The organism is Bifidobacterium sp. W8110, from assembly GCF_016101375.1.
Lineage (GTDB): Bacteria > Actinomycetota > Actinomycetes > Actinomycetales > Bifidobacteriaceae > Bombiscardovia > Bombiscardovia asteroides.
The window spans coordinates 173,014-230,684 of sequence record NZ_JACFQO010000001.1; the positions used below are offsets into that span (position 1 = coordinate 173,014).

Genomic DNA, 57,671 nt, shown 5'->3' on the forward strand with positions numbered 1-57,671 from the left:
TTTACGTTGGCCCATGAGCTCTATGACCGCTTTGTGGTCCTGGGTGATCGGGCCAACAAACTGGGCCGTTCCATCACTGCCACGGTGACCGCCTACAACAAGTTCGCCTCCTCTTTGGAGTCGCGCGTTCTGGTTACCGCCCGCAAGCTGCAGCAGATGGACCCCTCCAAGGTCATCGATTCGGTCGACATGATCGATTCAGACAAGGGCAATATCAGGGAGCTGACCGCGCCGGAAGTTTTGCCCGACCAAGGGCAGTGAGTGCCGCTTAGGGGCCTCCGGCGCTAGTCTGATAAGCATGAACGAGGCAACGAAGAGACAAGAGGGTTCATCATTCAGACCCACTGGATCACCAGATCTCGTCGGGCGCAGATCCGACATGGACCTGCCTGAACCGGTCGATCAGCTGCGTGAACTCCTGGCCCGGGAGATCGGCGGGCGTCCCTTCACCGAGCTGAGCGGGGTCACCTTCCACCACCGCGGGGCCGAACTTGCCGGTCATGTTCTTCTGGACACCCTGGAGGATGCAGGCTATTCAGTCGACGACTTCGATGCGGTCGGGGCCCTGACCACCGCTGCCGTGCCACTGGCTGATGCCATGCTCCATGCCGCAGCTTCGCGAGGGCAGGATCTGGATGCTTTCGTCATGGACTTCGTCTACCCCTCCATCAAGGGCCCGTCCATCGAAGGCAGGAGGGTCATCCTGCTGGATGCCTGGCTGGGCCGGAAATCCTACGTGCAGACCTCGTCCTTGGTTACCTTGGGCAAGAATAACGAGCTCAATCTTGACTGCGGGATCATTCAGCGTCAGGGCGCGAAGACGCTGGCCATCGCTTCGCTGGTGGGTGGTCGGACGGACGGCAGCATTCAGGTGGTGGATCCGGTGGACGGATCCCGGCAAAGGCTGCCTTTCATCTGCGCCTACCAGGAGGATCAGTTCGTCGGCACGACCGACGATTCCCCGGAGCGATCATGAGGGAGCCTGATCCAGTGACCCGAGCGGCCATGGCCTCGGATGAGCCGGTCTTCCGTGAGGTGGGGGTCGGACCCTGGCAGGAAGAGCATCCTGAGCTGCCCAGGCCGACGGATCCGCGCTATGACTCTGAACTGCTGGAGCAGGGGGATCGCCGCAATGTCCTGGATCGGTACCGTTACTGGAAGGTCGAGGCCATTCGGGACGACCTGGATCGCCGGGGCCGTCATGATTTCGAGGTGGCTGTGGAGAACTGGACCCACGATTTCAATATCGGATCCATGGTCCGTACAGCCAACGCCTTTGCCGCACGCCGCGTCCACATAGTCGGTCCCCACAAATGGAACCGTAAGGGCTCGTTGATGACCGAGCTTTACCAGCACGTGGTTCACGACCCCGACATAGCAACCATGACGGCCAACCTGCGAGAAGAGACAGCTGGGCTGGGGGAATCCATGCCCCGTATGATCGCCATCGACAACGTGTCCGGGGCCGTCCCAATGGAGACCTACCGTTTTCCTCGTCACTGCCTGCTCATGTTCGGTGCCGAGGGGCCTGGCCTGTCTGAGAAGGCCTTGGAGCTGGCGGACGATGTGGTCTACATCTCCCAGTTCGGATCGGTCCGCTCCATCAACGCCGGTGCCGCGGCTGCCGTGGCCATGCACTCCTGGGTCTGCCAGCATGCCGGGGTGGCGGGTCAGTCAGAGCAGGGGACCCTGCCATGATTGTCGCCGACTCGCTGACCAAGCGCTTTGGCTCCCGCAAGGCACTGAACCGTGTCTCATTCACGGCCAGGGACGGTCGGGTGACCGGGTTTGTGGGGCCTAAAGGCGCCGGCAAGTCGACCACACTGCGCATTGCACTGGGGCTGGTTCGTCCTGATTCGGGCAAGGTCCTGTTCGATGGCCAGCCCTTCGTCCGGCTCTCATCGCCCATGCGGACAGCGGGAGCGGTACTGAATCCACGCAACGCCCATCCCGCCTGCAAGGCCAGGGAACACCTGATGGCACTGGCTGCGGTCAATGGCATTGATCACCACCGGGTGGACCGGGTGGTGGAGATGGTTGGCCTGCAATCGGTCGCCGACAGGCCGGCGGGTTCCTTCTCTCTGGGAATGAGTCAGCGACTGGCCCTGGCCGCAGCCCTTCTGGGTGACCCACACAACCTGGTTCTGGATGAGCCCCTTGATGGGCTGGACCCAGAGGGAGCCGAGCGGGTGAGGGACATCTGGCGCGGTCTTGCCTCACGGGGCAGGGCAGTCCTCCTAAGCTCCCGTAAGATAGACGAGATGGCTCGAATCGCCGATGATCTGGTCATCATCGCCAAGGGACGGATCCTGGAGAGAACGACGGTGGCCCGGTTCATTGGTGAGCACTCCAGTGACTCTCTCTATGCGGTGACGCCGCAGCCCGACCAATTAAAGGCCGCCCTGGCCACGGCGGCCGGAATCAGCATCACCCGTCTGCCGCCAGACGAGAGCTGTCCGCCGGATGCCGCCCGCTTCCGCATCCAGGGTGCGCCCCTGGCTTCCACAGCCTCGATTCTGGCCCAGGAGGGTGTGGTGCTCTATGAGTTTCAGCAGGAGGAGGTTTCCCTGGAACAGGCCTACAAGGATGTCATCCATGGCAGAGGGGATGCGCGGCCATGAGTGCCGACAACGGTCGCCAAGTCCGCCGGAGCCGACGAGAGGTACCCACGGGACCTGATAAAGCAACCCCACGGCATGGCTCCGCCTTTACCCGGCTGCGTCGGACCTCGCGGCTGTCCCTCCTGGATTTGCGTCGGCCCTCCGGTCAGTTGACCCTTTCAGGGGCGGTTCGAGGGGAGCTGCGCAAGATGTTCTCCCTGCGATCGACCCGGGTTCTGCTCCTGATTGTCATGTTCCTACAGCCGTTGAGCACCGGTCTGATGGCTGGCCTGGATCGGCAGACCGATCACCTCCTGGCCCACCTATTGCCTGCCTCCAGCGACCTTTTCTGGTCGGCAGTCGTTTTCGGCCTGTTTCCGGGCATGTTTGTGGCGGGCATTCTGGGGGTTCTGGTCCTTACGCGTGAGTTTTCCGGCGCCACCATTGAGAGCACGCTGACGGCCAATCCTCGTCGGGGCATGGTTCTGATGGCCAAGGGCTTTGCCTTGGCCTTGCTGACTTGGTTAGCGGCACAAGCGGGCCTGCTGCTCAGCTGGATCCTGGCAACCCTGCTTCTGTCAGGCAGATCTGGTGCCTTGTCCGCCTCCAAGCCCGGGCTCGCTCTTGTCGATCTGCTGGGCGGACCGCTCATGCTGGTCCTCTTTGCTTTGATGGGCCTGGGTCTGGGTGCCTTGAGCCGATCCAAAGTCGGCGGAATCGGCCTGTTCCTGGGGCTGACCTTGATCCTGCCACTGATTCTGGGCCTCCTGCGGGGTTTGAGCCTTCCTGTCGGCTGGCTGCGGCTCCCCTTCAGGCTGACCCCAGCCAGCCTGCTGGGCACCTTCCTCTCGGGCATGGGCCGGGTGACAGGGACAGGCATCGGATGGTGGCCGACATGGTGGCAGGCGGGCCTCATTATGATGGTCTGGACGGCTCTATCCTGTGCTTTGGGAACCCTGGTCTTCCGGCGCGCGGACATCGGTTGAGCCTGCCTTTTGCGTGTCATAGAGCACCCATATGATAAGAGGTATGCCAACTTTTACACGTGAAGAGATCAAGCACTTGGGCGATCTGGCCCGTATTGCTTTGACCGATCAGGAGGCTGACCGCCTCAAGGGCGAACTCAACGTGATCGCCGATTCCATCACCAAGGTTCAGGAGGTGGCCGGCGACGACGTGCCTCCCACCGCCAATCCCATTCCTCTGGAGGCCTATCTGCGCCCTGATGAGGCTGAGGAACCGCTGACCCAGGAGGCTGCACTTTCAGGGGCGCCGGTCACCGAGTCGGGCATGTTCGTAGCCCCGCGCATTCTGGGTGAGGAGTGAGACGATGAGCGCACAGGAAGAATTGGTCAAGCAATCCGCCTCCGATATGGCCGCACAGTTGCGGTCGGGGCAGGTCTCCAGCCGTGAACTGGTTCAGGCTCATCTGGATGTGATTGAGGCTGCCGAGCCCAGCATTGATGCATTTCTGCACGTCAGCGCCGATCAGGCCCTGGAGCAGGCTGACGCCTTCGACCAGCGCCTGGCTCATGATGGGGCCGAGGGGCTGCCGGAACTGGCCGGCGTTCCCATTGCCATCAAGGATATGATCGTCACCAAGGGCATTCCCACCACGGCTGCCTCCAAGATCCTCGAGGGATGGGTGCCGCCTTACGACGCTACTGTCATCAAAAAACTCAAGGCCGCGGGTATGCCTATTCTGGGCAAGACCAACCTGGATGAGTTCGCCCAGGGGTCTTCCACTGAGCACTCGGCCTTCAAGCCCACACACAACCCCTGGGACACCGAACGGGTCCCCGGCGGTTCTGGTGGCGGCTCGGCCTCGGCTGTCGGCGCTTTTGAGGCTCCGCTGGCCCTGGGTACCGACACCGGCGGGTCCATTCGCCAGCCCGGATCTCTGACCGGCACCGTGGGTGTCAAACCCACCTACGGTGGTGTCTCTAGGTTTGGGGCCATAGCCATGGCCTCCTCCCTTGATCAGATTGGTCCGGTTTCCCGGTCAGTGCTGGATGCGGCACTGCTGCAGGAGGTCATCGGTGGCTATGATCGTCGTGACTCCACATCCATTCCCAAGCCGGTTCCCCCTCTGGCCCAGGCCGCGCGGCAGGGTCAGAAGCGTGACCTGAAGGGCCTCAAGGTGGGTCTTGTCAAGGAGCTGGGTGGCGAGGGCTACCAGCCTGGCGTCGAGGCCCGCTTCAACGAGGCTGTCTCGCTACTGGAATCCATGGGCGCTCAGGTGGTTCAGGTCTCCTGCCCGCACTTCCCCTACGCTCTGGCTGCTTACTACATCATCATGCCCTCCGAGGTCTCCTCCAACCTGGCACGTTACGACGGCATGCGCTACGGCCTGCGGGTCATGCCCCCCGAGGGCGTTCCCCAGACGGCCGCCAACATGATGGCCGCTACACGCGAGGCCGGGTTCGGCGACGAGGTCAAGCGCAGGATCATCCTGGGTATCTACGCCCTGTCCGCCGGTTACTACGACGCCTGGTACGGCTCGGCCCAGAAGGTCCGCACCCTGGTCATCCGCGACTTCGAAAAAGCCTTCGAGCAGGCCGATGTCCTGGTATCGCCGACTTCGCCGACCACGGCCTTCCGTTTCGGCGAGAAGATGGACGATCCGCTGGCCATGTACCTGAACGACGTGGCCACCATTCCGGCCAACCTGGCCGGAACCCCCGCCATGTCGATTCCCGCCGGGCTCAGCGACGACGGGCTGCCTGTCGGCTTCCAGTTCTTCGCCCCCCAGATGCGCGACGAGGTCATGTACCGGCCTGCCGCTGCACTTGAGGCGGCCCTGGAGGAGCAGTGGGGAGGGCCCATCTCCCGGAAGCTGTCCACCCCCTGGCTGGATGGCCTGGATCAGGGATCGACCAAGTAGGCATCGGAAGGAAACGGAATCATAATGGCTGAAAAACTGATGAAGTACGCCGATGCCGTGGCCAAGTATGACCCGGTGTTCGGTCTGGAGGTCCATGTCGAGCTCTGCACCAACACCAAGCTCTTCTGCCCGGCCCATATCGAGTTCGGCGGCGAGCCCAACACCCAGCTGACCCCGGTCTCCCTGGGCCTGCCTGGCAGCCTGCCCGTGGTCAACAAGACCGCCATCGACTATGCGGTCAAGCTGGGTCTGGCCCTGCACTGCCAGATCAACGAGTGGAGCCAGTTCGCCCGGAAGAACTACTTCTACCCGGACATGCCCCGTGACTATCAGATCTCCCAGTACGACAAGCCCCTGAACGGCGAGGGCTATCTGGACGTGGAGCTGGACGACGGCAGCATCTTCCGTGTGCCCATTGAGCGGGCCCATGTGGAGGACGACGCCGGCAAGAACACCCACGTGGGTGGGGCCGACGGCCGTATTGAGGGCGCCGACCACTCCCTGGTGGACTACAACCGTGCCGGTGTTCCTCTGGTTGAGATCGTGACCAAGCCCATCGAGGGCGCCGGGGCGCGCACCCCCGAGGTGGCCGGGGCCTACGTCCGGGCCATCCGCGACATCGTCCGGGCCCTGGGCATCTCCCACGCCCGAATGGAGCAGGGCAACATGCGCGCCGACGTCAACGTCTCCCTGCACGCCGGGCCGGACGCCCCTCTGGGAACCCGGTCGGAGACCAAGAACGTCAACACCTTCAAGGGCATCGAGAAGACGCTGACCTACGAGATCCGCCGTCAGGCGGCCCTGCTGGAGTCCGGCGGGGAGGTGCTGCAGGAGACCCGTCACTGGGATGAGTCCACGCAGACCACGGCAGGCGGCCGTGTCAAGACCGATGCCAACGATTACCGGTACTTCCCTGACCCCGATCTGGTCATGGTCCATGTGACCAAGGACCATATCGAGGAACTCAAGGCCCAGATGCCTGAGATGCCGCGTGAGCGCTGCGCCCGTCTCAAGAAGGAATGGGACTTCACCGACCGGCAGATGCAGGACGCGGTCAATGCGGATGCCGTGGATCTGATCGAGGATACGGTCAAGGCCGGCGCCACGGCTGCCGGAGCCCGCAAGTGGTGGCTGGGCGAGATCTCCCGCGAAGCCAACGCCCGTGGGGTCAGTCTGCAGGAGCTGCCTATCTCGGCTCAGGATGTCGCCGATGTGGAACAGCTGATCGCTGACGGAAAGCTCAATGACAAGTTGGCCAAGCAGACCGTCTCCGGTGTGTTGGCCGGCGAGGGCAAGCCTGCCGAGGTCGTCAAGAAGCACGGCTACCAGGTGGTTTCGGACGATGGGGCTCTGGATGCCGCTGTCGATCAGGCCCTCAAGGACAACCCGGACATCGTGGCCAAGCTCAAAGGCGGCAACATGAAGCCCATGGGCGCCATTATCGGAGCGGTCATGCGGGCCACCAAGGGCCAAGCCGATGCCAAGGCGGTCAGCAAGATCGTCATGGAGCGCATCGCTAAGTCCTGACCGCGCCCGGTCCGCCGGCCTTGTCCCATCGGGTTCGGACCGGCGGACCCGCCCGGCCTCTCATGGTTTTCCCAGGGGCGAGGGATTACAATTGATTGCCATCGCAGGGTGGCGATCATGGAGGTGACGTGATGTCTATGAGCGGCAGGGGCAATGACCGACCGCAAACGCAAAGCGAGGAATCTGACGATGTGGCGAGCAGGCAGTTGCCCGACCGGATTGAGATTCCCTACATCCGGGGCGAGATGTTGCACCTGCGTCCGGCGGTCATCGCCGACTTGACGGCAATGGATCAGCTGGAGGCCTTCTACAATTCCACCGGCATCACCGGCAAGGGACCTAGCGCCGAACGGGCCGTGGTCAACGCCTGGGTGCGTCGGTCGGTGGCCTGGTCCAAGGGTCTGGCCGCCCGTGATTCGGGCGTGGGCGATCCAGAGTCCCGCCGTACCCTGGCCTGGGCCATGGTCACTGATGCGGACACCGACCAGGACGGCTCGCCCGATGCCGATGCCACCAAGGGGGTCATCGGCATGATCTTCCTGATTGATGTGGACGGCTGGTCCCGCTCGGCCAGGATTCAGGTGGTCCTGGGCAGGCATTTCCGCGGGCGCGGCTACTCCCGTGATGCCATGCCCAGAATCATGACCTACGGGTACGCGGCTGCTCCTACGGGTCTGGGCCTGCACCGGATCTGGGTGGCTGTGCCAGAGAAAAACACACGTTCCATCTCCGTCTATCAGTCCCTGGGCTTCATGATCTCGGGTACCTCGCGTGATGCGCTCTGGGATGCCGAGAACGGCAAGTATCAGGATCAGATTGTCATGGACGCCCTGGTCGACGAGTATGATCCCATCCGTTCTTTGAATGCGTTTGGCATGCATGTCATCCGCGAAAATCCTGGTGTGGCAGAAGCCCTTGTTGCACATGGATACGCCGCGGATGAGGATGGCGGTATCAGCGAAGCCGAGTCCAAGGAGGCCACCCCGGCATCGCATGACACGCAGGCATCAGGTGACAAGGCCAATCAGGCCCCGAAGGATGGTCCGCGTTCAGGAGAAGTTGCTGAAGGCCATGCAGGATCCGGCGGATGGAGTGATGAGAAGACGGGCTCTGGTCAGACGGACGCCAAGGATGCGGAGGAGTCCGGTTCCGGGGGGTCGACCGCCGAGCAGCCTGGCGAGGAGCATACGGCATCGGATTGGGCCTATGGGTCGTCTGAGTCCAAGCGCTCCAAGCGCGCCTGGTGGCGTACGCTTGGCCATGGCCGTGATCGCGCGAATGGAGGTAGTCGATGAGTGCCGAGGATCTCGACAATTACGAGACCAACGCCGAACTGGCCTTGTATCGCGAGTATAGGGACGTGATCAAGCTATTCACCTACGTGGTCGAGACCGAGCGGCGGTTCTACCTGGCCAACAAGGTGGACTTCAACGTCCGATCCGCCGGGCAGGACGTCTACTTCGACGTCCGGCTGACCGATGCCTGGGTCTGGGACGTCTACCGGTCCAGCCGGTTCGTCAAGAACGTCCGCATCGTCACCTTCAAAGATGTCAATGTGGAGGAAGTGCAGAAGACGGACATCGACATCCCCGATTCGTTGGGCTAAGCGGTGAAAAGAATGGTTCTCATTACGTTTACTCCACGCAATGGCGGGAATTCGTGTGGGAAGTCGATTGGAAACCTGGGTTTATGGAAGGCCTGGATACAGTAATAATGATTTTATTTGTCTTCAGGAGGATGGCATGGAACACAAACAGTCTGTAGTCGTCATCGGCGGTGGTCCTGCCGGTTTGACGGCGGCATGGGAACTGGTCAAGGATGGCGGTGATAAGCAATATGATGTCACCGTTTTGGAAGCCACTGAGCAATTCGGCGGCATCTCCCGCACAGTTCGACACAACGGCAACCGCATGGACATCGGTGGCCACAGGTTCTTCTCCAAGGATGACCGGATCATGGACTGGTGGAAGGATGTCCTGCCTCTGCAGGGGGCACCCTCCTATGACGACAAAAAACTTGGTCGCCACCACGACCTGGAGCCTGGTGGCCCTGATCCGGAGAAGACCGACCGGGTCATGCTCAAGCGTCACCGAGTCTCCAGGATCTACTGGAACCACCACTTCTTCGACTATCCCATTTCCCTGACGCTCAACACCCTCAAGGCCATGGGCTTCAAGCTGACCATGCAGGCCGGGTTCAGTTACCTGAAGTCCGTCGTCCACAAGCTGCCCGAGGACAATCTGGAGAACTTCTATATCAACCGCTTCGGCCGCAAACTCTACTCCATGTTCTTCGAGGGATACACCGAAAAGCTCTGGGGTCGCCATCCCCGCGAGATCAGCGCCGACTGGGGCGCCCAGCGGGTCAAAGGGCTCAGCATCATGGGCGTACTCAAGAACGCCTTCCAGAAGCTGCTGCCCAAGAAGCGTGATGCCCATCAGGTCGAAACCAGCCTGATCGAGGAGTTCTGGTATCCCAAGCTGGGTCCAGGGCAGCTTTGGGAGACCGTGGAGCGGCGCAATGTGGAGCATGGGGTCCACGTGATCACCGATGCCCGCGTAATCGGACTGACGCAGAGCGATGGCCACATGACCGGTGTGATCTATCGCAACGCTGATGGCAAAGAGGTGACCCTGAAGGCTGATCAGATCATCTCTTCCATGCCCATCAAGGACCTGGTGGAGGCCATTGCCCACGAGGAGCCCTCCACCGATAAGGAAATGGTCAGAGTGGCTCAGGGTCTGCCCTACCGCGACTTCGTGACCGTTGGCCTGCTGGTCCGCCACCTGCGCATCCGCAACACCACCTCCATCAAGACCCTGGGCGATCCGCCCATCGTTCCTGACTGCTGGATCTATGTGCAGGACCCCGGCTACAAGATGGGCCGCATCCAGATCTTCAACAACTGGAGCCCCTACATGGTCAAGAATGTGGACGGCACTGTCTGGATCGGTCTGGAGTACTTCTGCAAGGAGGGCGATGACTTCTGGAGCATGAGCGATCAGGAGACCACTGACTTCGCCATCAAGGAGCTGACCCGGATGGGCATCATCAACGGCCCTACCGACGTGCTGGACTCGCACCGGGAGCGGGTGGTCAAGGCCTACCCGGCCTACTTCGACACCTACGCCCAGATGCCGGAGCTGGTCAAATGGCTGGACTCCTTCGGCAACCTCTACTGTGTAGGCCGCAACGGGCAGCACCACTACAACAACCAGGACCACTCCATGGCCACATCCATGGAAGCCGTGGCCAACATCAAATCGGGGCGTGCCGACAAGACCAACGTCTGGAACGTCAACACCGAGAAGTCCTACCACGAGGAAAAGTAGACAAACCTCGGCCTTTGTTTCGCTTCAAGCCTCCGACTGCAGGGTCGGGGGCTTTGTCATTTACGACAGGGCGATGGCCGGTGCCTTCAGGGGCAGGCCCAACAGCTGCGAGAAGAAGGCCACACTCTCGCGAACACGTTGACGGACCACCTCTCTGATCTGCGGGTGGCCTGCCGCTCCTCTGCCGTTGCTGACGATGGACGAGAGCCCGTCGGCCATCAGCCAGGCCACAGTACGGGTGCCGGCGGTTTGGATCAGCTGGGTCCGCGGCAGGTCGCCCCGATCCAGCCATCGGTCCAGGGCCCTGGTCAAAGGGTCGATGATCTGCCTGACGAAGCCCTCCATCACATTGCTGTTGGTGCTCAGGTAGTTGTACCAGTTGGCCTTGTCCGCGAAGATGACATCCATCTTCCAGATGGCCCTTATCAGATGCGGGCAGATGTCATCCAGCGCCTCTTGAACGCTCAGGTCAGGATTCTGCAGGATGTCGACTACATGATCCACGTAGGAGGCCAGGTAGGTACGCACACAGGCATCTACCAGGTCGTCCTTGGATTTGAAGTAGTAATAAAAAACGCTCATGCCCACGCCCTTACCGTGGTTCATGGCATGGATTACGTCGCGCAGGGATGTGTTCGCAGCGCCTTTCCGGTCGAAGACCCGCATGGCGGTGGTTACGAATTCGCTCCGCCGCTGTTCACGCAGAGATGATCGATCATTCATATGCCCAGTCTAGAGGTTTACCTGTGATTTCTGGACACGCAGGCCGGTTCTTGCACCCGTCGGCCGCACGTTGTAGGCTTATGGAAGTTCGATAAGCCGAGTCGGCATCGAATTTTCATGAGCGGTACCCCCGCACTATTCTCAAGCTATTTGCCTAACCTAATTAGGTATAGCGAAGGAAAGGCATTACAACAGTGGCAACAAGCCAAGATATTCATTCCATGAAGCTGCCCGAACTCAAGGAATTGGCCAGGCAGCTGGGGTTGCGCGGTATTTCCGGCATGCGCAAGCCAGTCCTGATCGAGACGATCGAGGCGGCACGCTCGGGCGGCAAGGCCCCTGAGGGAGTAACCGTTGGTAAGCCCAAGGCTGCGGCCGCCGTGGCCAAGGGGAGCCATGACGCCAATCAGCAGCCGGCAGGGCAGGCGACGAAATCCTCCGCGGAAGGCGGACAGGAGTCCACCGAAACCGAAGAATCTAAGGAATCCAAGGATGAGCGTCCTGTCGGAGACCTCTTCGACGTTTTGGGCATTGACGCTCATAAGAGCGGCCATACCGAGCACAGGAACCGCTTCCCCCATACCGTTGCCGACGAGGAGAACGTGGTCATCTCCCGTCGCCGTCACCGCAACACGGATTCATCCCGAGGCTCCCACACCAACCGTGGCCGGAGCGAGCGTGAGCATGGTGAGGAGCGCGAAGGTTCCGGCTCCGGTTCAGTGCGTAACTTGGACGACATTCTGGCAGCACTGCCCTCACGAAATGACCGGCCCCGTCGGCGCAGCTATGAGGATCATAGCGAGGATGGGCGTGACTACCGTCACAACGGCTATGATCGCCGGAACCGTGGCGATCGCAATGACCGTAACGATCGCAATGACCGCAATGATCGACGCAACCGCAACAATCACCGTAATGCCGTCCGTGATCGCGACTATGAGCCCAGGGAGAATTTCAAGCCCGAGGATCTGGTTCCTGTAGCAGGCATTGTGGATGTGCTGGACTCCTACGCCTTTGTGCGCACCTCCGGCTACCTGCCTGGTCCCAACGATGTCTACATCTCCATGGGCCAGGTCAAGAAGTACGGCCTGCGCAAGGGCGATGCCGTGCATGGCTCCATCCGTCCTCCGCGCGAGGGCGAGCACCGCAATCAGCGGCAGAAGTTCGTCCCCCTGCAGGCCATTGACACCATCAACGGCATGAGCGTGGAGGACGCTGCAGGGCGGCCCCACTTCAACAAGCTGACCCCCCTCTACCCGCAGGAGCGCATGCGGATGGAGACCCAACCCAAGAACATCACCGGTCGTCTGATCGACATCGTCGCCCCCATTGGCAAGGGCCAGCGCGGCCTGATTGTGTCACCACCCAAGGCCGGCAAGACTCTGACCCTGCAGTCCATCGCCAACTCCATCACCGCCAACAACCCCGAGGTGCACCTGATGGTGGTCCTGGTGGACGAGCGGCCCGAGGAGGTCACTGACATGGAGCGCACGGTCCAGGGTGAGGTCATCTCCTCCACCTTCGACCGTCCCGCCAGCGATCACACCACTGTGGCCGAGTTGGCCATCGAACGGGCCAAGCGCCTGGTGGAGCTGGGGCAGGATGTGGTGGTCCTTCTGGATTCCATGACCCGCCTGGCCCGCGCCTACAACATCTCGGCTCCCGCCTCCGGCCGCATCCTCTCCGGCGGTGTGGATGCGCAGGCGCTCTATCCGCCCAAGCGTTTCTTCGGTGCCGCCCGCAACATCGAGAACGGCGGCTCCCTGACCATCATCTCATCGGCCCTGGTGGAGACCGGGTCCAAGATGGATGAGGTCATCTTCGAGGAGTTCAAGGGCACCGGCAACATGGAGCTGAGGCTGACCAGGGATCTGGCCGACAAGCGCATGTTCCCCGCCATCGACATCAACGCTTCCGGCACCCGGCGCGAGGAGCTGATCACCGCGCCCGAGGAGTTGTCTGTGGTCTACCGTCTGCGTCGCCTTCTGGGCGGTATGGAAACCGAGCAGGCCTACCAGACCTTGGTGCCCAGGTTGAAGAAGACCGCCACCAACCGGGACTTCCTGGCGGCCATCAACCAGTCCATGCTGGCTCAGAAGTGACTCGGGCCTGATATCTGACCCGCTTATTGGGTTCCATCCGCGATTCAGTTCGCGGATGGAACCCAATGCATAGGCAGCGACGAAACAATACGGCCGTTTAGGGCGATGATCTGTTCGAAGCCTTAGCCTTTGTTTTTCATAGTGTCGTCGCCTCTCTGTCATGCTGCCATCCCGCTCTCCCGCCACTGAAATCTGCAGGCGCTTCCTTGGATTCGGCCAAGAATGCAGGATTTGCGCCTTCTGTGGTATTGCTCCAGTTTAGGATGCACCGGTACCGACGCTGATCTGCCTGACAGCAAACCCCGTCGGCAGTCCGTTGGGAAAGGCCAATAGGGCTGGGACTTTCTTGCTCTCACGCTTGACCTGTCACCAGGTCCAGATGCGTTGCCGGGAATCCAGTGCCAGAGCCTGATGGTCTCCAGCGCTGATTGACCAATCTGCAGGCCAATCATGCTGAAGGCGACCAAGACGTAGCATAGACTGACGAGTACTGTGGCGCCACGACTACGTACCATCTTCATGTGAAGGCATCCTCACCCATGCGTCCGGCACTTGCATAGGTAGGTGTAGGCGAACGAGACTCTCACCAAGAGTCAATAATCCCATCCATTCCAATAACACCAGTGTCAAGGTGGAGAGGAGCCCGGCATAGTCGCCTAGGACGCTTGATTAGACTGGTATTTTATGAGCGATGCGAAGATGGAAACAGTGATTGATGACCAGATGCAGAGTGGTGGTCCCCATGCCCAGGTCGCAAGCCAGGTTGAGGAACTGCGTGCCGATGTGGACACCATTGATGCCGCCATTGTCGCCATGCTGGCCGAGCGGTTCAGGGTGACCCACCGCATCGGGCTGCTCAAGGCCCGGGCAGGATTCGCCTCGGCGGATATGCACCGGGAGAGTGCACAAATAGCCATCTTGCGAGACAAGGCTGATGATTACGGGCTGGATCCGGATCTGGCTGAGGCCTATCTGCACCTGGTGGCCGATGCCGCCAAGCGCGACCATGAACGGCTGGCAGGCCAGGCCAACTCACACTGAGCAAACCCACTATATGGTCATGGCCGACGGCTCGGATCAATTCCTATGCCATCGGCCACAAGGTATCAGCGAGTGCTGGTTAGAGTCTGACGAGCCATTTCCAAGTAATGCTGTCTTGCTGCCAGGACAGTCACCGTTATGAAAAGTCCGACAAGCAGCACGATGAGCAGACCCTGGCTACCGGTCAGAGGCAGAATATCCTTGTAGGTAAAGGGCAGATTCTCGGTTTGAGGGTTGCCTTGGCCCACATTCCAGGTGACGTTGACTGTTGTCTGGCCAGCCTTGAACGCCGGGGTATAGAAGGTCCAGGTATTCCATGATCCCCATGCGTCGGCTGTGCCGCTCCGGGTCAGTTCAAGAACTGTAGCAGTATCCGGATCCGTGCCGACTGTGACCGAGCTGATGGTCAATTGCGGCGGGCAGACCAAGGTGGCTGCAATGGTGTCGTTGTCGGAATTGACGCCTAGCTGCCCGCCGCCGTTGTCGCCCCATCCGTAGGCTTGACCGTCGTAGTCAATGGCCAGGACTTGGCGCTCGCCTGCACTGATCTGTGTGGTGCTGCCGTCTTTGCTTACCAGAACGGGGGATTCGCTGATGGATCCTGAGATGGAGACATTGCCCAGGGCGTTGTGACCGTTGCTTCCCCAGGTGTATATTTTCCCTTTGTCGTCGATTCCCGCGCAGAACCATCCACCGGCGCTGATTTCGGTGGGTTTGAATCCATCGCTGCCTCCGTCGGGATCGGCCACCAGGGTCGGTATTGCGGCATCATTGGTGTCTCCGGTGCCCAGGCGTCCGTCGGTATTCGCACCCCAGGCGTAGGCCTTGCCGTCTCTGCCGATGGCCAGGGAGTGTGAGCCCCCTGCGCTGACCTGGGTGGCAAAGAAGCCTATTGATCCGTCCTCGTATTTCACGGGTGACGACACCGACACAGGAGTGGCCTGTGAGGATTTGGCATTGTTGCCCAGTCTGCCGCTGTCGCCATAACCCCAGGCGTAGGTTTGCCCGCTTATGCCGATGACCAGGGAGTGCTGATACCCCGCACTGACCTGTCTGACTTGGAATCCAGGACTGTCTGCGCTTGCGTTGACGGCTACTGGAGCCGGGGCGTTCCCGGTCGTGTCGCCGTCGCCTACCTGGCCTCCTTTGTTCTTGTCTCCCCAGGCGTAGACCTGATGATCCTTGCCGACGGCCAGAGAATGATAGCCGCCTGCGCTTACCTGGGTGTAGGCGAAGTCGGTGCCCGCGTCGGATGGCTTCTTCACTTGGATGGGTGTCGTGTCGGTGCCGCCTGCGGTGCCCTTGCCGAGCTGTCCCCTGCTGTTGTCTCCCCAGGCGTAGGCGTTGCCGTCACTGCCGAGGGCCAACGAGAACCCGTATCCTGCGCTTACCTGAATATAAGAGAAGTTGTCCTGGTTGCCAACACTGTCGGGCTTCTTCACTTGGACGGGCGTCTTGCTGCTGTCCTTGCTGCCGTTGCCGAGCTGGCCCGTGCTGTTGTCTCCCCAGGCGTAGGCGTTGCCGTCACTGCCGACAGCCAAGGAATGGTTTTTGCCTGTGCTGACCTGGGCGAAGCGGATGCCGCGCTGCGAGGGCGGAGTGATGGTGACCTGGTATCCGCCAGTGGATGGACTGACGGTTGGGTCGACGGTCATTTGAGTCGAAAGCGTCCAGTGCGCGACCAGGGTCAACGGTTCCGTGACTGGCTTGCCGAAGTCGTAGGCCACATTGGAACTGCCGTCAGCCGCTTTGACGAACCACCCGTCAAAGAGGAAGTCCGTCTTGGTCAGGGTCTGTCGGGGTACCAATTCACCTTCCTCGATGTCCTTGCTTGTCCATGCAGCTCCAGTACCTCCCTCGGGGTCAAGCGTTATGCGCTTCTTGGTCCGATCGAAGGTGTAGTCGAACTGCTGCCTCTGCCTTGAGTCTCCGGTATCGTCGGCAATAGTCCATGTGATAGTGAAACTGGAGGGGCCGTACGGGTACGCGGGTGTGACGAAGGTCCAATCCTGGTTTGCATCCCAGGTGTCGTTGCCTGTCTGGGTCAGGTTTGTGGCTGGCTTGGTACTGCTGGCCATGGTGCCGAAGACGACCTTAATCAGGGTAATCTGGGGCGACTGTGTGGTGCCGGGCACTGAGATCGCTCCGGTTCGTCCAAGCTGGTTGTAGTAGCTGTATCCCCAGGTGTAGAGCAATCCGTCAGACCCAATGGCCGTCTGGTGATGGCTGGAGGTGGATACCGTGCAAGCCTTTACCGACTGGGCCAGGGTGATGGTTTTCGGATTGATCTGCCAAGCCGTATTATCGTACACGCCGTTGCCCAGCTGGCCGTAGGCCTCCTTGCCCCAGGTATAGATCTTTCCGCTGTCGTCTATGGCTTCCGATCCATCGTCGCCCGCGCTGATGGCGGTGATGTTGACAGGCTCGTCTCCAAAGCTAATCGCGGTGGATCCTCTCTTACTGACATTGGTATCTGTAGTGGAGCCGATGGCGGTGCCGGAACCCCATCCATAGAGGTCATGATCCGTATCCAGCGCCAGCACGTGCTGGTAGCCCGCGCTGATGGCGATATAGAACCGAGTATCAGGCTGTCCGGTGTCTAGGTCTTGGACACGTGTCGGTGTCGGACTGCCATTAGGGGCGCCGTTGCCAAGCTGCCCCTTGTCGTTCTGGCCCCAAGTCCAAGCGTGGCCTTGACTGTCCAGGGCCGTGCCCGAGGTAAATCCTGCGCTGATGGCTGTTATGTTGGACAACGCCGTGACCTTGGTAGGGGTGGAATGGCTGTCATAGTTGCCGATGCCGAGCTGGCCTTGAGTGTTGTCGCCCCAGGTGTAGACCGTGCCGTCCGAGGCCAGGGCCATGGCATATGCCCGTCCTGCGCTGATGGCGGTGATTTTGGCATTGTCTGTCTGTGCCTTTACTGGTTCGCTGGAATAGCTTCCGGTAGTGCCGTTGCCGAGCTGTCCCTTGCCGTTGTTGCCCCAGGTGTAGACCGTGCCGTCCGAGGCCAGGGCCATGGAATAAGCATCCCCGGCGCTGACGGCTATGAAGATTTTTCCTTTTATGGCATCATTTTCGGTGATTCGCACAGGTGTCGTCGCCGTGCCTGAGTTTTTGCTGTTCCCCAGTCCGCCGCTGGCCTGATTTCCCCAGGCGTAGACGTGTCCGTCAGAACCCACAGCCAGGGTGTGATAGCGCCCGGCGCTGGCCTGGGCAAATCTCACTGCTCTGGGCTTGGGGGGAGTCAGGGTGATTTTGGAGCCCCCGGTGTCGTCGCCATGGAGGGCATCCGAGGTCTTCCATTTCATGTCTGACGAAGACCAATGCGCTTTCAGATTCAGTGGCCCGGTGACAGGACTGCTGAAGTCGTAGGCCACATTGGAGCTGCCGTCCGCCTCCTTGATGAACCAGCCGTCGAACAGGAAACCTGCCTTGGTGACGGTGGGGCGCGAAGCCTGCTTGCCTGCGGTGACGAACTGGTCCGAGGCTGATGAGCCTCCGTCCGAATCAAAGGTGATCTTCTGGGCAGTGGGTGCGAATGTATAGTTGCCAATGCTTTGCCCCTGTTGTGCAGCACCGCCAATGGACCATTGACCGTCGTTGATCCTGATCTTGGTGGTTCCGTAAGTGTGGTGCGGGGTAGTGACCGTCCATGGGGTATTTGAACTCCAGGTGTCGTCGCCTGCTGAAGTTCGGCTAATCGGGCTGTTGGTGTCGGTCTTGGCTACTTCCGTCCTGCCGAAGGTTACCTTGGCCAGGTCTATCTGGGGTGGGCCGACCGCTGCAGGCTTGGTCTGCGAACCGCTTTGAGGTCCCTTGCTGCCTTGTCCCAGCTTGCCGCTTTTCGCTTCCCCCCAGCTGTAGGGGAGCCCGTCCGAGCCGATGGCCAGACTGTGCCGGCAGACATCGAATGCGGCGACTGTGACGCCTGTCAGGCTCACCTCGGTCATAGTTGATTTAGGCTTTGTGGTTCCGTCGCCCAGCTGACCGCTGGAATTGCTGCCGAACATGTACAGGCTGCCCGCAGAGTCGACCACCGCAGAGGAGTAGTCCCCGGCGCTGGCTGAAACAGGCGTCGCCGCTCCCGTGGGCAGGCTTACCAGACTGGGATAGAAGGAGTGAACGCTGTCGGCATTGGGGTCATCTCCTTTGGTCAGGGGATAACCCCAGTAATATACCTTGCCTGAATTGCTCAGTGCCAGGACGTGCAGGTACCCTGCATCGATGTCGGTGTAGACAGTGCTGTCTGGGTTGCCGGTCGAGTCGCCGTAAATGCGCGATGGAGTGTAGACGTTGGAACCACTGCTGGTGCCGTCCATGGTGCCGATGCTGAGCTGGCCGCCCTGGTTGCGTCCCCAGGCGTAGGCATGTCCTTGGCTGTCCAGCGCCGTTTGAAAATCGTATCCGGCGCTGATGGTGGTGAAGGTGACGCCGGATGAAGAGACCGCTGCTGGTGAAGCGTTGACGTTGACACCCGTGTGCCCGTTGCCGAGCTGGCCGTATTCGTTGTCTCCCCATGTGTAGATCGTCCCGCTCGAGGACAGGGCCATGGCATGCCAGTATCCGGCGCTGATGGCGGTGATGGTGGCGTTGAGATTCGCCTTTACCGGTACTGAAGAATTCGTGGTGGACCCGTTGCCGAGTTCGCCGCGACTGTTGTCGCCCCAGGTGTAGACGGTGCCGTCCGAGGCTAGGGCCATGGAGAATGTGGTTCCCGCGCTGACGGATATGAAGGTCTTTCCCTTGATGGCCTCGTTTTCGGTAATCCGCACTGGCGTGTTTTTGTTGATTGTGGTGCTGTCGCCAAGCTCGCCCTTGCTGTTGTCGCCCCAGGCGTAGACGTGGCCGTCCGAACCTACGGCCAGGGTGTGGTCGTGGCCGGCGCTGACCTGTGCAAATCTCACCCCTCTGGGTTTGGGGGGAGTCAGGGTGATTGCAGAGCCCCCGGTGTCGTCACCGCTGACGTCGGCTGTCGTCCACTGGGCGTCGTTGACCGACGACCAATGGGCCGTCAGCGACTGCGCGCTGGTGACCGGCTTGCCGAAGTCATAGGCTACATCGGAGCCTTTCAGGAACCATCCGTCAAACAGGTAGCCTGATTTGGTGACGGTAGGAGGAGATGCCAGATGACCTGAGGTTACTGTCTGGCTCAGGGCTGGCGAGCCGGATACCAGCGAGCCCCCGTCAGGCTCGAAAGTGAGGGTATATGAGGATGAATCCCTGGTCTGTGGCGACTTGGCTCTCGGTGAGCTGTTCCTGATGGATTTGTCTGTCTTTTTCTCGTTGAACGGTAGGATGGACTTGAAAGGCGAGGGATTGTTGCTGGCCAGCGGTGATGGTGAGGCGGTTGGAGCAATGGCCCCAGCCTGTGCCTCGCTACCGGTCCGGAGTAATGGAGTTGCGCTGGTGTCCGGACTGGGTGAGGGTGATTCCGTGGTAAGCGAAGGCGCCGTATCGCCTGTGGTTGCGTATGCGCCTGTTGATGCGCCGATCAGTGCCAACCCAACCATGGCTGTCAGCGTCACCAGTCTGCGGATGCCATGAGCGTTCCCCATTCGATGCTTCCTCCCCAAGCGTGCCGATTCCCCGGGTCGTGACCCCAAAATCTGCGTCGGTGCACACTAAAACAAAGTCCCTCTATAACTTCTACTGTAGCATTGCAATCTTCGAGCAGTTCATAGTGTCGTGATCCGGCCCTTGCAGGACAAATTCGTTGCAAGAGGCCATGCCGTTGATTGTGGAGGCTGCACTTTTTGCATGAGCGCCGAAGGTTCGATTGGCATTGCGGATTGCCACGATGGTTGCACTGATAACGGCCTTGTCACCAGTGACGCCGATAAAAAACCGGGGCGGTGCCTATGGCTGAACCGCCCCGGTTGCATTGGGAATTGTGAAGCCTACTTGCGAGGCTTCTTGGCGGGGGGCTCGCCCAGCTGGCTGGCGGTCACCCGGATGCCCGCTTCATCCTCGCCGGCTCGCGCCGCCTCGGACTGAGCGGGCTCCTCGACCAGATCCAGATCTCCGGTGACCCTGCCTGCTTCCGCTATATCGTCCAGGGCGGCCTTGACGGCTTCCAGGCCCTCCGGCGCCACGCTCAAGGATGCGGAGAGGATGGGGGTCTTCATGGAGACCTTGGCCTCGGACTTGATCCGCCGCAGTGATGCCAAGGCCATGCCTGCCCAGGCCAAAAGAGCTGGATCCTGGCCCTGGGCAGCTGCCCGGTAGGATTCCGAACGTGGCCAGGAGGCCCGGTGAACCGATCCGTCTCCCTGGTGCATCCACTGCCATGCCTCCTCGGTGGCGAAAGGCAGGAAGGGGGCCAGGAGACGGTCGAGAGCGTCCAGGACCAGTCCCAGGGTCGTGCGGGCGCTGAGCACCTGGGCCTCATCAGGGGTCCTGCCGGTGGCATCCGCAGTTCCGTAGGCTCGGTTCTTGGCCAGTTCGATGTAGTTGTCGCAGAAGTCCCAGAAGAAGGACTCCGTCACCTCCAGGGCCTTGGAGTGCTCGTATGATTCCAGGGCCTTGGTGGCCTGGTCGATCACCTGGGCAAGGCCGGCCAGGACCGCCCGGTCCAGTGGGACCGTGACGTCAGCGGGGTTCCAGGTGGCCTCCGCTGCCTGAGTGACCTTATGATTCTCATCCTCCCGCCCGATGGCCAGGGCGAACTTGACGGCGTTGAGAAGCTTGACGGCCAGGCGGCGGCCGATCTTCATCTGCCCCTCATCGTAGGTGGCGTCCAGACCCAGCCGGGCGCAGGATGCCCAGTAGCGCACGGCATCGGCGCCATACTTCTTGATGGGTTCGTCCGGCACCACCACATTGCCCTTGGACTTGCTCATCTTCTTATGGTCCGGGTCCAGGATCCACCCCGACAGGGTGGTGTCGCTCCAGGGTAGGCAGCCGTTCTCCAGGTAGGCGCGATCCATGGAGCTGAAGAGCCAGGTGCGGATGATGTCCTGGCCCTGGGGACGCAGATCCATGGGGAAGGTGGCCTTAAAGAGGGCCTGGTCCTGCTCGCCCGGCTCGGCCCAGTGGGTCACAATCTGGGGGGTCAGGGAACTGGTGGCCCAGGTATCCATGATGTCCTTCTCGGCCGTGAAGCCGCCGGGCTGGTCGCGTTGTGACTCTTCGAAGCCCTCGGGTACGTCGCTGCTGGGGTCGATGGGGAGCCTGTCCTCGGCCGGGGTGATGGGATGGGCGTAGTCGGTCTCGCCGTTCTCCTTGACCGGATACCAGAGAGGGAAGGGGACTCCGAAGAAGCGCTGGCGGGAGATCAGCCAGTCGCCGTTGAGTCCTTCGACCCAGTTGTTGTAGCGCACCCGCATGAAGTCCGGGTGGAAGTTGAGCTCCTTGCCGCGCTCCAGCAGCTCCTTGTTCAGTTTCTGGTCGGTGCCGCCATTGCGCAGGTACCACTGACGGGAGGTGACGATCTCCAGGGGCTTGTCACCCTTCTCGTAGAAGTTGGTCATGCGCTTGGTGGGCTTGGGCTCGCCGTCCAGGTCGCCGGACTCGCGCAGGGCGTCCACGATGATCTTGCGGGCTGAGAATGTGGTCTTGCCCTCGGTCTGCTCGAAGATTCGACGTCCGCCTTCATCGGTGATCCAGTTCGGCACGTCCATGACGATTCGTCCATTGCGCTGGATGATGGACCTGGTGGGCAGGTTCAGATCCCGCCACCACTGCACGTCGGTCACGTCGCCGAAGGTGCAACACATGGCGATGCCAGCGCCTTTGTCCATTTCTGCGGCGGGGTGGGCCAGAATGGGCACTTCCACCTTGAACAGGGGGGAGTAGACCTTCTGCCCGAAGTACTTCTGGTAGCGCTTGTCGTCCGGATGGGCGATCAGGGCGCCGCAGGCCGCCAGCAGCTCAGGCCTGGTGGTCTCGATGTATATTGGCGTGCCGTCCGCAAACCGGAAGGCCACACGATGGTAGAAGCCGTCGTACTCGCGCGACTCCAGCTCGGCCTGGGCAACGGCAGTCTGGAAGGTCACGTCCCAGAGCCCGGGGGCCTCCTTCTGGTAGGCCTCGCCCCGGGCCAGGTTCCGCAGGAAAGCCTTCTGCGCCACCCGGCGGGGATGCTCGCCGATGGTGTGGTAGGTCTGCGACCAGTCCACCGACAGGCCCAGCGACCGCCAGAGCTGTTCGAAGAGCTTCTCGTCCTCGGCGGTCAGTTCCTCGCAAAGTTCGATGAAATTCTGCCGAGAGACCGGCACCTGGTCCTTGGCGCTGATCTTCCTGCCCTTGGTCCCGTGGAAGGGGGGTTTGAAGTCCGGATCATACTTGAGCGAGGTATCCACGCGAACCCCGTAATAGTTCTGGACCCGCCGCTCGGTGGGCAGGCCGTTGTCGTCCCAGCCCATGGGGTAGAAGACGTCATAGCCCTGCATCCGCTTGAACCGGGCGATCACGTCGGTATGGGTATATGAGAAGACGTGTCCCACATGCAAATGCCCGGAGACCGTGGGCGGCGGGGTATCGATGGAGTAGACGCCGGAGCGCTCGCGGGTGTTGCGGAAGCGATAGACGCCGGACTCATCCCAGTCGCGGCACCACTTTTCCTCCAGGCCATCCACGCCCACCCTGTCGGGCAGGGGGGTCAGATGGGCATTGACGATTCCTTGGTGTTCAGCAGACATACCAGCATTTTATGGACGAACAGTGACAAGGGGCACCGGCCTCCTTACCCCTGGACGCGCAGGTTCCACAGGGGCAGGTAGCGATCCAACAGAGAGCTGGGCATGCCCTGGAGGCGAGGGGCGGTGAGGACCAGGGGCATACGCTGATAAAGCCAGTCGCTGGGGGAGAGGTCGCTGACCTGTCGGGCAAAGGCCCGCAGTCGCTCGGCATAGGTGTTCTGGTCGGTGCAGTCCGTCACCTGCTTCCAGGAATTCTGAATATCGACGTTGTCGAAGAGCATGGTGGAGGCGGGGTCGGCGAAGCGGTCGATTTCATCATTGTCCATGACCAGCAGGGCCATGTCATAGTCGTGGTGGTTGAGCACCTGGTCGCGGAATGCAACCTGGTCCACCATGGAGACCTGGCTGGGGATGCCCACCGCCTTCAGTTGCGTGCGGATTAGATCGCCCGCCTGGCTACCGAATTCCTGGGGGTAGACCAGGCGCAGACCACCGTGATAGTAGGACTGGGCGTAGTAAGAGGTTCGACGGGCCGCCTGGGTTCGGTCGAAGGGGAAGGCCTGCAGACCGGGATCATAGCCGGGGCTCAGCGGGTTGAGCGGCCCGCCCAGAGCTTTGGCTTCGCCGCCTTCCAGATCGGCCAGCGCCTGGCGGTCCAGGGCATAGCGGACGGCCTCGCGCACATGCTGGTCGGACAGCAGGCTGGATGCCTCGTTGTTGAAGGCCAGGACCACATTGTCTGTGCTGGGCGTGGCGGTCGGTGCCTTGCGTCCCTTGGCTGAGGATGTTTTGCGGGCCTGGTCGGCGGTGGCCGGGTCCATGTCCACCACAGCGTCCAGGCGTCCCTGGTCCAAATCCTTGATGGTCCGCTCGGGGCCGCCGGTGTAGCTGAAGATCACCTTGCGAATAGCGGCCTTGTCCGGGCCTCGGTAGGACTTGTTGGCGGTCAGGGTCAGGCTGGTGCCCGGCTGCCAGTCATCCACCTGGTAGGGGCCTGAACCAGCTGATCGAGTGGAATAGTTTACCCGGGCCTGGCGGTCGTAGACTATGCCCGCCCGACCGCTCAGGGCGGTCAGCAGTCTGGCGTTCGGGCTCTTCAGGCCGATCACCAGTGTGGCATCATCGGGGTTGGTGACTCTGGCCAGTCCGTCCAGGTCCCGATGGCCCTGGTACTGGTGGTCGATGATTTGCTGCAGGGACCAGAGGGCATCCTCCGAGGTCAGGCGGCGTCCGTCAGCGAAACGGGCGTCATCGCGCAGATGAAAGGTATAGAGCAGCCCGTTTGCGGAGACCTCCCAGTTCTGAGCCAGGCCGGGCGTCGGCCGACCTTTTGCATCAGGCCTGGTCAGGGTCTGGTAGACGTTGCCCATCAGGGCCTGGTCGGTGGCGTGTCCGGGTTCGGTACGAATATCCAGGGATACAGGGGCATGACGGGCGCGGATGCGCACGATTTGGCCCGAACCGCCCTGGGCCCAGGGCAGCTGCCAACCCCCTTGTCCTGTCACCAGTGGCCAGGCTATGTAGGTGCCCGCGGTCAGGACCGCCAGTACCAGGAGAAAGATGACTCCGGATTTGATCTGTTTGTGTCTGCCGTGTGCCATGATCTTGATTCTACCGAGAGGCCGGTCCGGCCAGGAGCTCGGCGCTGGGACATGTTTCGGCCAGGGGGCAGTGGAGACAGTCGGGCTTGCGGGCGTGGCAGGTGGCCCGGCCGTGGAGGATCAGCCTGTGTGACAGATTGGTCCAGTCCTCGGGCGGGAAGCAATCGCAGATCTCATGCTCGATCTTTACCGGATCGGGGTGGGCGCTTCGCCAGTCGGTTCGCCAGCGCAGGCGTCCGGTGACCCGGGTGACGTGGGTGTCCACCGGAAATCCGGGAATGTTGAAGGCGTTGCCCAGGACCACGTTGGCCGTCTTGCGCCCCACGCCGGGCAGGCTGGTCAGCTCCTCCATGGTCTGGGGGACCTCGCCGCCGTAGTCTTCGGTCAGCATCAGGGAGAGCCCCAAGAGGTGGCGGGCCTTGGCATGGTAGAAGCCCACCGGGTGGATGATGGCCTCCAGTTCGGCAGGCTGGGCCTGGGCCATGGTCGCGGGGTCGGGGTAGCGCTCGAAGAGTTCGGGGGTCACCGAGTTGACCCGCTTGTCGGTCGTCTGGGCGCTCAGGACCGTGGCAACCAGCAATTCGAAGGGGTTGCGGAAGTGCAGGGCGCAGACCGCCTCGGGAAAGACCTGGCAGAGGATGCGGTACTCCTCGTGCATGCGGGCCAGGCGTCGGGCCTTGCTTTCCCTGCCCTGAGGGCGCTTTCGATTTGATGATGCATCAGTCACTATGATTGGTTTTCTTCTTCTGGGAATCCTGGGATTGTTCCGACTGGCTGTCCTTTTGCTCGACTGGATCTGTGCCGGTCTCGGCGTCCGGCTCGGGCTTGGGGACTGAGGCCGTCCGTGCCGACGAGGGCGGATCGAACCGGTAGCCCACGTTGCGGACCGTGCCGATCAGGTGCTCGTACTCACTGCCCAGCTTGGCCCTGAGCCGCCGCACGTGCACATCCACCGTTCTGGTGCCGCCGTAGTAGTCATAGCCCCAGACCTCCTGGAGGAGCTGGGCTCTGGTGAAGACCCTGCCTGGATGCTGAACCAGGTATTTGAGCAGCTCGAACTCCTTGTAGGCCAGGTTGATGGGCTGACCGTGGATCCGGGCCGTGTAGCTCTCGGTGTCCACAACCAGGTCACCCGAGCGGACCTGACCGGTGGGCACCTGGTTCTCCACCTCTTCTGGCTGGACATCCGGCTTGCGTGTCGGTGTCACACGCTGGCAGACCAGACGTAGCCGGGCCTCGACCTCCGCGGGGGATGCGGACTGAATGATAATATCGGCCACGCCCCAGCCGGCATTGACCACGGTGAAGCCGCCTTCGCTCAGAATCAGGATGATGGGTGTGGACAGGCCCGAGGCTCGGGTCAGGCTGCAAAGGGTCTTGGCCTCGGCCAGGTCGTCGCTGGCATCAATCAGCAGCACCGTATCCTCCGGCATTCTTACCAGGGAGGCGGCATCCAGGGGCAGAACGCGCACTCGATGGGAGAGCAGGGCCAAGGCTGGCAGAACCGATGCCGGGTCCTCGGCGCAGGTCATCAAGGTCAGATCCGTCACGGGGGTACCTTCTTCCCTGTCCGTTCGTCCATAGCGGGGGTGGATTCGTTGAACAGTCGTCATCATTGTACAATCGGCCCGTCACAAGGGCTCCGAGTTCACAGGATGGCCTTGCCCTAGGATGTGACGTATGGCTCCCCGACGGGGACAGGCAGGAGGACCCATGGCGCAGACCGTAAAAGAAACCCGGGATGGGCACGCACCCGCTCTGACGCAGCTGCTGGCCCTGGCGGCCCTGGTTCTGCCGGGCGTGGTGACGGGTTTGCTGATTGAGCCCCGGGTCGCTCGATGGGTGCTGGCTGTTCTGGTTCTGGTGCTGGTCCTGGCCCTGTTGGCCTCTTGGCCCTTGGTGGGCCGGGGCATCCGATCCGGTCCTGACCGAGCCGTGTCCGGCCTGCTTGCCTTGGCCTGCCTGGTGCCGACCCTGGTTGTGCAGGGGCCTGGTGCCCTTTGGGCCTGGCTGTCGACTGCGGCATTCCTGCTGGCCCTCCTGGCCGTGTTCATGTTCGTCCGGCAGATGCTGCGTCGGGACCGACGGATGGTCATCCGTGGTATTTCTGCAACCGCCATGGGCGGGGTGACCGCCGTCGCCGCCTCGGGATGGGTCTTCCTGCCAGAGTTGATTGGAGGCCTGCACCCTGACCTGATGCCGATCCTGGTGGTGTTTGTGGCCTTGCTGCTGCTGATCGGGCTCATGACCTCGGGCCATCGCTGGGCACAAGAGGCAGCTGATCGGCGTGGAGCCATTGGCCTGGCGCTCATGTCGGTTCTTCTGGCCGGATCCATTGTGGTTCTGGCTGCCATGGTCTTGCTCACGACGTTCTGAGTCAGGCATTCATCAGATGATCCAGAAGAATCTGGATGCCCATGACGATCAGAATGATGCCGCCGGCGATTCTTGCAGGCTTGCGCCAGCGGGACCCGACAGCGTATCCGATGCGCAGCCCCAGAATGGAGGCCGCAGCCGTCACCAGTCCGATGACCAGTGCGGACAGCCAGATGTTGATACCCAGCAGGGCCAGGCCTGCGCCCACACCGAATGAGTCAATGCTGGTGGCGATGGCTGCAGGGAGCATCAGCCGCCAGGAGAAGCTCTCCTCGCTGTTCGATTCCTCTTCCTCGCCGTAGACGCCCTCTCGGATCATGTTGACTCCGATGGCTGAAAGGATGCCGAAGATAATCCAGTGATCCACGGCGGCCAGAGAGTCCTGCAGCATGGAGGCGGCGAAGTATCCCAGCAGGGGCAGCAGAGTCTGGAATCCGCCGAACCAAAGTCCCACCAGCCAATGATGGCGCGCCCGCAGTCTGTCCACGGACAGTCCCTTGCTGATGGAGACAGCGAAAGCGTCAGAAGATACACCTAAAGCGATAAACAACAGTCTTAAGAACACGGCATTCCTTGAAAGGGTTCATCCCCGGTGGGATGGGCCTCGACCAGGTCTCCTCAAACCCGCCTACGCCTCGGAAGCGTCGAGCGCGGAACTGCCGATTGGAGTCGGCTTTGAATTCGTTGAATGCCGTTCACATGCTACGCCATAACAATATGGACATGGATTTTACCTGCCAGCGCCGGAACAATCAAGCATGGCAAACTATTGAATCGGCCCGTTAATGAGCCATAGTCACCGTCAGGCTGCCTCCTGCTGCATGGATGGCGCTACTTGTCCTGGTAGGTGACGGCGTAGAACTCGCCGTTCTGGTATCGGGCCATGTACACATCGCTGACCTTGTGTATGCCCTGCTTGGCCAGCTGCCCGTCGAGCCAGTCCTCGTCCCGTCCCATGGTGTCAAGAACGTCGGGATTGACCCGTCCGTCCATGACCACCGGATAGCGCACGTCCTTGTCGCCTTCGGAGATGATGGTCAGACTGCCGTTCTGCTCAACGATGCCCCGCTTGACGTCGCGGATGTCGTTGATGCCCTTGGTGCGCAGTTTGAAGTCCACCTCCTTGGCGGTCAGGTTGACCTTGAGACAGTTCTGGACCAGCAGTTTGCCGTTCTTGATGATGGTGACCGGTTCGCCGTCGATGTACTTGCCCACGGCGTGGATGTGGGTCTTGGCATACCTGGTGATGAGAATCAGTGCCGCCCATATCAGCAGGATGACAATGTACTGGGCCATGGAGATGCTGTCGCTGTAGATGACCCCGCCGATGATGCCGCCCAGGACGTAGTTCTGCAACTGGTCCATGGGAGAGGTGGGTGCCAGGTTCCCCTTGCCGGTCACGTTGATGAGCAGGGTGATGAAGAGCAGTCCGACGATCAGCTTCAGGGCCACGTTGACGTAGAAATTGATATCCATGGGTCACTCTCCGATCACGGTGATGTCTGGGTGGTACAGATCGGCACGCTGCAGCAGGAATTCGGAGCCGGAGCTGTTGAATACCAGGGTGTAGTAGCCCTTGGGGGTCTTGATGATCATGTCGTTGTTGCGCGAAGTGTCGTTGATGCTGATCTGCTCAGGATTGACCTTGAGCTTGGCGGCGGATTTGTCGATGACCGTGGTCAGCTGTCCGCTCTGCAGGCTGGCCGTACGCAGATTGGTGTAGTCGCTGTACTGGATGGCCGCAGCCAAGAGGAGCAGGGTGGCCAGGATGATGGACAGATCCTTGTACTTGTGGTTCCAGCGGTGGCGGGAGTACATGAACAGGAAGAAAAGGAAGGCCAGGGCCAGAACGACGACCACGATGATTCTGATCATGGTCCAGTTGGTCTGTCCACCCTTGAGATATTGGTACGTATAGAAAGTCATAGCCGCTCCTGCCCTTGCGCGCGCACCCGCAATTCGCAATCGTAGACGGCCGGATGCGTTTTGGGAGGATTTGGGCATGCAAAACCCCGGTTCAGGCGCTCGATTGGTCCCTTGCCGGGGTGGTTATGACCGGTGGTCGTTCTTGAGAGGTCAGTGCTGGGCGGCCAAGCGCTCGCGTGCAGCCTTGATCTGGGTCTCGGCAGCCTCGGCGTTGGTCCAGTAGTCCCCGGGCATGACCTCCTTGCCTGGCTCCAGAGCCTTGTATTGCTCGAAGAAGTGCTTGATTTCCTGCTTGTGGAAGTCGGAGACGTCGTCGATGTCCTTGATGGCATCGAAGCGAACGTCGGCGGGCACGCAGAGGACCTTATCATCCCCGCCGGCCTCGTCGACCATGTGGTAGAGGCCCACGGCGCGGCATTCGACGATGCAACCCGGGAAGACCGAATCGGGAATCATCACCAGGGCGTCCAAGGGATCCCCGTCCTCGCCCAGGGTGCCGTCGATGTACCCGTAGTCGTCGGGGTAGCCCATGGAGGTGAAGAGTGTGCGGTCCAGCCTGATATGGCCGCTGTCGTGGTCCATCTCGTACTTGTTGCGGGAGCCCCGGGGAATCTCTACCAGCACGTCGAATGTCTCTGCCATTGTCCTGTCTCCTTTTCGGTCTGGACGGCATAGGTATGTCTCATACACAGCATAACCGTCCCGCAGCACATTCGACCACAGTCGCTCGCTCGCGCACCCATATGCCCTGCGGCCATTCATACTCAAGGCATGGAGCGGGCGAAGAGTGAGGACGAGTATGAACAAGCATAGATGGATCGGCCTGTTGACGGCTCTGGCTGCCTTGGCGGCCCTTGCCGGTCCGGCGACTCCTGCCATAGCTGGGGGAGGATCAGGCCATGCCGGCGGCAGACCAGTGGCCCCGGGCGACGAAAACATTCAGATCTGGCAGGGTTGGGCCTACAAGGATGACGAACAAGGCGCCTTTGGCGGCTATGCGATAGGCAGCATCGACAAGGCGTTCTCCCAGTTGGGGGTTGTGGACAAGGGCAATGCCAATACGGCCCGGGTCAAGCGGCAGGCTCTAGACGAGGCCAATGGCAACTGTCAGGCGCGCTTTAATGAGGCCCACGCCGACCAATCCGGACAGGGTCACTGTCGGGTGACCGGCGTGGGAGTGGTTGCCACCTACCGTGGATCCCAACGTATCTTTGACGGAATCTCCGTGGCTATTCACAAGTATTGGATGGACAACTGGCGCAGCCAGGTGGCCAACACCACCTTCAGCAACCGTGGAGTGACCTATCGGACCAGCGACTCCTTCTGGGATCAGTCCAACGACAATCTGGACAAGTTCGCTGACGAGTATGCAGGCAACGAGAAGGGCATCTCCCTGGTGGTGATCATGCTCAACGACTACGAGCCCAAGCCGGCCGATCTGCCACCGGATCCACCCGATAAGCAAGTAGGTCGTGGCACTAGCGCGGATGGGATGACCAATCGCACCCATATCGTCACTGGAACCGGTCGGGGTGGGCGCGAACTGACTTTTAGTGATGTCTTCGATCCTCAGGGCAAGCAGTACCGTATCAGTGGTCAGCATGTCAGGGACCAGACCAGCGGCGAAGACCTGACCGACAAATTCGTTTTCAACACCGCCGAAGGGGATAGGCCGCCCGGGGAACGGGCCACAGCCACCTGGAAGGGTGGGGCTCTGCCTGAGGAACATCGCTGGGCGTGGCAGCTGGACGTGACTGTCGAGCAACCGGAGACCGGACTGATTCTGGACCAGGGTGCAGTCCATTGGAAGGGCGCTGCCCGGCAGGTTGACCAGTCGACCCCGGAGCGTCGTACACCCACCTGGAGGCCCAAGCCGGACAAATCCTGGATCCTGCGGGATGCCGCCACGGGGGTGTGGAAGAGCGTCGTAGACCCCCAATGGAGTAACAAGACTGGTGCTGACGGACATGTCTTTTTGGACGGCGACCGGGTGGGGTCGGTGGTCAACGCCACTGTCGAAGCCCATCTGGTCGAGGCTCCTAAGGTTTTCGCCCTGACTGACGACTGGAGTGCCGCCGATTATCTGGTTGATCAGGACGGGGCTGGGGCAATTCGCATATTCGTTGCCAAAGCCAGGGCTGATGCAGACGGGCACTACCGCCACAGCAGCGTCGGAGACATCGTGGCCATGGGCAGGGACGTGACCGACCGTTTCCAAGTCAGCGTGAGCGGCACTCGGGCGCGGGCTCAGGCCAAGAGCGGGTGGTTGAACGGTCTCAAGGGGATGGAGGACCCCATGCAGGTCACCATGCTGGTACCGTTCACGGTTCGCTTTGCCAATGGCGGTGGTGCGTCCCAGGTCCGCAATGACCTGGGCGGAACACCTGATCAGGAGCTGACCTTCTGCAAGGCGCCGGACGGCCATGGCAACCAGGGCGGGGCTCTGACCAACTCGGGCTCCCAAACGGTCAACACGCAGAGTGTACAGACCAATAAGCCAGGCATCTGTGGATACCTGCCGCCGGTGCGTAAGGATGTCATCTCTGAGGCTGGCCAGGGCGGGGAGCAGGCCAGCGTTGACGGCAAGGTGGTCTTCCCTGGTCAGCGGCTGGAGTATCAGCTGGATACCCAGCCCAGTCTGCCTGACAGTCTGGCTTATCCTGTCAAATCAATCATTCTGACGGATGTATATGACCGCTGGTTTTTGCCTGACAAACAGACCCTTGAGGTGACTGACCTGCAGAGTGGCGATGTCATCGCCAAGACCGGATATGCCACAAAGTGGAAGGACAAGGACCATGGCCTGCGGGTGACCATTACCGACTCCGCCCGTATCAGCCAGTGGCGTGCCGGGAGCAACCCCAGAATCCGTCTGCGCTTCGAAGGCAGGGTTGATCCCAAGGCTCCAACGGATCATCAGGTGGACAATCATTGGGTGTTGGCGCTGAACAATTCACTGACCCCCTCCAACCAGGTAAGCAATCCGCCCGCCGACTTCCATCCTTCAAAGAGCGATGTCAGCGCGCATGATCCAGGCATCAGCATCGACGGCAAGGTGCTCTTCGTGGGCGACCGTGGAGTTTATCGAATCAGTCTTGACGCCCGCCGCAAAGATACCGCCTATCCGGTCTGGCGGCTGGGCATGACGGATGCCTACGACGCTCGTCATCTGGATATCGATCCCAAGAGCATCGAGGTTCTGGGCTCCGACGGTCGCGATTACACCAAGGCTTTCAATATTCAGGTGGCTGATGGTATTGTCCTCGTCTTCGCCAAAACCGTGGATACCTATGTTCCTGCTACAGGCGAGACTCTCAAAGGGGATCCCCAGCCTGCGGATCTGGCTGCCTATGCCGCTGACCGAGGCCATAATCCCCTCAGAGAGCCGGCTATTGACCAAGGGCTGCTGGGTCGTACCTACGATCTGGTCCTGCCCTACACGGTCATCCGGGCAGAACCCGGTCACGTGGTGCGTAACCAGGCGACCCAGATCGTCAACGACCTGCACAAAGCGACCAACGTGGTCGCCAATCCGGTCAAGCCGCTCAATCCCGCCAAGGATGTGGTAGTCGCTGTGGGCGGGGGAAGTGCACATGGCGGCAGCATCTATCGTGACCGACTCTTCCTTTATCGTCTGGACTCCAGTCTGCTGCCGGCCGGACGTGCCTATCCACAGGTGAAGACATGGCGGATCGAGGATCGGCTAGATCCCACGGTGGATCGGTTTACTGGCCATTGGGCCGTCTACGCCACCCAGGACCTCTACGAGAATGGGCGCATCCTGATTCATCATGGACGGATCATGGCTGGTTCGGATATGTCCGCAGATATCCATGGTGGCCCCTTGTTTACGATGACTGAAGACCCTGCAGGTCTGGTCAAAGTGGAGGCTACACCACGGTATCTGGCCCTGGTCAGCGCTTCAGGTGACCGTCCGGTCGGCTGGAGGGCCTACCTGCAATGCAGACGGCTGAAGAAGGTGGAACGTCATGAGAACCGATTCACTGAGTTCTATCAGGACAAGACCCTGGTCTCCAACACGGTCTGGACCGGAACGCCCGATATGACACCGGCTCTACACATTGAGAAGTTTGATCAGGCTGGCGGTATGCCCAAGGGTGATCGGGATCAGCCGGAACAGGCCCTCCGGACTCGTGATGACGTTCCCATTGTCTTCCGGATCACCAATGATTCGCCACGGGATCCCGGCGATGGGACGGGAGCTGTTTTCCTGGCTCGCCAACTGCATTTGGAAGATCAGACAGTTGTGGGTCGGGGACGGGTCACCGGGGTCCGCTATCCAGACAATTGGTCAACCCTTATGCTCCGTCCCGGCCAGTCTGTGGACGTGCATGCTACGGTGACGGGCATATCAGGTCGGCACACCGACAGGGCCCGTGTCATCGGCAGTCCTTTGGTGCCTTGTCCAGTAGATGATGCGGCGGCCCTTCCTGAGCGGGAAGATGCCGACAGGGCTTCTCTACAGCCAAATTCCCAGGGCGTGATGGTCGACGGCCGTCTGTTGTGCTCGGATCGGGCTGTCCGTTCAAATAGCGACGATTGGAACGCACTGGAGGAAGCGTTGCCCAAAACCGGGGCAGCAGTGGCTCTTCCTCTGGCCATCCTTGCAGCGGCAGTCATGATCGGCTCGCTTCTCTCCGGCCTGGTCAGGCGGGTGTCCAAGAGCCCTAAGGGACGGCGATGACCGTTGACCTCAGGTTTCCAGCCCACACGTGTCCACTGGTCTGTCGTCTTTCTAACGGGGCCACTGCCCATCCAAGGGCGGCCGTGATCCGTCACAGGCCAGGTAGACACGTGCGATGCGCATGCCGGCCCGTTCCGGCTCCAAAGTCAGGACGTGCCGACCGCCGGTCAGCTGGACGGCGGTCATCTCCGACCATCCCCAGACATGCTCGGTGGCAAAGGTCATCAGTCTTCCCCCTCGGGGGAAGAGTTGGGCAGGGGCCAACGGCTGGCCGTCCAGAATCAAATGGCAGGAGTCCTCCAGATCCGAGGCGAACTGGGCCAGGAGCCAGATTCCATAGTTGCCTGGCCTGCCAACCCGGAAGGCCAGGTTCATGCCGGGAGCCCGACCAGGATCGGGCCAGAGTTGTTGCCTTGGTTCGGCCCGCATGGCCAGGCCCCGGCCGCTGTAAATGGGGGCGTCGGTGGGTACCCAGCAGCCCTTCCGAGGCTTGCCATTCTGTGGCCCATCCTGTGACAGCCAGGCGTTTTCGTCCTGTCTTAGGCAATCGGCGGTCTCAAGGTAGATGCGCTCTGAAGTCTTGCTGGCGTCATTGTTCTGGCTGAGCTTCTGCTCGTGCTGGTGTCCGGCGGGCCAGACCAGCTTCGGTCGCGTATACAAACCGCCGTGAAGCCAGTAGTCCCGGTCAAAGTAGGGTACAGGTTCGTCCGGGGTATGACCCGGATCGATTCCGTAGTCCTCGATGGCCAGGTTCCGCAGGGGGCGGTCCAAGGCATCGGTCGTGGGCGTTGGCTGATGGTCTGTAATCTGATTGCTGGTCTGATCTATGTCTATGTGAGATGTGTGAGAGTTTCCGTTATCAGCCCCTTTGGAGGTCCGGCCATCTGCCACCCAGGTACTGAAGGCCGGTCCCAGCCGGCTGGGCCGTTCCCGACCGGTGTTGATCACGACTTTGTCGATGCCGAAGGAGTCGTCCACGGCAATAAGTTGCAGCTGGTGGGGTCCTGCCTCCAAATAAGGCAGGATCATGGTTAGTTGCTCGGCGTTGTATACGATGGTCTCCTGCCAGTTGCCACGGAATTCGTCAGTGGTGGGCGATTCCAGGATTTCGCCTCGGTTGCCATCCAGGCTGACACGCAGGCGTATTCGCCCACGTGAGTTCAGGGTGGGCATCCGGTGAACCTCTAGATGGTGGCGGCCGGGGGTCTTCAGCCAGAAGTCCAGACTCAGACAGGCCCCGCTTCCTGAATCCGGGTCGCTCCAGCCCCTGGTCTGCATCAGGTCCGAGCCGAAACGCCCAAGGTCTTGGGTCGCCAGCCAAGTGGTGGCCTTCGTAAGGTCGGAATTAGCGTGTCCTCGTGAGGGGTCCATGCTGATGTGGCCATCTGCCTCGACGTAGCCGGTGAATCCTTCTTCGAGGCGAGGATCCTTGCCTACTAGAACATCGACCCTGATCGGCGTCGACCAGGCTTTTTCGGTTGCCTCCGGATTACAGGGGCGGGTGAAGATGGTCAGCGTACCCTGACGACCAGCACGGGTTGAGGCGTTATCGACCTGTACATGGATTCGCCACTCGTCCTTGACGACCCGCTCCTCCTCTGGCAGGCGGATCCAGTCCTGATCGGCGCAGATGCGCACTTCCTGTGCAGAGCTGCCCATAAGGTCCAGGTCAAACCACTGGTCGAAGATGCCGTAGGGATCAAAGACCAGCCTGGCGTGATTGTTGTTGCCGGGGACCTTAAGGCTCTCCTCTGCTCCCTGTGGCGTAAGGATCAGCCCCTGGTCCGGTTGGACCTTCACCGGTCTGCAAGCCGGGTACTGAGGCAGCGTAGGAGGAGGGAACCTGTTAGGAGTGAGAATGCCGTCCCAATCGCCTTGCGCCAGCTCCCTGTTGTACCAATGGAGCAGAGCCCGGATCATCCCCTGGAAGAGATGAGAGATTCTCATCTGCCTGTCGGCGGCCGGCAAGGCGCCTCGGGCGGCCTCGAGGCGGCTGCGGTCCGCATGGTAGAACTGGGCGTTCACGTAGTAGGCCATGGCGATCTTCAGGTCAACCAGCGATCGGTATGCTTCACGAAACTCTGGCTTCATGCTCCTGCCAAGATTGTGTGAGCGCTCAGCCAGCTCCCGTAAGGCTGCCAGGCGGCCGCCGGCCTCGTCGTCGTAGCCTGTCTGGGTGAAGGAGTCCTCGTGCAGGTGTTCGATTTTGGTCTGATTGTTGATCCGGTAGTAGCTCATGCACAGGTCGGCAGCCTCAGAGCCGCGCTTGTCGGCGAAGGTCTGGTCGAACCAAGAGGCTACGAAGTCCCGGGCCGACAGACTGTGGTGATCCTTGTCTGCATTCCAGGCCAGATGGAGGAAGTAGGATCCCTCCAACTCCAATCGCTTGATGGCCCCCAGATTATCCACCCACACCCGGCGGATGCCCCGATTCCAGCACTTACCCAGCTGGTCGTTCATCAGAGTCAGGGGGGTGGATGAAGTGCAGCGGTAGCTGGTCCTCGGCGGCGCCCAGTAGGAGCTGTGGTAGTAGACCCCATTGCCTCCGCTGCGTGCCCGTTCGGCTTGATTAGGGAAGCGGCGCATATACCCGTAGTTGTCGTTGACCCACATGATGGTCACGTCTTCGGGCAGGTCCAGGCCCGCGTCGTAGAGGGGCAGCACCTCTTTATAGGGAATGAAGAGCTGGGGGACATTCTGTGGTGGCCGGCCCAGGTGCTGATGCAGGATGTCCCTCTGGTCGTGAATGACCCGACCGAGCAGATCGACCCGCGCTTGCAGGCGGTCCTTCTGGTCCAGGTTCGGATCCTCGTCGATGGCGCGCGTGGTCAGGCCCGTGTCGTGAATGCCGCGCATGCCCAGGGTCCAGGTGACCTCGTAGTTCCGGTTCATATCCACGCTCTGCGACCAGTAGCGCCGAATCATGTCCCGGTTGCGTCCAGGCAGCGAATAGTCATAGTCCACATGTCCGCCCTGCGAGGCCACCCAGGGGTCCCACTCATGCTGGTTGCTCCGTAGAAGCATGTCGCAGTGACTGCTCCCGATGACGACCCCCATGCTCTGGGCAAGCCTGCCGTTGCGCGGGTCGGCATTGAAGGCGTTGACGTGCATGGCCGGCCACAGATAGTTGCCGCCCAGCCGTAGGATCAGGTCAAAGACCTTTTCGTAGGTCGTTGGTCCGATGGTTCCATCCGGGGTGTGCAGGCGGGCCCAGTCGTCCAGCTCCTCCTCGTCGTTGATGAAGAAGCCCCGGTATTTGACAGAGGGCCAGTCGAAGACGCGCAGGTCGCCGGGCAGGCATATCCGTTCATGGTGACGGACTGGCACGTTTCCCCACCAGTGCAGGGGTGAGATGCCAATGGCCCGGCTAAGGGCGTAGATTCCGTAGATGGTTCCGCGCCGGTCGGTTCCGACAACATAAAGTGTGCCGTCGACGACCTGCAAGGTGAAGCCTTCCCAGCGATACTCCCCTTGGGGGTCTTCGAGCGGGGTAAGATCGAGCTGGTCGTTGCGGACGGCTGAATTGATCCAGCTGGAATGGCCTAGAGTACCCAAGCAAATGGTCGGGCTGCCCTCATCGATCAGATTAGCCCGCCTCTGGGTACGGCCTGTCACGGCCGCAAAATCCCGCATCAGGTTGCCGGTCGCAATCTGCACGGCCGAATCCTCACCATGCTCCAGCAGCCAATTTGGCCGGACCCCTGAGTCGGCCAGGACTGCTCCCGATCCGGCGGTCACTGGGATGGTTCCGGGCTGGGGATGAAACAGGGTGACCATAGTGGCGCTCCAATTGTCTGTTTACCGGGCGGATGCTTTGCCGCCTGTGTTCGGACACCCAAAGGCTAGCACCAGATTAGGAAAATTTTCAATGGTAGAAAAATAGATCGGACTGGAAGGACTCGATAGCCGTCTCTTTCAATTACCATAGTTGGAGATGCTCGCAGTCCAGCAGATCCGGGAGGCGATTCGATGAGCAAGAAAGTGACGCTGGCCGACGTGGCTGCCAAGGCGGGGGTTGCGGTGTCCACAGCCTCCAAGGCGCTGCGCAACAGCGCACAGGTCAGCGGCCCGACAAGGGCCAAGGTGTTCAAGGCCGCGGCGGAGCTCTCCTTTTCGCTCAATGAGCGTCAGAAACAGTCCCAGCCTCCCAGCCTGCCCAAATCGGTGGGCCTGGTCACTTCGGACCTGGACGGTCAGTTCTCCATGCCTATCCTGATCGGCGCGGAAAGCTACTTCGGGGTCGAGTCCATTCCTGTTTTTCTCTGCAACGCCGGCAGAGACCCGGCTCTTGAACAGCACCATATAGATAATCTGCTGGCCTATGGCGTCAAAGGTCTGCTGATGGTCGGGTGGCGCACCGATCCACGGCCTGCGCTGACCAGTTGCCCGGTGCCGGTTGTCTATGCCAACCAGGCGTCCTTGGATCCCCATGACTGCTCGGTCGTCACCGACAACGAGGATATCGGGCGGCTTATGGTCCGGCATCTGGTCGAGGGAGGATCCAAAAAAATCGTGCTGATCGCCGGCGATCCAGCCTTCCAGTCCTCGATCAGGCGACTTAAGGGCGAGATGGCCGAACTGGATAGCCGTGGTTTGGCTGCCGTGCGTACCGTTCGGTATGGGGGCTGGAACGAAGAGACCGGACGCCGCACCATGATTAGCTTGCTGGATGAGGGAGTCGACTTCGACGGGGTGGCTTGCGGCAACGACGAGATAGCCCGGGGGTGCCTGGATATTCTGCATGATCGGCATGTTTCCGTGCCGGATAGGGTATCGGTGGTCGGGGTTGATAATCGGACGGTCATTGTCGGCAACTCGCGTCCTCCGCTGACCAGCGTCGATCTGAATCTGAAGTCCATCGGCACCAGGGCGGCCAGCTGCCTGGCTGATATGCTGGACGGCCGAGGTCACCAAGGTATCGAATGCGTCAAGGGCACACTGGTTCAGCGCGCCTCTACCAGAATGCCCTTGTAAGGCCGTTCGTCAGCAGATTTCCGAAGGTCGTACAATCCAGATCTCACTGACACAGGCGAAGCTTTCGCCCTCTAACTTTTAGCAACTTTTTTGTTTAACAAACTTTCTCTTACCATGGCCAGTGTCGGAGTGGTCGCTAGGAATTAGGGCCGCAGGCTGTCTGGTCCGGTTTCCGGTGTGGACGAGGTCATTCCTTTCAACGTCTGCATATCCCACTCAATGGAGAAGGTGCATTTCATGACCACTGCACAAGGATGCATTGGGCGGAGATTGCGGCTCATTCCGGTTCCGGTGGGATCAGCACTTTCGCAGGCGTCGGCGCCGTTGGCAGAGCATGGTGAATATGCTCTGCTCATCGTTGCTGGTCCTTGTGGGCGATGGTGATGCCTGCAGTCGTTTTGTGGCTAAGCACCCTCTGACCTAGAGGATGCTTAAGAAGGAAGGCCTTGCCTGTGTGGGCCGAGAAGGAGTGCGGCTGTCGAACAACTGGCAGGAGGCGAGCTCCGACTGGGATCAGTACCTGGATACCCCCCCCCCCCCGAGAAAGCCTATCTAAACCAGAACATCAGGTTGGAGCAGGAGGCCTACGACGAGTACCACACAAAGTGAACCCTCAAGTAAGCAAATGATTGAGCTGTTGGTACCTCACTGAAAGCATCCAACGGTTGAGGTGGACGATCCCTCAGCGGGGCATCCGTCCCGTGCTTGGCCTACTGATGTCAGTTCTGCAGTGCTTCTGACCTCCGCACGACTGGGGAAGTCGGCCTCGGAGTGTCTGCTGCAGAAAGTCCTGACGCGTGGGTGGAGGTGGTGGTTGGTGGTGTCAATTCTCTTCCGCGTCCAGCAGTACTACACCCTGGGGCGGATTGCTATCGATGGCTCCCACGGTTTCGTGCGGCAGGTAGGGCTCCTCCATGGATGCGATCTCCTCAGGCGTGAGCTCCAAATCCAGCGCAGCCGCTGCGTCGTCAAGATGCCGGGCCTTGGTGGCTCCGATGATTGGTGAGGCAACGCCTTTGGCCCACTGCCAGGCTATGGCTACCCGGGCCATAGGAACATTGTGTCGTTCTGCCACTTTTTGCACGCGGCCGATGATGGCCAGGTCATTGTTTTCGGCCCGGTCGTACTTGCCACGCGAGACCTTGTCGGTGGCGCTGCGCAGGGTGTCGGCGGTCCAGGTGGGCCGTGTCAGATGGCCGGCAGCCAGAGGGCTGTAAGGCATGAGTGAGACGCCCGTCTTTCTGCAGAAGGGGATCAAGTCCTTCTCGTCCTCCCGGTAGAGCAAATTGTAGTGGTTCTCCATGGCGCTGAAGAGGGTCCAGCGGTTGTCTTGGGCGACTTTCTGCATGTCCTGAAATTGGCTGGCATACATGGCCGAGGCGCCCAGCGCTCGCACCTTGCCGACCTGGACCAGATCGTTCAGCGCTTCCATGGTCTCCTCGATTGGCGTTTCATAGTCGAACCTGTGGATGATGTAGAGGTCCAGGTAGTCGGTGCCCAGCCGTTTGAGCGTCCCATCAATCTCCCGATGGATGGCCTTGGATGAAAGTCGCCCCTCATTGAAATAGACCTTGGATGCAATGACCACCCGGTCGCGGCTTGTATGCTTTCTCAGCGTCTTCCCCAGATATTCCTCACTGGTCCCGGCGGAGTAACCGTTGGCTGTATCGAAGAAGGTGATGCCCAGATCCAGTGCGTGCGCAACGACCGCGTCGGTTCCTTCCTCGTCGAGTGTCCAGTCGTGCATGGTGCCTGGTTGCCGAAGCTCATGCATCCCACGCAGATTTTCGATATATTGATGCCCGTTTTACCCAGTTGTGTGTATTGCATGATGAGCCCCCTAGGCCTTCCTTGGTGCGGGTGCAATCATGCTAGCAAGTTCGAGTCGGTGGAAGTCTACTTACGTGATAGTCGCGGTGTTTAAATCACTGAGCGGAAGATGTTCTATGCTTGATGGACGCTGAAGCCTACTCTGATGCGCTCTGAGCCAGTTCAATTTGAAAATTACATTTGTGCATTATTGATATCAACCATGTTGATGTACTTCCATTAAAGTTCAAGCCAGCTTTTCAAAATGCACGTTAAAAAAAGTAATGGAAGTACATCGTTGAACTTCTACAGTGCTTCGGTCATTGCTGCATCATTCAATAGCCCTTGACCATAAAGACAGATATACGGGAATGTTCCCGCTTATGGATAGCTTAGTTCCATTAAGCGAGGAAGTACTCTGGTCAATGGACAGAGTGGATTTGAATTCCTTCACCAGGGTATAGATCCCACGGTATAACCAATAGATATGATGATTTTCAGGACAGACATAATAAGAGAATAAGTGCACTCTGCTTTCTGCAATTGTATCCAAATAGGGAAGAGACTGACTAATGAAATAGCTGGTTTTAGAAGTATCGGGATTATTGGAAGTGGAGGAACAAACTGTATTGTCCTTTCCTGGGAACAGCACAAAACATGTCTCGTTTTTAGCCGGACCATGTATTCGCCAAGCTACATCACACATACCAGAATCATAAAGTGGTGATTCATTCGTAATTAACTTGTCGGCCTCTTTGTTTTCAGTCATGAAATCGATAGCAAGCGACGGCTTTGTATAAGGCTGATTAATGGGTGGCACATTTATTTCCACTTGTGCATCGACGGAGAGTAGTTGCATCGCTTTGCCCCTTCTTTACCATTATGATTTACTGCATTCATTGGAGTGCTTTTGTAGCATCACTATGAATCATCGTGATGGTGCAACGCTGCCAATTCAATTATATCCTATCTATATCGCTCGGGAACGCATGATAACGGTGTCTGAATATTTATATTATTAAGCTGGAATAAACTACTGCTGTTTTCGTCTAGGGTTAATTATCCATCAACCATGGGTTCGATGCGTATTTCCGACGCTCAGGTGATCTTGATAGCGATTTAAGTAAAGATGTGCATCTATCAAGAAGTGGTTTTATAGGAAAAACCGCTTCGAAATTAAAGATCAGCTCAGCAGTCACGCGATCAGTCAATATCAAAAAGGCTAGAGCGAAGAAAACTCCTAAAGCTCTACCTATGTAGATGGTCCAGCATGCCAGACTCGCGAAAGCATATGCTGCTCTTTCAGGATGAGTTTGTAGGCGCAATGCAATGTGCGAGCTGAGGGTACTGTATCGACCGGACACCTACAAGAGCCACGGCAAGTGGGCCCAGAGTATTTTCCTTTGCATGGCGTTTTATGGTGACACTGGTGAAAATGCTGGGGACCCAAGCGCACCCGGTTGGAAATTGGGTAGTAAACACAAACCCATCTCCCAGTCTCATAGATGTGGCCTGAGCAATGCCTTCGGACTAATTGCCAACTGCGCATGCCATTATTCCCCGCTGATACAATTAACGTAAAAGTTGAAGTTAACCTTTAATGAGGAAGGCTCACGTGGCAAGTGGAAACGATATGAGCTGTGCTGCTTTTTCGCATTTGTTGCGTTTCAAGCGTTCACATTATCCGTATTCCGATAGGTACCTTAGCGAGGTGCACAATTCGCCGGATACGCATGCAAGAACAGAAAAACAGCATATGGTGCAGTGGTTTGCAGATAATGCAACCCATGGATTGGGCGCCTATTCTCGGCAGAGGCCGAATAACAGTGCTAAAAATTGTTATAACAAATTGGAGAACGCTGCGTCGCTGCTGTGGATTGCCGAGGCGGCTGGCCTTGAAGAGTCCATCGTAGCAGCAGCTTTTGAGGCTGCGAGGCAGGCGGGAGACCATCGCCGAGCTTGCGGCGCAATCCGCAGGATCATCACCTGGTCCATGATTATTGAATCCTTGTAATGGCATTAACGTAAATCAAATATAGCTTTAATAAGTGTCTAAGTGTCGTAGGTACTCGGCTTTCAGCGGAGACTGCTTAGAGCAAGGGTAGTTTTTTGCACAGGTTCGTAAAGAAAGGGTTGCATATGGCCGAGATTATTTGTCCCAAATGCGGAACCGCATTCACCATTGACGAGGCCGGATATGCCGATATTCTGAAGCAGGTTCGTGACAAGGATTTTGACAAGCAGCTTCATGAACGGCTTGAGCAGGCCAAAAGGGAGAATAGCAAGATCCGCGAACTTGACCAGGCGCAGGCTGAACAGACGCTGCAGAAAACCAAAAGCGCTAAGGACGCCCAGATACAGGAGCTGCAGGCAAAGCTGGAATCCGAGCAGGCTGCAAAGGAACTGGCTGTTTCAGAAGCCTTGAGGAAGGTCGAGAAGGAGAAAGACGATTTGAGCGCCAAGCTGGACAAGGCCGAGTCGGAGAAGCAACAGGCGCTCGATCTGGCAGAGGCCAATTCCAAGAGCGAGTTACAGAAGGCGGCTGCGGACAAAGATGCCGAGATCGTCAAGTTGCAGAATCAACTGGATGCTTTTGATTTGCAGAAGAAGCAGGAGCTTGCACAAGCGCTGAGTCCTGTGGAGAAGGAGCGCGATGATTTCAAGGGCAGGTTTGAGAGGCTGCAGCTTGAGAAGGAATCGGAGGAGAAGCTCTCCAAGGAGCAGCTGAAGTCGCGGCTGCAGGCGGTCGTTGCGGACAAGGATTCCGAGATAGCAGAGTTGAAGAGCAGTCTGGACAAGGCGGAGCTGCAGAGGAAGGTCGAGGCCAGGTCCCTCAAGGAGCGTTACGAGGTCCAAATCCAGGATCGTGATGATCAGATTGAGCGTCTGCGTGACCTGAAGGCGAAGCTGTCCACCAAGATGGTGGGGGAGACGCTTGAGCAGCATTGCCAGATCGAATTCAACAAGCTGCGGTCCACGGCCTTCCCCAATGCCTACTTCGAGAAGGACAACGATGCCAGGACGGGCAGCAAGGGTGACTTCATCTTCCGCGACAAGGATGATTCCGGCACGGAGATCGTGTCCATCATGTTCGAGATGAAGAATGAGACGGACACCACCTCCACCAAGCACAAGAACGAGGACTTTTTCAAGGAGCTCGACAAGGACAGGCGGGAGAAGCACTGCGAGTACGCCATCATGGTCTCCCTGCTGGAGCCTGACAGCGACCTGTACAACACGGGTATCGTGGATGTCTCCTATCGCTACCCGAAAATGTATGTCGTCCGCCCGCAGTTCTTCATACCGATAATCACCCTGCTTCGTGATGCTGCCAAGAACTCTTTGCAATACAAGAACGAACTTGAAGAGGAGAGGGCGCAGAACATCGATATAGCGCATTTTGAGGATGAGTTGGAGTCTTTCAAGAGCGCTTTTGGCCGCAATTATGATATCGCCTCGAAAAAGTTCAAGACCGCAGTGGAGGAGATTGACAAATCCATCAACCACCTGAACAAGATCAAGGATGCCCTGCTGGGCTCCGAGAACCAGCTTCGCCTGGCCAACAACAAGGCACAGGACGTGACCATACGAAGACTGACCAGAAACAATGAAACCATGAAGGCCAAGTTCGACGAAGTAAAGAAGTCCAAAGCCATAGGAGACTGAGACCAGGAACGGTGCAGCCATGTGAGGGGTTGGATGTAGACGGCTTCTCTGATTTTGTAGTGGGGATGTTTAACCATAACTGGTTGCACCATGTCAGTAACTGTTCTGATTTTCCGCAAATATGCTGAGATAGAAAAACAAAGGCTCGGAATTCAAACGATTCCGAGCCATATTGGTAGCGGGGTCAGGATTTGAACCTGAGACCTCTGGGTTATGAGCCCAGCGAGCTACCGAACTGCTCCACCCCGCGTCGGCTGTTTAACACAGCAGTTATCTATGTTACGGATTCCAGCGCACTTGTCAAGTCCGTGTGTGGGAAGGCCTACGCTGGGCCATAATGGAATCATGCCTATCACCATCCCCACCGGATTGCCGGCCAGATCCATCCTGGATTCGGAGCGCATCTTCGCCCTGGAAAGCCACGAGGCGGAGCGCCAGGAGATGCGTCCGCTCAGGCTGGTCATCCTCAATCTGATGCCTACCAAGGTGGAGACCGAGACCCAGCTGTTGCGGCTGATCTCCAAGTCACCGCTTCAGGTGGAGATCGACTTCATGAAGACTTCCACCCATCAGGCCGTGCACACCAGCATGGATCACTTGGTCAAGTTCTACGAGAATCTGGATTCCTTCAAGGACAACTGTTATGACGGTCTTGTCGTGACGGGTGCCCCAGTGGAGCAGATGGACTTCGAGCAGGTCGATTACTGGGAGGAACTGACCCGCATTCTGGACTGGGCCTCTACCCATGTTTTCTCCACTATTTATCTGTGCTGGGGGGCCATGGCCGGGCTCTATTACCGCCACGGCATCGCCAAGCGCGACCTGGATCGCAAGGTCTTCGGGGTCTTTCCTCAGTATCTGCAGGACGAGTACTGCTTCATCACCAATGGCTTCGACGAGATAGCCCTGCAGCCCCACTCCCGCTGGGCCGGGGTGGACGAGGACCAGGTGCGGGCCTGTCCTGATCTGCAGGTACTGACCTGGGGTCCCCAGTCGGGTTCAGGGCTTATCTGCACCCAGGATTTCTCGGAGATCTTCGTGCTGGGCCACTGGGAGTACGACCGTGACACTCTCGCTCACGAGTACCAGCGTGACATGGCCAAGGGCCTGGGTCAGGTGCCTTTCCCGGTCAACTACTACCCTCACGACGATCCGACATTGGAGCCGGTCTTCTCCTGGCGGGCCCATGCCAACCTGCTCTGGCGCAATTGGCTGAACTGGGTCTACGAGACCACCCCTTACGACCTGAACCAGGTGCCGACTCTGCGAGCGGCGGGCCAACTAGGCACCGACCGATCCATCAGACACGCTCCTGGAAGCCCACGCGCCGACGGATATCGTCCCTTGTCTGGTGACGGGTACGGGCTTATTCCCGGCGTTGTTAATAGTTAATGACGTTTGGATTAAATCCGTTATCAACCTGTCCACACCGCGGGGCGGATTCGACGTGTGGCCACTATCTGTGACACACTGGATGAATCCATGGTTACCGTGGCTCTTGGTGTGGGCTACACTACCCATACGGTGCAGCCATGAGTCGCGTGCGCGCTATAGTGTTCACTGTGTCGTTCAGGAGGCGATAGATGCTAGAGGCAATGGGAAGTGAAGCTTTCAGTCTGGCCATGGCCAAGCCGAGCGAGCTACCCACCATCGAAGATTTCCTGCCTCCTGAGATTCTTTTCCAGGGAACGCCCTTTGCCATGAACCGGATCATCCTGATCAGGTTCGTGGCCATGGTCATTATCCTTCTGGTGCTGGGAATCACGGCGGCAAGGGCCAAGCTGATTCCCTCCCGCTGGCAGGGGGCCATCGAGTGGGTCATTGAGTTCATCCGTGACTCGGTCGTCTATGACACCCTGGGCGAAATTCGGGGCAAGCGCTACGTGCCCATGATCACGACAATTTTCTTGACCATCCTGGTCTTCAATCTCTGTGGCATCGTGCCAGGCATGAACATAGCGGCCACGGCCACTATCACCATGCCTCTGGTCTTCGCCATCTGGACTTTCTGCCAGTACATGGTAACGGGATTCCGGGAGCAGGGCGTCTGGGGCTACTTCAAGTCGGAGCTCTTCCCAGCGGGTGTGCCATGGCCTCTCTATATTATTCTGACGCCCATCCAGTTGCTGGAGATGGTCATCGTCAAGCCGGCCTCTCTGACCATCCGACTCTTTGCCAACATGATCGCCGGCCATCTGCTGGTGGCGGTCAGTCTGGCCTTCACCCAGTTCTACATCATCGAGGCCAGCAACAAGCTCTTGGCCCTGGCTGGCGTGGGCTGGTTCGTTCTGGGCTTCGCCCTGACGGCCTTTGAAATCTTCGTGGCGGCCCTTCAGGCCTATATCTTCGCCATCCTGACCACGGTTTACATCTCCATGAGTTACCCTGAAGAAGGTTGAGCGAAAAACAAGCTGCGGCCGGCGCTTCAGGCGGTCGCAGCCCACATATTCGTTGGTTCCGACCAGTAGACGGGGGTCGGGGCCGAACCACAATCCAAGAACCGGCAACGGTGGAGGAAAGGAAAATAAATGGACATCATCACACTTGCTGAGGTCTCCGGCAATCTGAGCATCCTGGGATACGGCATTGCAGCTCTCGGCCCCGCGCTGGGTCTGGGCATCGCCGTCGGCAAGACCGTCGAGAGCATGGCTCGCCAGCCTGAGATCAGCGGACAGCTGCGCACCACCATGTTCATCGGCCTGGCTCTGATCGAGGTGCTGGCCCTGCTGGGCTTCGTGGCGCTCTTCATCGCCTGAGCCGTGCGATTCCTGCATGATCCGGCTTCGATAAAGGAAAGGAGGAGCCAATGTACGCTCTAGCGGCAGGCAAAGGGATCAAGCTGTTTATTCCTCCGATTTACGACATCTTCTGGTCGCTGGTCATCCTGGTCATTCTGGCCGTCTTCTTCTACAAGTTCTTCATGCCCAAGTTCCAGGCCATCTTCGATGAGCGCTCGTCCAAGATCGAGGGCAACATCCAGAAGGCCGCCAAGGCTCGTGAAGATGCGGATCAGGCCCGCAAGCAGTATCAGGATCAGCTGAGCAAGGCTCGTGTTGAGGCTTCCCAGATCCGGGATGACGCCCGCGCTGAGGCCTCCAGGATCGTGGCGGATGCCAGGACCCGTGCCGAGACCGAGGCCAACCAGATCACCGAGAACGCCCAGAGATCCCTCAAGTCCCAGCAGCAGCAGGCGCTGGTCTCGCTCAAGGGCGAGGTGGGCACGCTGGCTACGGCTCTTGCCGGCAAAATCCTGGGCTCGCAGCTTCAGGATGATGCCGTGCAGTCCTCCATGATCGACTCGATCATTGCGGACCAGGGCGGGCAGTCCTCGGACAAGCGGCAGGCACGATGACTGATTGGCGGACGATGGGTACGTTGATTCCGCGAAAAGGGAGGTGACATGCGAGGAGAGACTTCGCTGAGCTCCGACAAGGAGACCAGGGCCAAGTATGCCCCTTTGCTCAAGAGCAAGGGGAAGGATGCCCTCCGCGTGGCCATGGAGCTCTATACCTTCGTGACCCTGCTCGATGCCAACAGGCCCCTGGAGCGTGCGCTGACCGACCCTTCCCGTCCGGCTGAGGACAAGTGGCGGGTGATCGACACCATCCTGGCCGACAAAGCCGATCCGCTGACCGTAGACATCCTCCATGACCTGACCAATCATCAGTGGAGCCGTGTAGTGCACATCGCCAATGCGGCCGAGGATATGTCCGTGGATGCCACCGCCTATTACGCCGATGCTTTGGGCATCACCAACCAGGTAGCCGGCGAGCTGGCTGAGATTCACTCGGCCCTGCTCGGGATGCCTCTGGTGCTCTTCCGGCTCTCGGACGAATACAGCGATTCCAGGGCTCGAGCCGACCTGCTCAGGGCTCTCCTGGCTGGGCAGCATATGCATCCGGTCACCGAGCAGATGGCCCTGAATGCCACCATCGATCTGCGTGGACGTCGCTTCCCTGACACCATCGTTTGGCTGGTGGATCGTTTCTCGGAACACATGGACCAGGTCATGGTCACCGTCACCACGGCGGTCTCCATGAAGGACGAGCAGATCAGCCGCCTGCAGGAGGTCTACGGGCGCAAGCTGGGCAAGCCGGTCCACATCAACTCGGTGGTTGACCCCTCGGTTATAGGCGGCATGAAGGTCCAGTACGGCTCGGTCTCCACCGATGGCACGGTGGCCACCCAGCTCAAGCACCTGAAGCGGCGGATGGCCGTGGCAGGATGAGCGGAGAACCGACAGACTTGAACAAGAACAGAAATAAGGAGTGATCATGGCAGAAATGACCATTGATCCCGCCGTGGTGCGCAAGGCGCTCGACCAGTTCGTCGAGTCCTACAAGCCGACGGACACCCCCACCCAGGAGGTGGGCTACGTTCGTACGGCCGGTGACGGCATTGCGCATGTGGAGGGACTGCCTGGTTGTATGGCCAACGAGCTGCTGACCTTCGAAGACGGCACGCTGGGACTGGCCTTCAACCTGGACGCCCGAGAGATCGGCGTGGTCATCCTGGGCGACTTCGCAGGTGTCGAAGAGGGCCAGGAAGTCCACAGGACCGGCGAGGTGCTTTCGGTGCCCGTCGGCGACGGCTATCTGGGGCGTACGGTCAACCCTCTGGGCGAGCCCATCGACGGCCTGGGAGAAATCAAGAGCGAGGGCCGCAGAATCCTGGAGGCTCAGGCCCCCGACGTCATGCACCGGCATCCCGTCGACGAGCCCCTGGCCACCGGCATCAAGGCCATCGACGCCATGACACCCATCGGACGCGGTCAGCGTCAGCTGATCATCGGCGACCGTCAGACCGGCAAGACGGCCATCGCCATCGATACCATCATCAATCAGAAGCGCAACTGGGAGTCCGGAGACCCCAAGAAGCAGGTGCGGTGCATTTATGTGGCCATCGGCCAGAAGGGCACCACCATCGCCTCGGTCCGTTCCTCTCTGGAAGAGGCCGGCGCCATGGAGTACACCACCATCGTGGCCTCCCCGGCTTCCGACTCCGCAGGCTTCAAGTACATTGCCCCCTACACCGGTTCGGCCATCGGCCAGCACTGGATGTACGGCGGCAAGCACGTCCTGATCGTCTTCGACGATCTGAGCAAGCAGGCCGAGGCCTACCGGTCCATCTCCCTGCTGCTGCGCCGTCCGCCGGGGCGTGAGGCTTACCCAGGCGACGTCTTCTACCTGCATTCGCGTCTGCTGGAGCGCTGCGCGAAGCTCTCCGATGACCTGGGCGGCGGATCCATGACCGGTCTGCCCATCATCGAGACCAAGGCCAACGACGTCTCGGCCTACATTCCGACCAACGTGATCTCCATCACCGACGGTCAGATCTTCCTGCAGTCCGATCTGTTCAACGCCAACCAGCGTCCCGCCGTGGACGTGGGCATCTCGGTCTCCCGCGTGGGCGGTGCCGCACAGACCAAGGCTCTGAAGAAGGTCTCCTCGACCCTGAAGATCTCCCTGGCCCAGTATCGCTCCCTGCAGTCCTTCGCCATGTTCGCCTCGGATTTGGATGCCGCCTCCAAGGCACAGCTGACCCGTGGCGCCAGGCTGACCGAGCTGCTCAAGCAGCCCCAGTTCACGCCCTACTCCATGGAGAAGCAGGTCGTTTCGGTCTGGGTGGGCACCCATGGCAAGCTGGATGATCTGGACCTGGAGGACGTGCTGCCCTTCGAGTCAGGGCTCCTGGACTACCTGGACCACAACACCGACATCCTCAAGACCATCCGCGACACGGAGGACTTCACCGACGACACCGAGAAGGCTCTGGATAAGGCCGTTGACGAGTTCGCCAAGACCTTCGTGACCCACAAGGGCCAGACCCTGGACGGCCACAAGGCCGATCAGGATCAGGAGCAGCCGGTGGACGTCCAGCAGGAGAAGCTGGTGGCCGATGGCAAGAGCGGCAGCAAGGCCGGGAAGCGGTAGACCATGGCCTCACAACTCGCATTCAAGTCAAGGATCGCCTCCACTTCGGCACTGGAGAAGATCTTCAATGCCCAGGAGATGATAGCCTCCTCGCATATCGCCAAGGCCAGGACCGTGGCCCAGGAAGCGAAGCCTTACTCCGATGCGATCTTCGATGCAGTCCAGGCCCTGGTGGCCCACACGGACGACATCCGGCACCCCATTGTCAGGAAGGACGAGAAGAACCCGCGCGTGGCTGTGCTGGCGCTTACAGCCGACCGCGGCATGGCAGGGGCCTATACCTCCTCGGTCATCCGCGAGACGGAATCTCTGCTGGCCCGCCTGGACCAGCAGGGCCGACAGCCACAGCTCTTCGTCTACGGTCGTCGCGGCGTCTCCTACTACCGTTACCGCAACCGCAGCATCGTCAAGACCTGGGAGGGCGACAGCGATCGGCCCGGTGTGGATGTGGCCAGGGAGATTTCCCAGGCGCTGCTGGAAACCTATATGACTCCAGCAGCCAGGGGGGGCGTCTCCGAGCTTTACATCGTCTTCACTGAATTCATCAACATGGTGGTGCAGAAGGTTCGGGTGCTGCGCATGCTGCCCCTGGAGCTGATCAGGCCTGACCAGGAGAAGCCTGAGGAGGCCATTGATGCCCCTGTGCCGGAGGATGAGCATGGACCTAAGGGCGACCGCTATACGGCCCTCTATGACTTCGAGCCCAGCTCCCAGGAGGTGCTGGATGCCGTCCTGCCCAAGTACATTCAGTCGCGCATCCATGAATGCCTGCTCACTTCGGCGGCCTCGGAGACCGCCAGCAGGCAGAACGCCATGCATACCGCCACCGATAACGCCAAGGGGCTGATCGACGACCTGACCCGTAGGCTCAATGCCACCCGTCAGGCGGCCATCACGCAGGAACTTACCGAGATCGTCGGCAGCGCCGATGCGCTCAACAAAGAGGAAGAGTAGGAACGCCAATGGTTGCACAGCAAGAACAGCCGACCACAGCGAGCCGCAAGCCGGATTCGGCCTCCAAGGGGCGCGTCACCCGAGTCCAGGGTTCGGTCATCGATGTGGAGTTCCCGGCAGGCCATCTGCCGGACATCTACAATGCCCTGACCGTAAATCTGAGCAAGTCTTCGGACACCGAGGGCGAATCGCTGACCACCATCATGCTGGAGGTGGAGCAGCACTTGGGCGATTCCACGGTCCGTACCGTGGCTCTGAAGCCCACCGACGGCCTGGTTCGAGGCGCCACTGTCACCGATACAGGCGGGCCCATCATGGTGCCCGTGGGTGACGTGACCAAGGGCCACGTCTTCGACGTGGCCGGCAACATCCTCAACAAGAAGGAGGGTGAGCAGATCAAGGTCACCGAGCGGTGGCCCATCCATCGCAACCCGCCCGCCTTCGACCAACTGGAGTCCAAGACCCAGATGTTCGAAACCGGCATCAAGGTCATCGACCTGCTGACCCCCTATGTGGAGGGTGGCAAGATCGGCCTGTTCGGCGGCGCAGGCGTGGGCAAGACCGTGCTCATCCAGGAGATGATCCAGCGCGTGGCGCAGAACCACGGCGGTGTCTCCGTCTTCGCTGGTGTGGGCGAGCGCACCCGTGAGGGCAACGACCTGATCGGCGAGATGGACGAGGCCGGCGTGCTGGAGAAGACCGCACTGGTCTTCGGCCAGATGGACGAGCCCCCGGGGACCCGTCTGCGCGTGCCTCTGACCGCCTTGACCATGTCGGAGTATTTCCGCGACGTGGAGAACCAGGATGTGTTGCTCTTCATCGACAACATCTTCCGGTTCACCCAGGCCGGCTCAGAGGTCTCGACCCTGCTGGGCCGCATGCCCTCAGCCGTGGGCTACCAGCCCAACCTGGCCGACGAGATGGGCGCCCTGCAGGAGAGGATCACCTCCACCAGGGGCCACTCCATCACCTCCCTGCAGGCCATCTACGTGCCGGCCGATGATTACACCGACCCGGCTCCTGCGACCACCTTCGCCCACTTGGACGCCACCACCGAGCTCAGCCGTGACATCGCCTCCCAGGGCATCTACCCGGCTGTGGATCCGCTGGCGTCCACCTCCAGGATTCTGGACCCACGCTACGTGGGACAGGCCCACTACGACTGCGCCAACAGGGTCAAGGCCATCCTGCAGAGGAACAAGGAGCTCCAGGACATCATCGCTCTGATCGGCATCGACGAGCTGGGCGAGGAGGACAAGACCACCGTCAACCGCGCCCGCAAGATCGAGCAGTTCCTGGGCCAGAACTTCTATGTGGCCGAAAAGTTCACCGGTCGCAAGGGCTCCTACGTGCCTGCGGACGAGACCATCGAGGCCTTCACCCGCATCTGCGACGGCGCCTATGACGACGTGCCCGAGCAGGCTTTCTCCGGCATCGGCGGCATCGACGATCTTGAGCACAAGTGGCATGACATGCAGAAGGAATACCGGTAGTCATGGCGGACACAGGCAAGGCCTCCATGCAGGTCAACATCGTCTCGGCGGACAGGCCGATCTGGTCGGGCCAGGCGCGGTCGGTCACCGTGCCCGGCACCCAGGGGTCCATGGGCATCATGCCCGACCACGAGCCGGTGCTGGCCCTGCTGCAGGAGGGCAACATCCGGGTTCAGGCCACCGATGGCGGTCGTCAGTCCTTCCATGTGGATAGCGGATTCGCCTCTTTCGACAGCAATAAGCTGACCGTGGCCGTGGATCACTACCTGGAGGATGCCGATCAGGGACAGCAGTCCTGACTTCCTTTCCTCTTCCGCCCGGCTGGCGCACTCGCATCGGCCGGGCTTTTTCTTTCTCGGCCGGAACGGCGACTGATATATTGGCACCTGTGCGAATCATTGTTGCCGACTGCTCCGCCGAATACTCCGGGCGTCTCAATGCCAGCCTGCCGCCGGCCAGGCGCGTTCTGCTGATCAAGGCCGACATGAGCTGTCTGATCTTTTCGGAACTGGGCTCATACAAACCCCTGAACTGGATGTGCGCCCCCTGCACCATCAGGGAGATCGAACCCGAGGAGACAAGCGAGGACGTCCTGGGTGTCAAGGCTGATTCAGTGGCCGGAACGGGGCCGGACGAGGTAGCCGAAGCTGCCGCGCCCGATGCGCTGATCGCCCAGGAGCAGGATCAGGACCAGGCTCGGCCTGTCCGTAAGGTTCTGCGTGTTTCGGCCGTGAAATCCAGCGACGTGCTGACCATCAGTCTTTACCAGGTCTATGCCGACGACAGCTATGACCTTGGCGTGGACCCCGGATTGGTCAAGGACGGTGTGGAAGCACACCTGCAGCGCTATCTGGCCGAACAGATCGACCGGATCGGCCCAGGAGCCACCCTGGTTCGCCGGGAGTATCCCACGCCCATCGGCCCGGTGGACATCATGGCCGTGGACGGCCAGGGACGGCATGTAGCCATCGAGATTAAGCGGCATGGCGGCATTGACGGGGTGGAACAGCTGACCCGCTACTGCCGCCTGCTCAACCGCGACCCCCTGCTGGCCCCGGTCCGCGGGATCTTCGCGGCCCAGACCATCACCCCCCAGGCCAGGGTTCTTGCCGAGGACAGGGGATTCGAGTGCCTGATCCTGGACTACGAGGCCATGAAGGGCGCTGACAGCGACGAACTGACCCTCTTCTAAGCCGGTTTTCGGTCTTAAACAACATGTATGTAAGATAGCTCACATATATCCTCTCTTAGGCCTGAAAGACTTGAAAGACTACTAGATATTGGGGTTGGTGGCCTGACACGCCACTACAGGTGGTATTGTGCCAGCGCCTGGGAGTGTGTAGAGTGCAATCATCAGGTTCCGAGCAGAGGGCTATAGAGCTCGGAACATCACGGCTGCATTTAAGGGAGAGGCGATCATGTCCATCACGGTCTACACCAAGGCGCACTGTCCCCAGTGTGATGCCACCAAGCGTCAGCTGACCAAGCAGGGGCTGGAGTTCGAGCAGGTGGATTTGACCGAGGATCAGACCTTGATCGACCAGTTCATCGCCCAGGGATTCAAGCAGACCCCAATCGTAGTCACTGACCAGGAGACGTGGAGCGGGTATCGCCCCGATCTGATCAGGAAGGTAGCACAGAGCGCCAAGGTTTTTGCCTGATCAAAGCACTCGGAGCCCGGTTCACGAATATGTGAATCGGGCTTTTTTGATGGCTTGGTGAGCAGTCGGGTTCATAAAAACCCGGTGCGCGCCTACAAGTTTTCGGCAGGTACGATCTGCAGGTGTCGGTCAGCCTTTGCCGACCTGGGCCATCTCGTTCGTACCGTCCAGTTGCTGTATGAATTGCCGACAGCCCGGATGGCTTCAGCATGATTGCGAATCGCCGTCCAGGTTGCTGTGATAGCGGATGATAACGCGGTATCCGGTATTCGTATATCCAAAAGCAGAGAAAAGCGGCTCGTCTTCTCTAGGATTGTCGACCATGTGCCACAGTCAGCGGGAAGCGGGCGAGAAGCAGTGAAGAGGAAACGATGAACAGGACGCGAGCAAGTAGGGAGGTGAGGGCATGAATTGGACCTTCATGGCGCAGAATCTGCACTTCTTCGTCAACGCGGCCTATGTAACTGTCTTCATCTCCTTCTTTGGCGTGGTGTTTTCCATGCTGATCGGGCTGGTCTGTGCCGGGCTGGAGGTCTTCAGGATCCCCCTGCTCTCGCAGGTGGCCAGGATATACATCGAGCTGTCAAGAAACACCCCGCTCCTGGTTCAGCTCTACTTTCTCTATTTCGGGTTGCCCAAGCTTGGGGTCAACTGGAGCGCCCAGACCTGCGCCATCGTCGGGCTGGCCTTCCTGGGTGGCTCCTACATGGCCGAGGCCATGCGTGGCGGGCTGGAAGCGGTGCCTCAGGTGCAGATCGAGTCAGCCCGCGTCCTGGGATTCACGCGAGCTCAGACCCTGTCCAGGATCGTGTTGCCCCAGGCCCTGAGCAGCGCCATACCGGGCGTGGTGGCCAACATCATCTTCCTTATCAAGGAATCCTCGGTGGTCTCGGCCATAGCTCTGGCCGATGTCATGTATGTCACTAAGGATCTGATGGGCACCTCCTACGACACCTACGAGTCGCTGACCCTGCTCATCGTCACCTATCTGGTCATCCTGCTGCCCATCTCCGTCATCGGCACCGTTCTTGAACGGAGGTTCGACTATGCACGGCGTTGAGGTGCTCTTCCAGCCAGGGGTCATGCCCAGGCTCTTCCAGGGTCTCTGGGTGACCGTCTGGATAGCCGGCGTCTCGGTCCTGCTCTCCCTGCCCCTGGGGTTGGTGGTCGGATGGCTGATGACCCTGCGCAACCCCCTGATTCGCTTTCTGATGAGGATCTATCTGGACTTCATCCGCATCATGCCCCAGCTGGCTCTGCTCTTCATCGCCTTCTACGGGTTGTCCAGGGCATGGAACCTGAATCTGGATGCCACCGGCGCCTGCCTGCTGGTCTTTGTGCTCTGGGGTGGGGCCGAGCTGGGCGATCTGGTTCGCGGGGCCCTGGAGTCCATCCCCCGCACCCAGGTGGAGTCGGCCTACGTGTTGGGACTGGGGTCCTGGCAGACCTTCTCCAGGATCATCCTTCCCCAGGCCCTGCGCCGGCTGTTGCCGGCAAGCGTCAACCTGGCCACCAGGATTGTCAAGACCACCTCCCTGGCCGCCCTGCTGGGCGTCATCGAGGTCATCAAGGTCGGTCAGCAGATCATCGACGCCAACCGTTTCGCCTATCCCCAGGCGACCCTCTGGATCTACGGGGTGATCTTCTTCATGTATTTCTTCATCTGCTGGCCCCTGTCCCTGGTGGCCCGGCATCTGGAAAAGAGGTGGGCCCATGACTGAGGGGCAAACGACGGCGAACCAGCCACAGGACAAAGAGGAGGAGCGGGCGGTGCTGACCGTCGAGCATCTGGTCAAGCAGTATCCGCAGGCGCAGAGCCCTGTGCTCAATGACATCTCCTTCCAGGTGCCCAAGGGCAAGGTCTTTGTGGTCCTGGGACCCTCTGGCTCAGGCAAGTCCACCCTGCTGCGGACCATTGCCGGGCTGGAGCCCATACAGGGCGGCCGGATCTTTCTGGACGGTCAAGTGGTGGAGACCGGTCACCCCCTGGGCAAGCACAGGGGAGGTGCTGGAGGCCTGATGTCGGGCAGCCGCAGCTCCGACCTGCGTACCAGGATCGGTATGGTCTTTCAGAGCTACGACCTCTTCCCCAACAGGACCGTGCTGGACAACGTGACCCTGGCACCCGTCCTGGTCCAGAAGCGCAAGCGGGACCAGGCACGTCAGGAGGCACTGGAGCTGCTGGATCGGGTGGGTCTGGCCGACCGCCGGGATGCCTGGCCCAGCCAGCTTTCGGGAGGTCAGCGGCAAAGGGTGGCCATCTGCCGGGCCCTCATCCTCCACCCCGAGATCATGCTCTTCGACGAGGTGACCGCGGCTCTGGACCCTGAGATGGTACGCGAGGTCCTCCAGGTCATTCTGGAGTTGGCCGACCAGGGGCTGACCATGATGATCGTCACCCACGAGATGGCCTTCGCCAGGGGCATCGCCGACCACATCGTCCTTCTTGATGGAGGCGCCTTGGTTGAGCAGTCCGACGACCCGGAGGCCTTCTTCACCCACCCGGCCACTGACCGGGCGCAGCGCTTCCTGTCCACCTTCACCTACGAGCGCAGGCGGGATCAGGACCAGGATCAGGAGTCCCAATGAGGACTGCGCATATTCGTCCGGCGGCCTTCGCCGGAACCGTCCCCAGGGGCGGCCATAGGAAAGAGAACAGGAAAAGAGGGATCATGACCGCAAGGGTAATGAACCGATTGATACGGACGGCGCTGGCCACGGGGGCGACGATTGCGATGATGGCTTCCATGGCGGCCTGCGGCCCTTCGGCGGCCACCCCCAGTGACGCTGGAAGCGGCTCGGCAAGCAGCTCCGGCTCTTCGGCGGCATCCGGGTCCGCGCGCACCCCGGAGCAGATCACCAAGTCCGGCAAGCTCAAGGTGGCGGTCTTCACCGACAAGGCCCCCTTCGGCTACGTGGACAAGGACGGCAAGAACCAGGGCTACGACGTGGTCCTGGCCGAGCGCCTGGCCAAGGACCTGGGCGTCAAGCCCGAATACACATCGGTGGATCCGGCCGCCCGGGTGGACGTGCTGTCCAGCAACAAGGTGGACGTGGTTCTGGCCAATTTCACCGTCACCGATGATCGCGCTCGCAAGGTGGACTTCGCCAAGCCCTATATGAAGGTCTTCCTGGGCGTGGTCTCCCCGGATTCGGCGCCGATCAAAGATGTCAAGGAGCTGAACGGCAAGACCCTGATCATCGCCAAGGGGACCACGGCTGAGCCCTACTTCGAGCAGCACTACCCGGAAGTCAAGCTGCAGAAGTATGACCAGTACGCCGATGCCTACAACGCTCTGCTGGACCACCGCGGCGATGCCATGAGCACCGACAACACCGAGGTGCTGGCATGGGCCAAGGCCAACAAGGGCTTCTCGGTGGGCATCACCAAGCTTGGGGACGAGGCGGTCATCGCCCCGGCCGTGCGCAAGGGGAACAAACCCCTGCTGGACTACATCAATAAAGAGCTGGTCAAGCTGGGCCAGGAGCGGTTCTTCCATGAGGACTACCTCAAGACCCTGGAGCCGGTCTACGGCAGCGCGGCCAACCCCGACGAGATTGTGGTCGAGGGCGGCAAGGACTGACCCGACCGTCTGGTTTATGACAGGGGCCCGTACCCATCCGAATGCGACTGGATGGATCGGGCCCCTGTCTGTCTGAGTTGTGGGATTGCCGGATCAGTAGGCGGCCAGGATATCGACCACGAAAATCAGGGTCGAATTGGC

The 57,671-nt window shown here is 60.1% G+C and carries 47 protein-coding genes and 1 tRNA gene (2 of these 48 only partly in view); 33 read left to right on the forward strand and 15 right to left on the reverse strand.

All coding sequences use genetic code 11. The features are described 5' to 3' along the window. From rmuC to H3T88_RS00750, 11 genes are all read left to right on the forward strand, one after another. Positions 1 to 261 carry the final stretch of a DNA recombination protein RmuC gene (gene rmuC / locus H3T88_RS00700; protein WP_198203217.1) on the forward strand. It extends 1,092 nt beyond the left edge of the window, so only the last 261 of its 1,353 coding nucleotides appear in the window; its start codon lies beyond the left edge, outside the window; it ends in the stop codon at positions 259 to 261. Positions 262 to 379: 118 nt separating this feature from the next. Further along, on the forward strand, positions 380 to 976 hold the full coding sequence (locus tag H3T88_RS00705) for an orotate phosphoribosyltransferase (RefSeq protein ID WP_232347045.1): 597 nt from the start codon (positions 380 to 382) through the stop codon (positions 974 to 976). Next, a complete protein-coding gene (locus H3T88_RS00710; protein WP_198203218.1) occupies positions 973 to 1,698 on the forward strand; it encodes a TrmH family RNA methyltransferase in 726 nt (241 codons plus the stop codon). The genes H3T88_RS00705 and H3T88_RS00710 overlap by 4 nt, the downstream gene beginning before the upstream one ends. Next, a complete protein-coding gene (locus H3T88_RS00715; protein ID WP_198203219.1) occupies positions 1,695 to 2,621 on the forward strand; it encodes an ATP-binding cassette domain-containing protein in 927 nt (308 codons plus the stop codon). The genes H3T88_RS00710 and H3T88_RS00715 overlap by 4 nt, the downstream gene beginning before the upstream one ends. Further along, entirely contained in the window at positions 2,618 to 3,586 is a 969-nt protein-coding gene (locus H3T88_RS00720; protein ID WP_198203220.1) for a hypothetical protein, read from the forward strand. Before H3T88_RS00715 ends, H3T88_RS00720 begins: the two co-directional genes overlap by 4 nt. A gap of 43 nt (positions 3,587 to 3,629) precedes the next feature. Continuing rightward, entirely contained in the window at positions 3,630 to 3,926 is a 297-nt protein-coding gene (gatC, locus tag H3T88_RS00725) for an Asp-tRNA(Asn)/Glu-tRNA(Gln) amidotransferase subunit GatC (protein ID WP_015022515.1), read from the forward strand. A 4-nt stretch (positions 3,927 to 3,930) separates the two neighbouring features. After that, on the forward strand, positions 3,931 to 5,484 hold the full coding sequence (gene gatA, locus H3T88_RS00730; protein WP_015022514.1) for an Asp-tRNA(Asn)/Glu-tRNA(Gln) amidotransferase subunit GatA: 1,554 nt from the start codon (positions 3,931 to 3,933) through the stop codon (positions 5,482 to 5,484). 24 nt (positions 5,485 to 5,508) lie between these two features. Next, positions 5,509 to 7,011, forward strand: coding sequence for an Asp-tRNA(Asn)/Glu-tRNA(Gln) amidotransferase subunit GatB (gatB, locus tag H3T88_RS00735; protein WP_198203221.1), 1,503 nt, complete (start codon positions 5,509 to 5,511; stop codon positions 7,009 to 7,011). A gap of 245 nt (positions 7,012 to 7,256) precedes the next feature. Beyond that, positions 7,257 to 8,306 (forward strand): GNAT family N-acetyltransferase, encoded by a 1,050-nt coding sequence (locus H3T88_RS00740; RefSeq protein WP_232347076.1) that lies wholly within the window; start codon positions 7,257 to 7,259, stop codon positions 8,304 to 8,306. Then, a complete protein-coding gene (locus H3T88_RS00745; protein WP_015022511.1) occupies positions 8,303 to 8,617 on the forward strand; it encodes a DUF2469 domain-containing protein in 315 nt (104 codons plus the stop codon). Before H3T88_RS00740 ends, H3T88_RS00745 begins: the two co-directional genes overlap by 4 nt. Before the next feature lie 136 nt (positions 8,618 to 8,753). After that, positions 8,754 to 10,343 (forward strand): NAD(P)/FAD-dependent oxidoreductase, encoded by a 1,590-nt coding sequence (locus tag H3T88_RS00750; protein ID WP_015022510.1) that lies wholly within the window; start codon positions 8,754 to 8,756, stop codon positions 10,341 to 10,343. A 60-nt stretch (positions 10,344 to 10,403) separates the two neighbouring features. Here H3T88_RS00750 and H3T88_RS00755 read toward each other — a convergent pair whose 3' ends face one another. Continuing rightward, the gene (locus tag H3T88_RS00755; protein ID WP_015022509.1) at positions 10,404 to 11,066 is read right to left on the reverse strand and encodes a TetR/AcrR family transcriptional regulator; all 663 of its coding nucleotides are present in this window, start codon (positions 11,064 to 11,066) and stop codon (positions 10,404 to 10,406) included. Positions 11,067 to 11,287: 221 nt separating this feature from the next. Here H3T88_RS00755 and rho point away from each other — a divergent pair, with 221 nt between their 5' ends. Then, positions 11,288 to 13,168, forward strand: coding sequence for a transcription termination factor Rho (gene rho / locus H3T88_RS00760; protein ID WP_232347077.1), 1,881 nt, complete (start codon positions 11,288 to 11,290; stop codon positions 13,166 to 13,168). A 684-nt stretch (positions 13,169 to 13,852) separates the two neighbouring features. Next, on the forward strand, positions 13,853 to 14,209 hold the full coding sequence (locus H3T88_RS00765; RefSeq protein WP_198203222.1) for a chorismate mutase: 357 nt from the start codon (positions 13,853 to 13,855) through the stop codon (positions 14,207 to 14,209). 65 nt (positions 14,210 to 14,274) lie between these two features. On the opposite strand, the gene H3T88_RS00770 is transcribed toward H3T88_RS00765, so the two are convergent. From H3T88_RS00770 to H3T88_RS00790, 5 genes are all read right to left on the reverse strand, one after another. After that, positions 14,275 to 19,764: an RCC1 domain-containing protein gene (locus tag H3T88_RS00770; RefSeq protein ID WP_198203223.1), complete on the reverse strand. Its 5,490-nt coding sequence runs from the start codon at positions 19,762 to 19,764 to the stop codon at positions 14,275 to 14,277. Positions 19,765 to 20,106: 342 nt separating this feature from the next. After that, positions 20,107 to 22,848, reverse strand: coding sequence for a valine--tRNA ligase (gene valS / locus H3T88_RS00775; protein WP_198203224.1), 2,742 nt, complete (start codon positions 22,846 to 22,848; stop codon positions 20,107 to 20,109). 44 nt (positions 22,849 to 22,892) lie between these two features. After that, positions 22,893 to 24,449: an ABC transporter substrate-binding protein gene (locus H3T88_RS00780; protein ID WP_198203225.1), complete on the reverse strand. Its 1,557-nt coding sequence runs from the start codon at positions 24,447 to 24,449 to the stop codon at positions 22,893 to 22,895. A gap of 10 nt (positions 24,450 to 24,459) precedes the next feature. Further along, on the reverse strand, positions 24,460 to 25,107 hold the full coding sequence (nth, locus tag H3T88_RS00785; RefSeq protein WP_198203518.1) for an endonuclease III: 648 nt from the start codon (positions 25,105 to 25,107) through the stop codon (positions 24,460 to 24,462). Between the two features lie 61 nt (positions 25,108 to 25,168). Beyond that, on the reverse strand, positions 25,169 to 25,999 hold the full coding sequence (locus H3T88_RS00790) for a winged helix-turn-helix transcriptional regulator (RefSeq protein WP_198203226.1): 831 nt from the start codon (positions 25,997 to 25,999) through the stop codon (positions 25,169 to 25,171). Positions 26,000 to 26,162: 163 nt separating this feature from the next. On the opposite strand from H3T88_RS00790, the gene H3T88_RS00795 reads away from it, so the two are divergent. Further along, on the forward strand, positions 26,163 to 26,825 hold the full coding sequence (locus H3T88_RS00795; protein ID WP_198203227.1) for a hypothetical protein: 663 nt from the start codon (positions 26,163 to 26,165) through the stop codon (positions 26,823 to 26,825). A 1-nt stretch (position 26,826) separates the two neighbouring features. On the opposite strand, the gene H3T88_RS00800 is transcribed toward H3T88_RS00795, so the two are convergent. The 4 genes from H3T88_RS00800 to H3T88_RS00815 all read right to left on the reverse strand — a co-directional run bounded on the left by H3T88_RS00800 (position 26,827) and on the right by H3T88_RS00815 (position 29,393). Beyond that, positions 26,827 to 27,390 carry a manganese efflux pump MntP gene (locus tag H3T88_RS00800; RefSeq protein ID WP_015022500.1) on the reverse strand — a complete coding sequence of 188 codons (564 nt, stop codon included), beginning with the start codon at positions 27,388 to 27,390 and terminating at the stop codon, positions 26,827 to 26,829. 266 nt (positions 27,391 to 27,656) lie between these two features. Next, positions 27,657 to 28,301: a DUF421 domain-containing protein gene (locus H3T88_RS00805; RefSeq protein WP_015022499.1), complete on the reverse strand. Its 645-nt coding sequence runs from the start codon at positions 28,299 to 28,301 to the stop codon at positions 27,657 to 27,659. A gap of 3 nt (positions 28,302 to 28,304) precedes the next feature. Continuing rightward, the gene (locus H3T88_RS00810) at positions 28,305 to 28,751 is read right to left on the reverse strand and encodes a DUF3290 family protein (RefSeq protein ID WP_015022498.1); all 447 of its coding nucleotides are present in this window, start codon (positions 28,749 to 28,751) and stop codon (positions 28,305 to 28,307) included. A 150-nt stretch (positions 28,752 to 28,901) separates the two neighbouring features. After that, complete coding sequence (locus H3T88_RS00815) at positions 28,902 to 29,393, reverse strand: inorganic diphosphatase (protein ID WP_015022497.1); 492 nt, start codon at positions 29,391 to 29,393, stop codon at positions 28,902 to 28,904. 157 nt (positions 29,394 to 29,550) lie between these two features. Here H3T88_RS00815 and H3T88_RS00820 point away from each other — a divergent pair, with 157 nt between their 5' ends. Continuing rightward, on the forward strand, positions 29,551 to 33,456 hold the full coding sequence (locus H3T88_RS00820; protein ID WP_198203228.1) for an LPXTG cell wall anchor domain-containing protein: 3,906 nt from the start codon (positions 29,551 to 29,553) through the stop codon (positions 33,454 to 33,456). A gap of 51 nt (positions 33,457 to 33,507) precedes the next feature. Here H3T88_RS00820 and H3T88_RS00825 read toward each other — a convergent pair whose 3' ends face one another. Further along, on the reverse strand, positions 33,508 to 37,233 hold the full coding sequence (locus tag H3T88_RS00825; protein ID WP_198203229.1) for a glycosyl hydrolase 115 family protein: 3,726 nt from the start codon (positions 37,231 to 37,233) through the stop codon (positions 33,508 to 33,510). 192 nt (positions 37,234 to 37,425) lie between these two features. On the opposite strand from H3T88_RS00825, the gene H3T88_RS00830 reads away from it, so the two are divergent. Then, entirely contained in the window at positions 37,426 to 38,430 is a 1,005-nt protein-coding gene (locus H3T88_RS00830; RefSeq protein ID WP_198203230.1) for a LacI family DNA-binding transcriptional regulator, read from the forward strand. Between the two features lie 823 nt (positions 38,431 to 39,253). Here H3T88_RS00830 and H3T88_RS00835 read toward each other — a convergent pair. Together H3T88_RS00835 and H3T88_RS00840 are read right to left on the reverse strand one after the other, a co-directional pair. Beyond that, entirely contained in the window at positions 39,254 to 40,177 is a 924-nt protein-coding gene (locus H3T88_RS00835; RefSeq protein WP_232347046.1) for an aldo/keto reductase, read from the reverse strand. A 393-nt stretch (positions 40,178 to 40,570) separates the two neighbouring features. After that, positions 40,571 to 41,098: a hypothetical protein gene (locus H3T88_RS00840; RefSeq protein ID WP_198203232.1), complete on the reverse strand. Its 528-nt coding sequence runs from the start codon at positions 41,096 to 41,098 to the stop codon at positions 40,571 to 40,573. Between the two features lie 756 nt (positions 41,099 to 41,854). Between H3T88_RS00840 and H3T88_RS00845 the strand changes: the two genes are divergently transcribed. Further along, a complete protein-coding gene (locus tag H3T88_RS00845; protein ID WP_198203233.1) occupies positions 41,855 to 42,253 on the forward strand; it encodes a hypothetical protein in 399 nt (132 codons plus the stop codon). A gap of 125 nt (positions 42,254 to 42,378) precedes the next feature. Beyond that, entirely contained in the window at positions 42,379 to 43,905 is a 1,527-nt protein-coding gene (locus tag H3T88_RS00850) for a DUF2130 domain-containing protein (RefSeq protein WP_198203234.1), read from the forward strand. A gap of 173 nt (positions 43,906 to 44,078) precedes the next feature. Here H3T88_RS00850 and H3T88_RS00855 read toward each other — a convergent pair. Next, positions 44,079 to 44,155, reverse strand: a tRNA-Met gene (locus H3T88_RS00855). Positions 44,156 to 44,250: 95 nt separating this feature from the next. On the opposite strand from H3T88_RS00855, the gene H3T88_RS00860 reads away from it, so the two are divergent. The 15 genes from H3T88_RS00860 to H3T88_RS00930 all read left to right on the forward strand — a co-directional run bounded on the left by H3T88_RS00860 (position 44,251) and on the right by H3T88_RS00930 (position 57,530). Continuing rightward, positions 44,251 to 45,297 carry a homoserine O-succinyltransferase gene (locus tag H3T88_RS00860; RefSeq protein WP_198203235.1) on the forward strand — a complete coding sequence of 349 codons (1,047 nt, stop codon included), beginning with the start codon at positions 44,251 to 44,253 and terminating at the stop codon, positions 45,295 to 45,297. Positions 45,298 to 45,488: 191 nt separating this feature from the next. Then, the gene (atpB, locus tag H3T88_RS00865; protein ID WP_015022487.1) at positions 45,489 to 46,304 is read left to right on the forward strand and encodes a F0F1 ATP synthase subunit A; all 816 of its coding nucleotides are present in this window, start codon (positions 45,489 to 45,491) and stop codon (positions 46,302 to 46,304) included. Positions 46,305 to 46,433: 129 nt separating this feature from the next. Further along, entirely contained in the window at positions 46,434 to 46,661 is a 228-nt protein-coding gene (gene atpE / locus H3T88_RS00870; RefSeq protein WP_015022486.1) for an ATP synthase F0 subunit C, read from the forward strand. Between the two features lie 50 nt (positions 46,662 to 46,711). Then, positions 46,712 to 47,257: a F0F1 ATP synthase subunit B gene (locus H3T88_RS00875; RefSeq protein ID WP_015022485.1), complete on the forward strand. Its 546-nt coding sequence runs from the start codon at positions 46,712 to 46,714 to the stop codon at positions 47,255 to 47,257. A 48-nt stretch (positions 47,258 to 47,305) separates the two neighbouring features. After that, positions 47,306 to 48,133 (forward strand): F0F1 ATP synthase subunit delta, encoded by an 828-nt coding sequence (locus H3T88_RS00880; RefSeq protein WP_015022484.1) that lies wholly within the window; start codon positions 47,306 to 47,308, stop codon positions 48,131 to 48,133. Between the two features lie 46 nt (positions 48,134 to 48,179). Then, entirely contained in the window at positions 48,180 to 49,838 is a 1,659-nt protein-coding gene (atpA, locus tag H3T88_RS00885) for a F0F1 ATP synthase subunit alpha (protein ID WP_015022483.1), read from the forward strand. A 3-nt stretch (positions 49,839 to 49,841) separates the two neighbouring features. Next, complete coding sequence (locus tag H3T88_RS00890; RefSeq protein WP_015022482.1) at positions 49,842 to 50,792, forward strand: F0F1 ATP synthase subunit gamma; 951 nt, start codon at positions 49,842 to 49,844, stop codon at positions 50,790 to 50,792. 8 nt (positions 50,793 to 50,800) lie between these two features. Then, entirely contained in the window at positions 50,801 to 52,285 is a 1,485-nt protein-coding gene (gene atpD, locus H3T88_RS00895; RefSeq protein ID WP_029678175.1) for a F0F1 ATP synthase subunit beta, read from the forward strand. 2 nt (positions 52,286 to 52,287) lie between these two features. Then, entirely contained in the window at positions 52,288 to 52,584 is a 297-nt protein-coding gene (locus H3T88_RS00900; protein WP_015022480.1) for a F0F1 ATP synthase subunit epsilon, read from the forward strand. 89 nt (positions 52,585 to 52,673) lie between these two features. Continuing rightward, positions 52,674 to 53,477: an endonuclease NucS gene (gene nucS / locus H3T88_RS00905; RefSeq protein ID WP_198203236.1), complete on the forward strand. Its 804-nt coding sequence runs from the start codon at positions 52,674 to 52,676 to the stop codon at positions 53,475 to 53,477. A 226-nt stretch (positions 53,478 to 53,703) separates the two neighbouring features. Beyond that, positions 53,704 to 53,946, forward strand: a complete 243-nt coding sequence (gene nrdH, locus H3T88_RS00910; protein ID WP_015022478.1) for a glutaredoxin-like protein NrdH — start codon at positions 53,704 to 53,706, stop codon at positions 53,944 to 53,946. Positions 53,947 to 54,352: 406 nt separating this feature from the next. Further along, positions 54,353 to 55,006 (forward strand): amino acid ABC transporter permease, encoded by a 654-nt coding sequence (locus tag H3T88_RS00915; protein ID WP_110417682.1) that lies wholly within the window; start codon positions 54,353 to 54,355, stop codon positions 55,004 to 55,006. Then, the gene (locus H3T88_RS00920) at positions 54,993 to 55,667 is read left to right on the forward strand and encodes an amino acid ABC transporter permease (RefSeq protein WP_015022476.1); all 675 of its coding nucleotides are present in this window, start codon (positions 54,993 to 54,995) and stop codon (positions 55,665 to 55,667) included. The genes H3T88_RS00915 and H3T88_RS00920 overlap by 14 nt, the downstream gene beginning before the upstream one ends. Beyond that, positions 55,660 to 56,535, forward strand: coding sequence for an amino acid ABC transporter ATP-binding protein (locus H3T88_RS00925; RefSeq protein WP_232347048.1), 876 nt, complete (start codon positions 55,660 to 55,662; stop codon positions 56,533 to 56,535). The genes H3T88_RS00920 and H3T88_RS00925 overlap by 8 nt, the downstream gene beginning before the upstream one ends. 98 nt (positions 56,536 to 56,633) lie before the next feature. Beyond that, complete coding sequence (locus H3T88_RS00930) at positions 56,634 to 57,530, forward strand: cysteine ABC transporter substrate-binding protein (RefSeq protein WP_415873721.1); 897 nt, start codon at positions 56,634 to 56,636, stop codon at positions 57,528 to 57,530. Positions 57,531 to 57,623: 93 nt separating this feature from the next. Here the strand turns inward: H3T88_RS00930 and H3T88_RS00935 are convergent, their stop codons facing one another. Continuing rightward, positions 57,624 to 57,671 carry the 3' end of an FKBP-type peptidyl-prolyl cis-trans isomerase gene (locus H3T88_RS00935; RefSeq protein ID WP_198203238.1) on the reverse strand. It continues 888 nt past the right edge of the window, so 48 of the gene's 936 nt are visible here — the last part of the coding sequence; the start codon falls outside the window, past its right edge; its stop codon occupies positions 57,624 to 57,626.

Bases quoted from the DNA above. Each gene is read 5' to 3' on its own strand.
- H3T88_RS00705 (WP_232347045.1), top strand. From the start codon at position 380: ATGGACCTGCCTGAACCGGTCGATCAGCTGCGTGAACTCCTGGCCCGG.
- H3T88_RS00710 (WP_198203218.1), top strand. From the start codon at position 973: ATGAGGGAGCCTGATCCAGTGACCCGAGCGGCCATGGCCTCGGATGAG.
- H3T88_RS00715 (WP_198203219.1), top strand. From the start codon at position 1,695: ATGATTGTCGCCGACTCGCTGACCAAGCGCTTTGGCTCCCGCAAGGCA.
- H3T88_RS00720 (WP_198203220.1), top strand. From the start codon at position 2,618: ATGAGTGCCGACAACGGTCGCCAAGTCCGCCGGAGCCGACGAGAGGTA.
- gatC (WP_015022515.1), top strand. From the start codon at position 3,630: ATGCCAACTTTTACACGTGAAGAGATCAAGCACTTGGGCGATCTGGCC.
- gatA (WP_015022514.1), top strand. From the start codon at position 3,931: ATGAGCGCACAGGAAGAATTGGTCAAGCAATCCGCCTCCGATATGGCC.
- gatB (WP_198203221.1), top strand. From the start codon at position 5,509: ATGGCTGAAAAACTGATGAAGTACGCCGATGCCGTGGCCAAGTATGAC.
- H3T88_RS00740 (WP_232347076.1), top strand. From the start codon at position 7,257: ATGTTGCACCTGCGTCCGGCGGTCATCGCCGACTTGACGGCAATGGAT.
- H3T88_RS00745 (WP_015022511.1), top strand. From the start codon at position 8,303: ATGAGTGCCGAGGATCTCGACAATTACGAGACCAACGCCGAACTGGCC.
- H3T88_RS00750 (WP_015022510.1), top strand. From the start codon at position 8,754: ATGGAACACAAACAGTCTGTAGTCGTCATCGGCGGTGGTCCTGCCGGT.
- H3T88_RS00755 (WP_015022509.1), bottom strand. From the start codon at position 11,066: ATGAATGATCGATCATCTCTGCGTGAACAGCGGCGGAGCGAATTCGTA.
- rho (WP_232347077.1), top strand. From the start codon at position 11,288: ATGAAGCTGCCCGAACTCAAGGAATTGGCCAGGCAGCTGGGGTTGCGC.
- H3T88_RS00765 (WP_198203222.1), top strand. From the start codon at position 13,853: ATGAGCGATGCGAAGATGGAAACAGTGATTGATGACCAGATGCAGAGT.
- H3T88_RS00770 (WP_198203223.1), bottom strand. From the start codon at position 19,764: ATGGGGAACGCTCATGGCATCCGCAGACTGGTGACGCTGACAGCCATG.
- valS (WP_198203224.1), bottom strand. From the start codon at position 22,848: ATGTCTGCTGAACACCAAGGAATCGTCAATGCCCATCTGACCCCCCTG.
- H3T88_RS00780 (WP_198203225.1), bottom strand. From the start codon at position 24,449: ATGGCACACGGCAGACACAAACAGATCAAATCCGGAGTCATCTTTCTC.
- nth (WP_198203518.1), bottom strand. From the start codon at position 25,107: ATGCACGAGGAGTACCGCATCCTCTGCCAGGTCTTTCCCGAGGCGGTC.
- H3T88_RS00795 (WP_198203227.1), top strand. From the start codon at position 26,163: ATGGCGCAGACCGTAAAAGAAACCCGGGATGGGCACGCACCCGCTCTG.
- H3T88_RS00805 (WP_015022499.1), bottom strand. From the start codon at position 28,301: ATGGATATCAATTTCTACGTCAACGTGGCCCTGAAGCTGATCGTCGGA.
- H3T88_RS00810 (WP_015022498.1), bottom strand. From the start codon at position 28,751: ATGACTTTCTATACGTACCAATATCTCAAGGGTGGACAGACCAACTGG.
- H3T88_RS00815 (WP_015022497.1), bottom strand. From the start codon at position 29,393: ATGGCAGAGACATTCGACGTGCTGGTAGAGATTCCCCGGGGCTCCCGC.
- H3T88_RS00820 (WP_198203228.1), top strand. From the start codon at position 29,551: ATGAACAAGCATAGATGGATCGGCCTGTTGACGGCTCTGGCTGCCTTG.
- H3T88_RS00825 (WP_198203229.1), bottom strand. From the start codon at position 37,233: ATGGTCACCCTGTTTCATCCCCAGCCCGGAACCATCCCAGTGACCGCC.
- H3T88_RS00830 (WP_198203230.1), top strand. From the start codon at position 37,426: ATGAGCAAGAAAGTGACGCTGGCCGACGTGGCTGCCAAGGCGGGGGTT.
- H3T88_RS00835 (WP_232347046.1), bottom strand. From the start codon at position 40,177: ATGCACGACTGGACACTCGACGAGGAAGGAACCGACGCGGTCGTTGCG.
- H3T88_RS00840 (WP_198203232.1), bottom strand. From the start codon at position 41,098: ATGCAACTACTCTCCGTCGATGCACAAGTGGAAATAAATGTGCCACCC.
- H3T88_RS00850 (WP_198203234.1), top strand. From the start codon at position 42,379: ATGGCCGAGATTATTTGTCCCAAATGCGGAACCGCATTCACCATTGAC.
- H3T88_RS00860 (WP_198203235.1), top strand. From the start codon at position 44,251: ATGCCTATCACCATCCCCACCGGATTGCCGGCCAGATCCATCCTGGAT.
- atpB (WP_015022487.1), top strand. From the start codon at position 45,489: ATGCTAGAGGCAATGGGAAGTGAAGCTTTCAGTCTGGCCATGGCCAAG.
- atpE (WP_015022486.1), top strand. From the start codon at position 46,434: ATGGACATCATCACACTTGCTGAGGTCTCCGGCAATCTGAGCATCCTG.
- H3T88_RS00875 (WP_015022485.1), top strand. From the start codon at position 46,712: ATGTACGCTCTAGCGGCAGGCAAAGGGATCAAGCTGTTTATTCCTCCG.
- H3T88_RS00880 (WP_015022484.1), top strand. From the start codon at position 47,306: ATGCGAGGAGAGACTTCGCTGAGCTCCGACAAGGAGACCAGGGCCAAG.
- atpA (WP_015022483.1), top strand. From the start codon at position 48,180: ATGGCAGAAATGACCATTGATCCCGCCGTGGTGCGCAAGGCGCTCGAC.
- H3T88_RS00890 (WP_015022482.1), top strand. From the start codon at position 49,842: ATGGCCTCACAACTCGCATTCAAGTCAAGGATCGCCTCCACTTCGGCA.
- atpD (WP_029678175.1), top strand. From the start codon at position 50,801: ATGGTTGCACAGCAAGAACAGCCGACCACAGCGAGCCGCAAGCCGGAT.
- H3T88_RS00900 (WP_015022480.1), top strand. From the start codon at position 52,288: ATGGCGGACACAGGCAAGGCCTCCATGCAGGTCAACATCGTCTCGGCG.
- nrdH (WP_015022478.1), top strand. From the start codon at position 53,704: ATGTCCATCACGGTCTACACCAAGGCGCACTGTCCCCAGTGTGATGCC.
- H3T88_RS00915 (WP_110417682.1), top strand. From the start codon at position 54,353: ATGAATTGGACCTTCATGGCGCAGAATCTGCACTTCTTCGTCAACGCG.
- H3T88_RS00920 (WP_015022476.1), top strand. From the start codon at position 54,993: ATGCACGGCGTTGAGGTGCTCTTCCAGCCAGGGGTCATGCCCAGGCTC.
- H3T88_RS00925 (WP_232347048.1), top strand. From the start codon at position 55,660: ATGACTGAGGGGCAAACGACGGCGAACCAGCCACAGGACAAAGAGGAG.
- H3T88_RS00930 (WP_415873721.1), top strand. From the start codon at position 56,634: ATGAACCGATTGATACGGACGGCGCTGGCCACGGGGGCGACGATTGCG.